This is a genomic window from Pseudarthrobacter sp. fls2-241-R2A-127, from assembly GCF_030209355.1.
Lineage (GTDB): Bacteria > Actinomycetota > Actinomycetes > Actinomycetales > Micrococcaceae > Arthrobacter.
This window is the reverse complement of sequence record NZ_JARVSF010000015.1, coordinates 115,343-158,604: the sequence shown is the minus strand read 5'-3', so window position 1 is coordinate 158,604 and position 43,262 is coordinate 115,343. Positions and strand designations below refer to the sequence as shown.

The window sequence follows — 43,262 nt, the reverse complement described above, 5'->3', positions numbered from 1 at the left end:
GGCAAGGGGCGGGAAATTCCCGGAGGAAATCAGCGACGAAGGAGCGCCGCAGGGACATTTCCTGCACCGCAGGCCCCGACGAAGGAGGGGCTAGACGGGCCGGAGCGGACACAATCCGTCAGGACAGCAGCCAAAACGTCGTAGACAAGCCAGTCCAGGGGGTCCGGAGCTCTGCGACGGCGCGCCCTGGACCCACAGCCGGCCGCGCCAGCGGACGCCCGATCCTTGCGAGCCCTGCGAGCTTGCATCAAGCAGGAAGGACCGGCACAAACGTGCCGGTCCTTCTCACTCCTTGGCGCAGGCGTGTGGGGTCTGGTGCGAGGTACCTAGCCTTGGAAGATGACGGCCAGGACGACCCCGGCGACACCGACGGCCGCGCCAACGCCGATCAGCAGCCGGGCACCCCATTGTTTGGTGATCAGCATGGCTGCGCCCAGCATGACCATACCCACCCCGATGACGGTCAAGGACAAGCTCGAATGGAACTGCGCAACAAAGGCGGCCAGGAAGAGGACCAGCACACCGACCCAGCCGAGGAGCTGCGCCTTTCTTTTGTTCGCCGTCTCGGCCGAGTTGTCCGCATTCTTTCCGGTTGCCATGTACCTCAGGCTCATCTCGTGGTTCTTCTTCCCTTGTTGTCTTGTGCATCGTAACGGCAGGCACTGACACCCTGCCCGGCGGATCGCCGCCGACGTCATCTGTGCGGCGTGGTGTTGGGGCGTTTTGGCGGTCCGCCCAGGAACCGTGCACGTGGCATGCACCTTGGGCGAACCGCCCGCGGTGACCGGCCCCAGGCACGGGACCGGGCACCTTCGCGGTTAGCTGGCGAGCAGTTCGGTGAGCTCGGCCGCATCGGACACCAGCACCGCTCCGCCTTCTCTCAGCAGCCGGTGGCATCCAGCGGAGTTGGCGCTGTGGACACTTCCCGGGACGGCGGCGACGTGCCGGGCGATGTTCTCGGCGTGGTGGGCGGTGTTCAGCGCGCCTGACCGCCACCGAGCTTCCACCACGCAGGTTACCCCGGCGAGGGCGGCGATGATGCGGTTTCTCTGCAGAAACCTGTACCGGGTCGGGGCGGAACCCGGCGGGAGCTCCGAGAGCGTCAATCCGTTACCGCGGATCGCGGCCGCGAGATCAGCGTTACCTGACGGATAGTCCCGGTCCAGTCCCCCGGCCAGCACCGCGAGGGTAGCCGGTCCCGCTCCCCGGCTCCCGGCCAGAGCAGCCCGGTGCGCGTGCGCGTCAATGCCGTAGGCAAGGCCTGAGATCACGCAGATTCCTCGTTGGGCCACCCCGTACGCCATGTCCCCGGTAACGGAAGCGCCGTAGCTCGTCGCGTCCCGGGATCCGGTCAGGACCACACACTTCGACGGTGCCGGGATGCCCATGTCGATGTTGCCCCGATACCAAAGCCCGTACGGGGCGTCGGGCAGGTCATCCAGACCCTCCGGCCAGTGCTCGTCTCCGGGGATCAGGAACCCGCCGCCCAGGCGTTCGATCGTGGCCAGGTCCTTCTCCGGGTCGAGCTCGGGAACCCGTGGGGCCCAGCGCTTCAACGCGGCGGCCAGCTCCTCGGGTGTCACGTCCGGGAGTGTGTGGACGGGTTGCGCGCCGGTGGCGAGCCTCAGCGCGGCGTACGCGCCGAGCCTGCCGACGAGGGCAAGGCCGACGCGATCGCCGGGATCGAAGAGGCGGGTCAGGGCTGCGCGTGCGATGCGGTCATTCATGGTTTTTTCTCGTCCTTTGCTGAGGATCCGGTGGGTGGGGCGGTCTTGGTGACCGGCCAGCTTCCCCTCTCCCCCGGGTGTTTTTTGCCTGCTGGCGGAGCATCGCGTAGCTGTGCCCGACGGAGCCGGGGCAACCCGAAGGGCAAGCAGCGGATGGGTTGTGGGAGGAAATAAGCGAAGCGCCGACACAAACCATCGGCTGCGCAGCCGTCCGCAGGGCGGTTGAGCCGGTGGAGCGGGCACGTACGATCCGAAGGACAGCAGCAAAAAACAGAAAAACGCTTCTACAGCCCGAGCGAAGCGAGGTCCATGCAGTAGACCCGGGCGCTGATAGAGGGTTGCCGGACACCGGAGTCTCGAGGCAGCGTGCGGTTTCCGGGCTAGGTTGCAGTGCTTTCGCGTGCGGCGCGGGCTTGCTGATGACGGTAGAGCGTTGCGCGGCTCCAGCCAACAAGCCGAGCGGCATCTTCGGCGGTGCGTCCCTTGGCGCGGGCGTCCTGGGCGATCGCGAGTTTGTCCGCGATGACGGCGGGATCGGACAGCGGCCGGCCGAACCGTGTGCCGTTTTGACGGGCGGCAGCGATGCCGGCATTGACCCGTTCGACGATGAGCTCGCGTTCATACTCGGCAAGGGTTGCGAGCATGTTCAACATCAGCCGGCCGGTCGAGGTTGCCGGGTCGATGCCATCGGCAATGGACCGGACCTGGACACCGCGGCCGCGCAGGAGGGCCACCGTGTTCAGTACGTCAATCAGTGACCGCCCCAGCCGGTCGACTCGCCACACAACAACGGTGTCGCCTTCCTCGGCGTACTCGAGGAGCTTCTTCATACCGGGCCGCTCGATCGCGGTCTTACTGCCGGAGGTCACGTCGGTAAAGACGTCACGTTTCTGCACACCAGCGGCAACCAGCGCATCCAGCTGGAGCCGGGCGTCCTGTCCTGAAGTACTGACGCGGGTGTAACTCAGTAGCCTCACAAAGCAATTCTGACTTGAAAAGCCCCAAGCGTGGCCGCAGCGAGACGAATTGTAGTGAGACGGCTTTACGAGACGCGGGCAGGGCAGTGTTTCCAACGACTTGCCTGACGCCAGACGAGGCCAATGGACTGTCTCGAAAAGCTGTCCCTTTCCGAGACGAGCCGAGATGCTTTACACAGGACTCGCGTAGGTTACTGGGCCTCCTTCGAGACTCGGCGACTTTGATGAAGCTCACCACGGACCAAACCGAAAGCAGAGATGAGAGCGGCTGCCACGGCTACCCGGGATTCAGCATCCATGGATGAGTCTGCACTTCTACGTCTGCTAGTTATTCTGAGCAACACTTGCTATTCTTTACAAATGGACACTGATCTCGGCAAGTATCTTCGTGCTGCTCGAAAAGCAGTAGGGTACACACTTCGACGGGTTGAAGAGCTGTCCGGGGGGGTCGTCAAAAACGGCTACCTGAGCCAAATTGAGAGCGGCTTGATCAAAGTTCCTTCTACGAAGATTCTTTTTGAGTTGGCTCGTGTGTATGGGGTTGAATATTCGGAGATTCTTCGAATTGCAGGCCTCCCATCGGATTCAGGTCTAGTTCCGCCCGAATCCCACGTCACAAGGATCGCTGGCGTTCCAGCAAGCGCACTCAACGACCTCACTGAACAGGAGACGAAACAAGTCATGGACTTTCTCGCCTTTCTGAAGTCACAGCGTTAGCATGACAGTCCGCGACCATTGGGTTGCAAGCTGTGGTCCCTAGAATGTCAGACCACACTTGTATCCTTCCATCAACAGGAGGAGCGAGTATGTCCACGCAATCAATCGCTCGGCCGGGCCTGACAGTCCAGACAACCCTTGCCGAGTTACTTAATTTTGAACAGTCCCGCGACGTCGTCGTCGAGTGGGAGAGGCGTATGCGCGATATCAAGGAGTCAGAGCGAAACGCCGAAAACGAGGAAGCAAGCGTCCGTATCCATTGATTTGCACTCTCTATAAAAATAGAACACAAGGAGCGAACTGAATGTCGCTGGCGTTCGACCAATGGAGCCCCGACGACGACCCTGGTGAAGTGGTCGACGTCGGGGCTCCAGCCGGATGGGATGCCATCCGATCCAACTACACGGCGCCGTCGACGCCTTCCTTGCCGCTAGAACGCATAATCGAGATCGCCGAAGCTCACGGAGTGCAGTCGGTTGTCGTTGAGAAGCGATACATTGATAGCGACTGGCGCAGCGAACACTCTAATTTCTACGGATCCACGTTTCGCCGCTATCCCTCCGTCTGTCACCGACTGCACTTCTTTGCTGCTCAGGTTCCACCGGACTTCGGTGATCTAAACGATCACAAGGAGGCATACCGCGGGTATTCGGTAATGCGCCCCCTGCCAGGAACTCCAGTGGGACGAACCATGATCCAGGCTCCGCCCGAACTTAAGGCAGCTTCGGTTGCAGGAGTACCAGAAAGGGTAAACCTCTTTGGTTTCGAGCTGACGGTCACGGCCATGCCCTTCATCAGTCAGGACGCGCAGTACCTGCGGTGCGCCCACGCCTCGATTTGGATGGTTTTGCGCCATGCGAGTTTGCGACACGGGCTGCCGAAGCGAACACCCAGCGAGGTACGAGATGCTGCGACTGGTGGTGTAGTGGTGGGACGACAAATGCCCTCCGACGGGTTGTCTCCATCGCAGATGCTCAACGCGCTCGATCGTCTTGGACTCCCGACTGGAATGCTAGAGCCGGCGAATGATTCGGGACCGAACGTACGTCCGGCAGCTGGGAGCACAAGTTTGTACGGGGTCTTGTGCCGTTACGTGAACTCGGATCTACCGCCCATAGTCGTCTCTAACTCGCATGCATGGGTTGTCGTGGCTTGGGACCGCACTCCAAGTCGTGGACACGGCCGACTGACGCTTTGGCGCCACGACGACGCACGCGGCCCTTACATCCCTGTCGATGATCCGTGGAACGAGCCCGATGAGGCACACCGGCCGTGGAAGTTTATCCTGACGCCTCTCATGCCGCGGATGAACATCGATGCTGAGCGCGCTGAGGCGACTGGTGCAGCTTGGTTGGAGATCGCGACCAAACAGTGGTCTTTAGCCCCGGATGGAACGGCTGGCCGTGCTGCCCAGGCGATGGCTGTAGACGAGATGGCTTACCAGACCTATGCCGTAGCCTCGAATGACTACAAGAAGCGGCTGCCCCTTCGTGGTCTCGACCCGGACCTGATGCTGCTTTATCGGACCACCCATATGCCGAAATATATTTGGGTCATTGAAGCGATCGACCGCACTGCTAGGAGAAACTCCCAACCCAGTGTTCTCGGGGAGATCATTTTGGACGCAACCCACGCGTCGCCGGAGCGGCTCGCTCTTACAGGCGTTCTGTGTGCACACGTGGAATCTATGGCCATAAGTCAGGCGTTCGACCACGAGACTGTTCGGCAGGTTAAGCTTGCCTCCATCGCTCCATACCTCAGCGATCGGGATGCACGCTCAACCACTGGCGAATAATTCCAGAGGTTCTTCCTCCATGTGCCAAGTTATTTGGCTCATCGGTGCGGAGTCCGTGGGTTAAGCGGCGCATCAACTTTTGGCGTGGTGTCCTTCAAATGAAGGGGCTCGTAGCCCCGCGAGCATAGGTGTTGTCGAGACATCTATTGCTGAGGACTACGAGCCTTGTTACAGATTGCGCAGACGTGCGAGGCCGCGTCGATTCTGTTTAATTTTTTGGAGGGCCATGTTGTGCTCTCTGCCGAGCGTTCCGGCGACACCCGCACTGTGCTGGTCGAGCCCGTCGAACGGGAAGGCGCCTGCCCGAACTGCGGCGTCCTGTCTTCCCGGATCCAGGCCCGCCCGGTCCAGCGCGTCCGAGACATCCAGGGCGGCGGTGCACCGCGGAAGTCCATGTCAGGGAAGCGGCGGCTGGCGTGCTCGGAATCGGAGTGTCCGAGGCGGTCCTTCGTGCAGACCACTGACGAGATTCCGCTGCGTTCACGCCTGACCAGCAGGCAGGTGGCCGGCATCGTCACCGGGCTGTCCACCAAGCTCCGTGCCGTCCCCCGGGTCGCTGCGGCCGCCGGCGTTTCCTGGACGACCGTCATGCGCGTCACTGCCGACGTCGCAGTCCTGTGGGGAGGCGTGGACCGACGACTCGTCCGCCGTCTGGGCGTTGATGAACACGGCTTCCGGTCGGTCCGGTTTCTCAAAGATGATGCCGGCAAGATCACCAGGGTCGAGCCCTGGTCGATCGTGTTCACCGGCTTGGATAACGGGGCGATCCTGGACATTGTGGACGGCCGCCGCGGTCAGGCGGTCCGGGACTGTATCCGTGCCCGGCCGAGGCGGTGGCGGATCAGGCCGTCCTCGTGGTCCTGAATTACTTTGACATACGCACCCAAGGCGGCAATTACCGTGGACCACTGGCATGTGCTGACCTGGCGAACCAAATGGTCACCGAAGTCCGTCGGCGCCGCGCCCACGACCTGCACGGCAGGCGCGGCCGGGCCACAGATCCGCCTGGAAGTACCGGAAACCGCTGACCTGGTTACCGTTGTACACCCCGGCCCAACAAGCCTGCTGAACACCTGCCGCCACGCAAAAGTGGAAGAGCCGGTTAAGCCTTCAACGTTCTGCTCGCGATAGTTCAGCGGAAACATGCCTGTGAACTGTCGGGCGTCCTCCGCCGTCCGCTGCTGCAGTCATTCCCTGGTAGAGGCAGCCCGGCTCGCACCCCCTGGTGTCCAGGTCCACGGTGCCACTAGCGAAGTGGAACGTCTGCGCACCGATATCGCCAACTCCAGCTGGTGCGACGATCATCCGCAAGGCGGCAAGAACCTGCTGTGCAGACACCGCCGCCGAAAATGCAAACACATTCTCATTCCGCTTCAGCGGACTATCGTCGGGCAGCTGATCAATATAACTGGGGTCAGCGAGCAGCCCGTCCCGGTCTGCTTGGACCAGTCCGGGATCAAATTGCCCCAAGCACTCCAGGCACCGGCGCCCCGGAGCAGCCACGTGCGCCCGCCACTCGGCACCTCGCATCATATTTCGTCCTGGGCTCACGAGAACGCCACCATCTATGACTGGAATCAGGTGCGCGTAGGCGAGGGCGTTCAGTGCCGCGCGGCCGGCCGGCCGGTCAACGCACGAGAAGATTAAGTCACAATCCTTAAGCAACTCGATGCCGCGGGCCTCGATTGCGCTGGCTTCACTCCATGCTGCGTTGAAGTTCGGATGCGTGGCATGCATCTTAGCTGCTGCCGCTGCTACCTCGGCTTTTGGCGCCGCACCATTGGCGTGCTCCACCGTCGCATTGAGGATCCGATCGAGGTTATGGTTCTCAACGGAATCGTAATCAAGAATCACAAGATCCCCGAAACCCGTACGGGCGAGTGCCTCAACTATCTGGGACCCAACACTCCCTGCCCCTACGACACCGACGCGCAGGGATCCGATGGTCTGCTGAACACCGGTCCCCCACGAATCAATCGTGCGGCGTTGATACCGCTGTGAATACCTCTCGGGGCCCTTGGGCATTGAGACCTCTAGGCGATCTCCAATCACACGGACTTTGTCCGCCCACTGCGGCTCCCATCGGCGTTCTTCCGCGCGTCGCCAGATCCGCGCACTGTACTCTTTGCTGCCGCCGGCCAGTGTTAGGCCAACCAGCGGGTGGCCGGTAAGCGCGAGAGCCTGAGCTGCGTGTCCTGCCTCTGCATTGAAGTCATCGCTACTCAATTTCGGCCAGCTACGAGCTCCGGGATGGGAGTGTATCAGTGCAATTCCGCCGCCGATATCGGCAGCAACGTTACACGCCCGTAGAAAGTACTGAGACTGAAAGGAAACGTTTCCGTGCACCTGGCGGTCCCCGGATAGAGGAAGAACGAGGTCGGTGAGGATCGCAGTCTCACGGCCAGCGCCAACAGAGGGCTTCCAGACGACGAACGTCAGATCCTCGTCACCGTCATCACGGGTGAGATGCGTCAGAAGCGCCGTGTGGATGCCGGCCGTGAATGCTGCGCTAAAACTACGCATCAGTCACCTGCGCAAAGACGCTTCGAACATGCCTGACCCATGCCTTGACTGACCGGTCAGCTGGCCAAGCCTGCACGGGCCTGCTCCAATAAACCCAATCTGAGCCGAGAGGCGATGCGTGAACTGCACCCGCCGGATGCGTGGTGGCAGGGCTGACATGCGGCCCGGGAGGTGGCGTGTCAGGGAAGTCCACTGGAACTTGAGCCGCGATTCGTCGGCTCTCACCCGCGTGCTTTCCAGCATGGATTGGCAACTCGAAAAAAAGCCAGCCTTCTTCTACCCGAACTTCCGCCAGCCCGAGAGCTTCGGCCTGGCGAGCAAACTCTTCCGGCCCGGTCATGAGGTCGGGGTGGGGCCGGTGGAGAGGCTGATGAAGACCTGGTTGTTGTGGACCCGAATGATTTCGTCGCCTGCACCCTGGTACGAATTCTGATGCCGACCTTGCACTTCAACAAGATAATGGCTCGATGGATCAAGGCCCACGAGACAAAGAATTTCGTTAGGAGTGATCTCGCTGTTCGGGAGGAGAGTATCCTCTCCGTCGATTTTTACCTCAACTTGCTTCTGGGGCCGTGTGTTGGGGCTTAGCCCCTCTAGTGAAGTTTTCATCATGTCTCCTCGTCCACTGTTAGCCATATTTTGGCTCTGCTCATAATTCTAAGCATTGCTCAGGATGACTGTCAACCAGCTGGTCCGCGGTTGTCCTTCCACACGCACGTGGGGTGGTGTCATTTTGGACCAGAAGCGGAACAAAACGCCCCCCCGATAGGGTCTTCATTTCACCAAGACTGGCGGCTTAGCTCGCTACAGATACCGGCACTGGGGAGTAAGGGGCACCATCCCTGAGCATGGCCCAGAGGACATTGAGCCGCCGTCGGGCAAGCGACAGCATTGCTTGGATGTGGGATTTCCCTTCCGCACGTTTTCGGTCGTAATAGCCACGCGAAGCGGGGCATGACTTCAGTGCCGAGAGGCCGGAAAGGTAGAAGACGCGGAGGAGCCGGCGGTCGTAACGTCTGGGCCGGTGGTGATTGCCGCTGATTCTCCCTGAGTCCCGGGGTGCAGGGGCCAGTCCGACAACGCCCGCGAATCGGTCGGCGGACTGGAAGACGGTGAGGTCGCCGCCGGTGGCACCGAGGAATTCGGCGGCGAGGACGGGTCCGAATCCGGGCATGCTCAACAGCACCTCGGTGTACTTGTGCTCCGCGACTTTCTCACGGATCATCGCATCGAGTTCGGCCAGTTCCTCGTTCAAGGTGAGGATTTCCCGGGCGAGTGCGGCGACGATCCCCTCCCCCATGTGCTGGGCAGGAACCGTCGTGTGCTGGGATTTCGCAGCCTCAAAAGCTGCCACGGCGACTGCCGCCGAGGAACGGGCGCCGCGCTTCTTCAGCCAAGCGTGGATCCTGGCCTGACCGGTGCGGCGGATCCCGTCCGGCGTGCGGTGCTTGGTCAGCAGCAGTAGGGCGGCTTTGGAGCGGCTGTAGTCGAAGGCCCGTTCCAGTGCGGGAAAGTATTCCAGCAGTTGGGCCTGGAGACGGTTGATCGCCCTTACCCTGTCCGCGGACTTATCGGCACGCCTGGCGGTCAGGAGCCGCAGGCCGGTGCTGATCTCATCCCCTGCACGTAACGGTTGCAGGTCAGTTCGCATCCGGGCCTGATCGGCGATAACGGCAGCGTCTTTGGCATCTGTCTTGCCGTCGCCGCTGTAAATCTTGGAGGCATGGTGCACTGTCCGGCCGGGGATGTAGAGGATCTTCTGACCGTGACCGACGAGCAGGGCTATCAACAGCGCCGGTCCACCATGGTTTAGATCGGTCGCCCACACCACCTCGTCACCGTCCGCTAGCTCGAGCACGCCAGCGAGGAGTTGGAACAGGGCGGGTTCGTCGTTGGGGACTCGTTGGGAAAGCAGCCGGCTTCCGTCGGCGTCAATCACAACGCAGTGATGATGGGCTTTGCCCGGCGTCGATACCGGCCCATAGTTGCACCAAGAACAGCCTCCAGTCTGTCGAATTGGGTAAGGGCCCAGCAGATAACCGCGCCGTCGTGTCCTTATCCGGCGATCATGTCGCGTCTCTCAATCAGCGGTCGGGTCATCGCGGGGTGGCGGGCGGCCAATCCTTCGAAGCCGTCACAAAAATGCCCGGCACAGCAACCAAAGCCATACCCTCCTCCCCTGGGTAGCCACGACCCTACAACGGCCGAGGAACTGAACCCTGTAACAACATAAGGACAGCAGCCAAAAACGGTAATACTGGAACAGTCCTTGAGCCGGCGTGACCCAGCCAAAAATTGACGTACCAGGCGGCACTGTCTTCCCGACGATCTGTCCGCCGGCTCAAGGTCCGCTAAAAGGGGTGTCGAGCCAGGCGGACATGACCTCATAGGAGCCTGATACGACCAGTCCCATTACCGTTTTGTCTGCCCACCTGGCCCGCGCCCGATCAATCAGCACTCGACGCGACTGAGGGGCAAATTCCATCTTGGCAAGCGAACCAACGAAAGTAATCGCGGGTATCGACACCCACGCCGACACACACCACGTAGCCGTCATCAACGAACACGGTAAACCCCTCGCGGACAAGGAGTTCCTGACCGTGGGATCCGGATACCGGAAAATCATCGACTTCATCACCTCCTACGGCACAGTGATAGCCGTTGGTGTCGAAGGAACCGGATCCTATGGCGCCGAACTCGCCCGAACCCTTCGGGGTGAAGGGCTTAGCGTTTTGGAGGTGAACCGCCCGAACCGGGCCGCCCGCCGGCTCAAGGGGAAGTCAGACCCGCTGGATGCCTACCAGGCCGCCAAGTCGGTGCTCGAGGGGCGGACGAAGGCGATCCCGAAGGACAAAGACGGCCCCGTGGAATGCCTCCGGATCCTACGTTCCGGGCGCGCCTCAGCGATCAAGGCCCGCACCGCGGCCATCAACCAAATCAAGGCGCTCCTCGTATCGGCCCCGGAGAAAGTCCGGGCGAAATACCGGGCATTAGCCACCTCCGCGCTGATTACTGCCCTGCAACGCACGAGACCTTCCGGACATATGGCTGACCCCGAGTACGTCACGCTTATGACGCTCAAGGCGTTGGCAACACGCTGCCAAGCACTGGGAACGGAAATCGAGGCTGCGGATGCAGCGCTCAAGGAAATTCTCGACAGCTACGCTCCGATGCTCTGTGACCTCCCCGGAGTCGGAACCGAAGTAGCCAGCCAATTGTTGATCACCTTCGGGGACAACCCGGACCGTCTCGGAAACGAAGCCCAGTTCGCTTCGCTCGTCGGGGTCGCCGCGGTACCAGCCTCATCAGGCAAGACAACCCGCCACCGACTCAGCAGGGGCGGCGACCGCAACGCCAACAACGCCCTGCACCAGGTAGTCCTGGTCCGCATGGGCTCGTGCCAGCGGACCAAGGATTACGTGGCTAAACGCACGTCCGAAGGCAAGAGTAAACGCGAAGTCATGCGCTGCCTCAAACGCTACGCAGCCAGGGAAATCTACCGCCAGATCATCAACCCCCGGCCGGCACCAGACAACTCCGACCTCCGCCGCATACGGACCGAACTCGGCCTCACCATCACCACCGTTGCCGGCGAACTCGGTCAATGGGTATCTATCATTTCGCGCTTGGAACGCGGGCACATCCGTAACGACGGCCTCGCTATGACCTACCGACAATGGCTGACTGAGCGAGCCGCAGGTCCGCTAAAACCCAGTCGAATTGATGAGCCGAACGTCACCTCCGCGCCGAGACTGCAAAAAACATCAACGGTTCCTTTCCCTAGGTTGATTGCGAGTCGCCCCGTTCATGCCAAGATGAGCCTGTGATCAACCAGTTGGCTATCGAGGGCGGCAACATCAGTCATCGGGGGCCGCGATGAATGGGCAGGAACGTTATTCGCGGCGCTTCCCTCGAATCAGGATCACAGTTCTCGAGCTCTTTTTCCTGCTCACGGCGGTCATTTTTGCTGCCATGAATCCCACGCCCGGTCAGCTTATGATCTCCGGGGTGCAGCTTGCCGTGGTCGGAATCGCAGTGGCCGTCACCAACCTGAGGAAAGAACCGGCACTCCCCGAAGTATTTCTTGAGGAGGAGCACTTCGACGGCGGTGGGACCATACCCGTGAAAGCCGAAGCCGTATCCAAGTCGTGGGGAAACCAACCCGTGGTCTTTAGGGTCTCGCCGCAGTTGCGGATGCTGGTGCTGAGCCCGACGGCGGAAGCTTTGGAGTTCAGCCTGGCGTATGGCCTGGGACGGTTCGTTGGGCCCTGGATTCTTAAGCGGGAGGACGTAGTAGAGATCCAATGTGTGCGGACATGGTTAGCTCCCTACCAAGGTGTCAGAGCTATACCTGTCGTTGGTCGCCCATGGACATTCGTAACACGCGAACCCGCCACCGTGCTCGCGTGCTTGGAGGAACTTGGCTACCCGAAGGCCACCGATGCATTCAGTCTGTTCTGAGCCGTGAATAGAATCCTGATCTATGTCTTTTGTGCCTTTATTGGCCAAGCTGGGGCTTACTGGGGACGGTACAGGAATCCCGCTCTGAAGAGGGGGTCACGGATGGACAGAATCCTTGGCGTGATCAACGCCTTCTGCAACGCGGGCCTTTGTCTTCTGGCAATGATTCTTCCCCTGACCACCGATTTAGTCGGAATACCCGCGCTGGCCTTCATCGCGGCAGCCCTCTTTTTATCGTCGCTATTCCTATACCGCGTCAAGGTCACGGACCTGCGGACCAGGCTCGCCAGCAATAACGGACGCAGGGCCCTCCCTGCAGATGCCCAAGCCAAAACGAGATGGCCCTATACGCTCGTCTACGTTCTCGGATACGCCTTCATGGCCACCTACATCGCAACCATCAACGGGACCGTCCCCCTGGAAATATCTCGTCGGTAGCGGGGACCAGCTCCACACTTCGGTTGATCCCACGTCGCAGGCAGCACGTCCAAACCTTTGGCTCGAATCAGCCACTCAGTGGGTCCGCGATAGCCGTCCAGCCAGACGAAAACCAGTTGACAGAATCACCCACTCCTCCCGAAATTCAATTTGACGGCTATAGGAGCATCGTCGTAGACACACAGGGTGAAAGCTCCCAATCCCGGGGCGGGCGGCCACAGCATGAACCTGGGCAAGCAAGAGCGACGGATCCTGATAGGAAGGACACTGTGACTTCACCCGATGATGAGCTCTACGACATCCACAACCGGCCGGCCAACTGGGAACTGAGGGTGAACATGGCCCTCGGGTTGACCTTTTACGTTGCCCTTGCGGGTATAGCGCCGCTCTTCCTCCTTCACTGGCTTGGGGTGCGTCAGTGGGCCCTGATCGGAATTCCCCTGGCCGGTGCACTGACCGCAGTTTGCTTAGCTCTGCGGAGCCTTAAGCGCCGCGGCATCAAGGCCAAGGCCCTCTACGCGGCCCGTGGAGGAAACCCGGACGGAACGAGCGACATCCTCTTCGGCCAAATGAATTACAGCATCGAGCCGGACGGCCGATGGAAGTGGCCAGAGCAGACCTACAGCGACGCCTCCTAGGCGAGAGCCGATGACAGACAATCGGCGGGCGGCGCCTGACCCTGAGTTTCGTTCAGATGTACCGATCGGGGACGCCGACGTCGAAGATCGCGGCCTGGGCCGGCGTCGCGGAAACAACCGTCCGGTATCACCTGCAAATCGCGGCCAAACAGGACCCACGCCTCCAGGATGAGCGCAAGGCGGCCTTGGCACCGCCGCCGGAACCGCGCACAACCGAGGTGGGGCTGCGGAACCTTGCCGAGGTCCTGGCCTTTCACGATGCCCAGGGGCGGCTGCCGGTCGCTCACGGGAAGACGGCGCGGGAGCGCGCGTTACGGAGAATAACCCAGCCACATGTAAGGGACAAACAAGCATTTACAGGCCTAAGCGCAGCGAAGGACCGGTTCCTGGATGCAGCGCAGCGGAAACCAGGGCTCTTGCCCCGGGTTATGCCCATTGGCGGGCAGGTGGAGCCCTCCGCACAGCTCAAAGCTGTCCCCACTGGGTTATAGCCCTGGTCCTCGTTGTCGTACCCCTCCCCCATGATGGGAGTCGGCGGCCAGCACCATGGCCGCCGTTCTTTGGCGTGTCTATTCGAATATATGTTCTAAGGTTGTGGTATGTCCTCCGAAGAGTTCGCGGCCGCGCTGCAGGCGCAGTACGCGCGGCGGCCCGGCCCAATCGGACTGACCGTGGAAGAGCTCGATTTCGAGCACTTCCCGGTCAAGAACGGGTATCCGGGGATCCCGGTGAAGGCGTGGATCAGGTTCCCGAACTGCGCGGAGCTGGTGGACGGCGAAGTGTTTGCCTGGACAGCGAAGGCAGCGGAAGTGACGTGGAAGGACGGGCCGGTCACGTACCGGACTTGGGTGTGGAGTTCGGCGGTGACCCGCCGGGAGGAAATGATGAACAGGAATTTGGGAGAGCGGACCCGTGGCAAGAACAGCAAGTGAAACACCCTTGGATGCGCCGGTGCAGGTCCGGTTTACCGCGAAGGGAATTCCCCTGGCGGTCAGGTATGAAGGCCGGATCTGGGCCGTGGCCGCGGACCCGGTGCGCTGGTTCACCCGGGCGGACTGGTGGAACACCGCCAAGCGGGCAGCGTTCGGCTGCGGGGACCTGGTCACCGTCGAACACTGGCAGGTCCAGGTCAGATTGACCTCGACGTCGGCGCTGCGCACATTCGAGCTGCGCCGCGACCCACTATCGGAGCAGTGGCTGCTGGGTGCCATCACGGACGCGGGGGCTGCGGCCGCCGCCTAAGCCCGACAGGGCCGGCGGCGGTAGCGTGGCGCCATGACAGAGGAGGAGCCCCAGCCTGCATCCGCCCGTGTCGTTGGCCCTGGCTAAGGCCTTGATTCGATCCCGGCTGAGGCCGCGCTGCTTACCGTCCTTCTGCACTGGCCCCGCCAACACGTCGCTGACAGTTGCGCAAGTGGCAGCTGCCGGACCGCTGCCTTGTAACCTGAAGGCACGGTTATCTGCCCATAGGCGGCAAAGTCATTTAGGACGTTGTTTGCCCTCTGCGGGAGGAGTGCACCGCTCACGCGATGAAATTGAAGGGGAAACATTGGCCGCAAAGGTAGCTTCGTCCATCACTGACGAGAGGACGATGGCGGCATGGATTCTCCCTCCTACGGCAATCCGCGCGGCTGCACGTCAGCAGGGTGATGAGAAGCCAGCACGGATCCTGTCGGCTGAAATTGAAGAGCATGTCCGTGATCCCGATTCCGGAAGTACGCTGCGCTGTGACGTCACGCTTAGGGGCAAGAAGACCGCTGTTGTCGCGATTGAGATGAAGCGGCCTGAAGTAGCAGATGTGCGGGACCCAGTCATGACGGTAGACGCTCATAAGAAGGCTGCCAGTCGCGGTTTGGTTTGGTATGGCACGTGCAACTTCAAGGAAATCGCGTTGTGGTCGACTCATGACGGCCCCCGGCCGACCTCTCCGCTCTTCGTACACCCCTTGGTTACAGACCTGACTCACTCTTCCAAGGCGACGTTGAAGAAAAACCGCGACGCTCTCGGCTCGCAATGGATGACCTTCATCGACCGAGTTGAATTGCTTCTAGATGAGGTTGAGGCCAACCAGCTGGAAAGGGAACGGAGCGCCCCTCCGCAGGTTTCGGATCTACGCGATGCTGTCCATGAGGCTGCTCAGGAGGCTGCGGTTCGCATTGCTGAGGCGGTCCAGCATGATCAGTCTTTTCACGATCAAATCGTAGAGATCCTTTCTGATCAGTTTGGTGTGAGTGTGAAGCTTGATCCCACGAAGCCAGAACAGTTAGAAGATGACTCGCTTCAAGTGGCGGAAATTGCTTGCTTTGTGGTTGCCACACGGCTGATGGTTTACACCGCCCTGCGCGCTTCCGGGCTCAGGGATGGACGGTTCAAGTTGGACGCGCTGGATGTTCCCGCAAGAGCAACAGACCCCGCGCGGGTTGCCCAGACTCTCCAAGGCTTCTACGACCACGCCCGCTATCACACCGGCGATTTCGAGGTGCAATTCACCCCTGGTCCCTTGGACGATGTGGCCTTCGTACCGTCCGCTTCGCAAGCGGCCAGCGACGTTGGTAGGCGCTGGGACAGCCTGATTCGCCTTATTTCTGATTCCGACTGGAGCGGCCCTGCAGAATATGTGCCTGGACTCTACGAGTCCCTTCTCGACGAAGAACACCGCCACGCTACCGGGGTCCACTACACCCCTGAACCCGTAGCCGAGATTGCCGCTGCTTACGCGATCGAACGCGGCAATGACGTTGTTATGGATCCTGCCGCGGGCGCTGGAACCTTTGTGAGCATGTGCGTCGATCGAAAGACACTGCTTGGGTCTAGTCATGAGCAGGCTCTGTCCGAGACGTACGCAGTTGAACTGGCTGAATTCGCGGCTTCCCTCACGGGATTGAATTTGGTGCTGGCTAACAGCAAAGCAGATACCGCCTACCCACGGGTGGTCGTATCAGACTTCTTCAAGCTGGCACCCGGCGGCGCAACCCAGCTCGTGCTACCTGAAACGGGGAAGGTCTTCATGCCGACCCAAATTGATGCCGTCGTCGGGAATCCCCCCTATATTCGGTTCGAAAACATAAGCCAGGACGAGCGACGGCACATTCACGAACTTCTTTCAAAGGTGCATGCGGAAGACAAGATCGCCTTTCCTAACTTCACGGGGAAGGCTGATCTGTGGGCGTTCTTCGTAGCTCGGGCTACCCAGTACCTACGGCCAGGTGGACGACTAGCCTTTGTCTTGTCTTGGTCACTACTCAGCTCAAATTATGGCGATGCGGTACTGAGCTTTCTTGGCAGATACTTCCAGATCGACGCAATTATTGACTCCAAAATTGAGCGGTTCTTCGCCGCCAAACAGAACACGCTCCTTCTCCTGGCTAGGAAAGTTGATGATCCGGGAACCGTTGCGAACGAGCCCAACCCACATATAGACCCGGAGCATCAAATTAGGTTTGTCCGCTTGAAGCGGCCGGTAGCTGAACTGGTTGATTCCACGCTGCCTCGCGGCCAAAGGGCTGAAGATTTGATAGACGAGATTTTCAAGTCGGGGGGTAATGCGTCCGATGCTGACGATGTTCGTTGGGACATCAATCTCATACGGCAAAGCGAGCTGGTGGAAAGGTCTGATTCGATGACTATCGAGGACTTCGAGCAGTGAGTACGGTTGATTTTTCTACTATGGGAGCAAAGAGTGCGTTTGGCGGCTCACTGCTCAACAGCTGGTCCGCAGCCCTCGTGGAGTCGCCAAATATCCGCCGCATCCGCTTAGAGGCGAAAGACATGCTCGTCCCTCTGGGCGAGATCGCCCCTCCCTACAGCGGCATACCCACCCGAGCAGTTAAGTTTTTCTGCGTAACTGAGATCTCGGATGAAGAAGCACTTTTGCAGGCGCAGCTGAGGACCAGTAGGGATCGTCAACGCGTGGCATTGGTAGAAGACGGGGGCGGGGCCCGTCACCTGCTAGAGCGTACTTCGCTGCAAAAACTCATTCGCAACCCGAAAAAGGTTGAGGCCCGCCTTGTGATAACTGCGGACGATGATCTCCCATCTCGTTTGTTCTCTGTCACAGACAGCATTGAAGAGCTGTCGAGCAACAGGCTGCGGCACACGCTCAAGTACATCGAGTACGGCGAAAGCACGGACTTTAAAGCCAGCGGCCGTCGCGCCGGTGGTGCCATTTCCGGTCGCGCTCAGGCATCGTCCCGCAAGAACTGGTACGCCGTCCCTAGCCAGCCCGCTCCTCCCGGACGCATCGTGTGGGTTAAAGGCCGGGGTCAGGTCCATTACGTGACCGAGATTCCGGAAGGCGTTCAAGTACCTGACAACTTCCTCGTTTCGCGCCCTCCGTCGGGCCTTACCAATCCCCGCGCGTTAGCCGCTATCGCTAATTTATCCTGGACTCATTTGATGGTTGAACAGTTCGGGCGCCGGGCCGGCGGGGACGGCGTGCTCCAGACTTATATCCGTGAGCTGATGATGCTTCCGATTCTGAATCCCCTGGTGCTTAGTGGGGATGAGACCAAAGATTTGGTGGCAGCGTTTGATGAGATTTCGGGACGCCCTGCTATGTCGGTCACCCAGGAACTGCAGGAGGTCAACCGGCAAAACTTTGACAGGCTCGGTTTGCAGCTGATGTTGCGGCGAGATGATGTCACGGAGGTGCTTCAGGACGTGCACCAAGCATTGATCGCTCTCGCAGAAGAACGAATAGTAAAGGCGTCCGAGGGAAGGAAAGTCCAAGAGGCCTCTCGGGCACGGCAGGCTTTCGATGCCGCTCCAGTTGCCGAATCTGTCCTTCGCTTTTGTTCCCGTCCACCGAGTCTTATCGACGCCGGCTTGGACATCCCTGAAGGAACTCTGGACTCGACAATCGTCACCGTCCCTGAACACGGACCGGTCAAAGAGTTGGCGACGCCCTACGACCTTTTGGATGACTCTTCGGTCCTGATCAACAAACGCATAAGGGTTGAGACCCCGTCGCACATCCATGCGACTCTAGTTCGGGCACATCTTGCGGTTAGTCCTGATTTTGCTGGCACGCTTATTCTTCCTGCCTCCGAGGAAGATGCCTTGGAGCTTTTCAACACGTGGGATGGCAAGTTCAAAACTTGGCAAGCCGGTGTTAAAAAGCGGGTTGGAGACCTTGTCGGCCTTAGTAAGCGCATGACACGCACTCCCGTCGTCGCAAATAGTTTCGACACCGTCGCCGGACTTGCCCCAGGGACCACACTGTCCCTGACATCGGAATGGTGAAGATAGGGCGTCACTGCTTGTCAAGTGCCGCCTGCACTGCTGACCGCTCATCATCCATTAGCTTTAAACCATGACTACGACCGGGCTGGAGGTGCGCCTCCGTGAAGGCCGGGAGAAAGCCGCCGTTCACCGGTTCACGAAAACTTTAGACGATGTTGTTCTCTCCCTGCGCGAGATCGACCGACTTTACCTTCACCGGGGTGCACGCCCTACTTGGGTTATCGAATCTCTCCACCACCAGGCAAATGACGCAGTCATACGGCTCGAACCGCGAAGTTCCTCACGAAGGCGTGACCTGTCGGACATGCTCCGCCCCATTGACGCATTCGTGGAAGGCATCAACAGCCTTGGCGAACGAGCGGAGATCCCTAAGCTGTACAGTCCCGAAACGGTTGAACGCATCAAACGCATCGCAACATCAGGCAACGAATTCAGCCAAATATCGATGGCGTCCTACAACGGCAAGATAAATACGACCGCTGTGCTCTCATCCACAGTCCGAGAAAACGCCGCTGATGCAGTGAAAGGCAAAGACACGGCGCACGGATCCCTGTCCGGCGTCCTTGACACCGTGGGCGCCACCCCACGCCGCAACATCCTGCGCGTCCGCCTATTCGACAGGCAAACCCAACGCGCCGTCTCGGGTAATGCGGCGCCGGCATTATCTGAAGCTCTCCGAGAGCACTGGAATCACCGAGTACTGGTCGGTGGCTTGGTAACACGCAACGCCCAAGGGCAAGCAATACGCATCGAAATCACAGAAATCGAACGCCTTCCGGAGGACGACAGCGGAATGCCTTCACCCCACGAGCTCCTGGGCATTGCCCCCGATTGGCTGGACGGAATCACAGTGGACGATTACATGCGAGGTATCCGGGGTGCCTAAGAGCAATCGAATAACCCTACCGGTGCCGCTCATCTATGTGGACGCGTGCGTCTACTTAGACCTAATTACTCGAAACGAGGACCTTGACCAGGTAAGCGGCGAACCCAGATGGAAAGCGGCTTTGTCCGTATTCGAAGCTGCCAAAAATGGTCAGGTCCGTCTCGCTGCATCCCCTCTGTTGGAAGCCGAAGTCCTGTGCAACGGCGTTGCGCGGAAGAACACCGACCGCGTTCGGAATCTGCTCCGGGGCTGGTTCCAGGCGGAGTCAACCGCGTGGACGGAAATCGATCGGTTCCTCGCGCGAGATGCCCTCAGAATGGTCAAAGATTTTGGACACCTCCGCTTCAACAGTTCGAAGCAGCTGCGCTCCGCCGATGCCCTGCATTTGGCCGCTGCCGTACGCCTGGGGTGTGACTACTTCTTCAGCCACGACGGCGGATTCCCTCTGAACCACACAGTTGAGGATGTCCAAATCCGAACGCCCCGCATCGTCTGGCAGGAATCTCTATTCGACGCGTCCTAGTACGAGCATCCGACCCAGATATAAGACCGCTATCAAGGCCAGGCGTCCCAATCAGCTGATAGGGACTCGGACGGTTAGCTCTGCTTGCGAGTGCCTGCCTCGGATGAGGCGTTTGTGGCGCGCCCCGTTTCGATAGCATTGCGACGCAGCAACCACGGGCGGCGGCGCGCCGTCTTTAGTACGACGGGGGCGTCTGGAATTGACTTCTTGGCACTCTGGTCACGGAAGAGCTTGGTTGCTCCCACGAACACTGCGCTTCCTTCACGGTTCAAACGGCGGACGCTGGATGACCCAAGCCCGGTAGCCTAGACCTCGTTGGATACCCAGATCGCTACCCCGATAATTGCTGAGGCTGACTTTTCGAATTTTTGCACCTATTGATTTAGCGAGCTTTTCGTTCAGCGAGCGTGCCGCAACATTGTCGTCCTGCGTGGCAAGCGCGATATCACGCCGAGGCTCCCGTTGAACCGCTGCGGCGAGCAGTGCCAGCCCCACTCCTCGTCCCTGCACATCCGGAGCAACCGCGACTACCTGCACAAACAGCGGATCAGAATCCTGAACTCCCGGTGATGAAACACAGAAACCGACGTGAACATTATCGATTTCGGCCATCAGTACCAGGCACTCAACAATCGTCGAGAGGTTTTCTTCAATGGATCGGACGGATATGGGAGAACATACGAATTGCAGGTCCTTCATTCGGCGGCCATCGAGCGGAACCGGGGAAGCCTCCCGGATCGAAACCGCAGACGATGAAATAGCCTGCACTCGGGTAGCCCACCTGAGGAACTCTGGGTCACGGCTGAGGCCAAGGGGTGGTTCTAACCCGTCGTAATCGTTAGCGTTATGCAGCTGCATCTGCGACTTCCAGCACGTCATTGCGGCTGAGAGCACGGGTCAGCGAAGAAACACTGACACTGAGTATCTGCGCTGTCTCCTTCAGAGTCTTTCCCTGGCTGCGCAGTTGCCTAGCGGCCTCCGTCTTGGCTGGGGTCATGGTTCGAGGGCGGCCGCCAAGACGGCCTCGGGCTTTTGCCGCCGCCAAGCCGGCCTTTGTCCGTTCAGACAACCGGGACCGTTCGTACTCGGCCAGCGAGGCGAACATGTCGAAGATGAGCTTTCCATGGGCGCTGGTGGTGTCGAGCCACGGTTCGGCGAGAGAACGGAACCCTATCCCCCGCTGTCCCAGTACGGTCACAATGTCGGCCAAATCGGAGGTACTTCGGCCCAACCTGGTTAGATCAGCAACGGTCAGGACATTCCCCGGCTGCAGGTAATCCAGGCATTCCCTCCAACGCGTCCTTGCTTGGGTGGCCCCTGAGGCGTACTCCTGAAACACCCGCACGGCCCCGGCGGCGACGAGCGCATCCACCTGGGAATCCAAGGACTGCCCGCGGGTACTTACCCTCGCATACCCAATTACGTTGCCAGGCACGTCAAAAATCCTCCAAAACAGGTTTTGACCAGCTTTCATTTCGAAAACCAGTTTTGACCAACAATATGAGTACTTCTTCGGCTTTTTCCGGAGCCATGCCGAAGGTAAGTCAGAAACGGTCGCGGTGTCCTCCCCTGCACATACGCACGCTCACGAGCCACTTCGGCCCCTGGCTATCGGGCTGCAGGAGCCTCCGCGATCAATCCCGCAGAATGACGAGGTGACCACCAACTGGATCAGTCGCTTTGCCAACGGAGCCCTGTTCTGAAGACAAAAAGGTGTCACTAGGGAAAGTACGCCGCTTACCGATCAAAGCGAAGCGTCAGTTGACACGTTCGTGAGTGGAACTTCGACTAGCAAGTAATTGCCACTCAGGATACCGAATGTGGATGGTTGCGGCCTGCTTCTCCGGCTAAGCAGCCGGATTAGCACAAGCGGGTTAATTGGGCCTCTCCCCTGCCCGTCACGGCCTCCTCTGCATAAGCCACCAGCGGGGGGCTACGCAAGGCTTATCCGTATTCCTGTTGGTATCTCGTGCGAAGCTCGTCTCTCGACTAGCATCTTTCATGCCATAAGCTATGCCATACGCCCTATGGGACGCCACACGGTCACGGCAGCTTGGTCTACCGCAGGTCCTCTTGTGGTTGACATTGCATGCATATCTACGTAAATACACGCCTTTGCTCTCGTAGAGAACCACGCTTTTCACGACATGTGCATTCCCGTAGCTCTTCCCGTTGCTACAAACATTGACCCAACCACGATTCGGACTGCCTCAAGCGACACGATATGCCGAATTCTAAATTGAGCCTGATTTACCATGTGGCCTCCCATGGGCTTTGTCACTCGGGCACACGTAGACACCCGCGCCAGACATTCAGCCGCATGCATGACATGGCCTCCCATGGATGGACCCACACGACAAATTGTGGTGTCTCATATGCGTGTCAATGCCATCCTTCCCGGAGGAGTGCACCTAGCGTGGAATGCAGACAATATGCCCCCACCAAGTAGGAGAGTTACCGGTCGATGGCACGATCTCTGCAAACCCCCGTACCGCCGAAACCCCAGGCAACGCGCGCCATTGACCGTGTGGTCTCCCTGGCGAACGGCAAGGGTGGAGTGGGCAAGACCACAACAGCAGCCAACGTTGGCGGGTATGTGGCCCTGGCTGGCTCCCGCGTGCTACTGATCGACCTTGACCCCCAGGGCGACCTGGCTCGCGACCTCGGATATGAGCGCCAGACGGGCAGGGAATTTTTTCAGGCCCTCATCACCGGCACGACGCCGATGATCCTGCGTGACGTGCGGGACAACCTGGACGTCATTCCTGGTGGTCAGGATTTGGAAGACATCCAGGGCCTTATGGTGTCCCGCTCCAGCCGCTCCGACGCCGGCGACTTCGGTGACATGCTTTACGCCGCCCTGGCCCCGTTGGCAGACGATTACGACTTGATCCTGATCGATACCCCCCCGGGGGAGCGGATTCTCGTGGAGGGTGCCTTTGCCATCTCCAGCGCCGTCGTCATTCCTACCCGCTCCGATGATGCGAGTATCGACGGAGTCGAACGCATCGCCCGCCGCTTCATGGCGGTCCGCGACCGGAACCCATCGCTGCAATTGGCGGGGATCGTCCTCTTCGGCGTTGGACCGCGCTCCCTTCGCTTGGAACGCAGCGTGCGAGAAACTCTGGAAGAGATGCTCGGCACCGTCGCCCCGGTCTTCGAAACCCGCATCAGGAACCTAGAGAGCGCAAGCGCCGACGCCCGTCGCAAGGGCCTGCTCTTCCACGAACTCGAAGGTGCCGTTACCGACGCTCAGAAGAACCGCCTGAAGGCGCTCCGAGCGGGGGAGAAGCCAGCAGACGGCTTCTTTTCACGCAATGCCAGCGGACTGGCTGAAGAGTACGAGCAGTTGACCGGCGAGATCCTCGCCCGACTGAACGAGATCGAAAGTGGGAACCAGGCATGAGCGGCCGGCAGAGTCTTGCCGGGGCATTCGCACCTGTAGCGCCTGCCCGTGGCGCAGCACTGCAAGGGTTGCTGGCTCCAAAGCGGGGGAGGGGCACACCTACCCCGGAACCCACTCTCAAAGAAACCCCGGAGGTGCCGGCCCGGGAACTTGTACAGGCGCCGCCAGAAGCAGCACCCGAGCCCGATGATACGCAGGCGCCTACTGAACAGCCAGGGCCAGATATTCCGCCCGCTGAACAGGCAACTGTTGAGGAGGCGCCCCTTGAGGGAACAGGGGAGCGCGAGGACTCCAAGCCCCCCTCAGTCAAGACGCCGAAGGCCAACAAACCGCAGCAGCCTGCTTCCAAGAAGGCGACTAGTGCGGCCAAGGCTTCTGAGCTGGTCCCCGGGGCTCTGCGCAACGTCGGCGTTTACCTGCCGCCGGCACTCCTGGCACAGGTCAAAGATGCCGTCTACCAGCAGCGGACCACATATGCTGACCTGTTGATTGATGCCTTCGAAGCCGTCGACGACAAACAAATCGCCGATGAGTTCACCCCAATGACCACGTTAACCAACTCCGGCATGCCTAGGCGCGCACCACGGAAACGAGGAGAAGCCGGCATTCAGATCCAACTACGCCTCGACGGACTTCAGGTTGCGTGGCTGGATGAGAAAGTCACTGAGTTTGACGCACCCTCGCGCAGCGCGCTGGTCTCGACCGTCTTCAAGCTTCATATCCAAGCGGAACAAAAAGTGGGGGAGTGATCCCGCCTTCCCAAACTAGGAAGTGCCTTCCCATAGTACTTATGGCATGCCTTATGGCATGACGTAAATAACCCACGGTTCGTCCCGAGGTACACGTAAGACAGCTACTTCAGCTGCACGCCGTAAAGAACTGCATACGGCCACATGGACTTGCCGCTGACCGACTTTGACTCTGGCCTTCACCCCGCTCTGTTGAAAGCCATATCGGACAGCGACCATTCATCAGGGGGCCCCTCAAAGAGTTCCCAAGGATAGTCATCATCGGGGGAGAGCAGCTGCGGAACACAGTCGACGTTCCTTGCGAGCCATTCCCGCCAGATAATCCTGTCGTTGCGATACCGATGCAACTGGAGGGCCACAGCTTCGAACACCCCGAACTGTTCGGCGAGCAGCCTTAGCGAGGTGCCAGTGACGATCGACCAAGCCCGGCTTGCACCTCGGGAGACCAAGTTCCAGGCGGCAAGAACCTCCAGGGCTTCATGCACGGCGGACCGGGACAACCGGGTGACGCGCACGATGTCGGCTGTCACCATGAAGGGAGAGTGTTCCAGAGCTTCGTAGACGAACGCGGCCGGCAGCCCCAGTTCCCGGAACACCGGGCGGAGGGCATGGATTTTCCCTTTCCGCCAGGAGGCGTCCTCGGCTGCTGTCTTCAGCTCTTCGGGAATGGTCAGCATGTATAGATCGCCCTTAGTTCCACGGGCTTCTTCAACGAGGGTAATCAGGGGATCCTTTTCGCCACGTAGTTCCCTCAGGTGCAGGCCGACTGTGGTGTGGTCGAGGCCTGTGGCGACCGCGATGGACCGGACGCCGAATTCGATAAACCGGGAAGCTGTCATGTGTGCTGCCTCCCCTAACGCCCTAAGCACCATCCGTCGTGCCATTCCTGTCCGGGATTCCTGGTAGTTCACCTCCCTGATGCGCAGCGCATTTCGCCAGCTTCGGATGAACCGATGCTCTGCATCGGGGTTAGAAGTTGAAGAAATCCCTTTTACCCCTGCCGCCTGTGTATCTGGCTGGCTTGTGGGGGATCTGCGGACACTGTCCTTCGGGTCGGTTTTTGCGGGGTTTTTTCTCAAGTGGCTAAGGGCTTTCATCCAGTCCCGGCGCAGGGCCGGGAGCCTGTGACGGGCCCTGTACCGGGCGTAGAAGGATGCCAGACCAGGCCAGGTTCCCTGGAGCATGCGGCGCTCCACGTCAACGAGCTCGAGGCCGGCGGCTGCGGCGCCGACGATGACTGCCTGGCGAGCGTCCGAGTCTGAGGCGTACCGGTTGGTGTCGTACATGCCGGTCTGGGCGAGGACCTGCATAGCCCGGGACATGCGGCCCACGGGGTGGTCCACGACGGGTGCAGAGGAGGTTGCCGGGGTGAAGGTCTCTTCCTGGCGGAGTGCCCTGACGGCTTTGATCTCTGCGGAAAGATCCTGGGTCATAGCGGTCCAGACCGCTGCGCTGTTGGGCCGACGGGCGATGTCGTAGGCCATGGACAGGCTCATCGCCAGTTCCTGGTGGCCGCCTCGCTTGTGCGGTGAGCCGGGGGTTCGCATGCAGCCGTGGAGCAGGTTCTGGTGCGGGGTCTTGTCCAGGGTCCGGTACCGGGTGCCCAGCGCCTCGACAAGATCACGCGCCTCGGAGAAGGTGACCCGCTGCGCCAGCGGGACGTAGACGTGGCGGCCGCCGTTGGGGGAGTAGTCCTCAATCCACCGGGCCCCGACCGAGTGCAGCCAGGTCTGGACCGCGCGGACGTCGGCCTGGACCCAGTCCGTACCTGCTACCGAGGAGTCGAAGTCGAGGAAGATCGCCGCGCAGGTGCCGTCCTTGCCAAAAATTCTCACGGCCGCGGGCAAAGAGGGGAGCGTTTCGGTTAGGTTCCGTTCGTGTCGTTGCGGGTAGGTCTTGCCCCCATCCCGCGACAACCGTACGCGCGGCTGACCGGCCAGCAGTGGTGTTAGTGCTGTCCAAAGGGTGGCTGGGTCATCCTGCTGTCCTGACACGCCAGAAGTGGGGTGTAATGGCAGCACGGAGACGTGCTGATGTACGATGTCAGTAATCCTTTCGGGGATTGAGGTACGAAAAAGGGCCGATCCTGCCAGATCGGTTTCATAGCAACACAAAGGATGGCCGTTTCAGGCCTTCCACGACTTACAATCTGATCCGCCGGCAAGCAATCCAGAGGGTAAGTCTCAAGCTTCGAAGGCCCGCCTAGTGCGGGCCTTCTTTTGGTTATGAGGCCATGCGGATGGGCAACTCCTGCTGATAGTCATCCCGGTCGAGTGCGGCCAGGTCTTCCTTGAGTTGTGGCTCGACAACGGACAGAAGATATTCCGTAACGGTCAGGCCCTTGTGCGCTGCCACTTTGGCGATACCGTCAGCGGTTGGTTCAGGTGAGCGGAAACCAATGAACTTGCGCAGCCCTTTGCTAGGACGCCCGCCGCCTCGATTTACTGCTACTGCCGTCATTTGCTGTGTCCTTTGATTTTGTAGCCGCCTAAGCCGCTACAGCTTCATCGTTGTGGTGCCCGCCCCGCAGAACCACAGGATGATCCTTCGCGACTGCTCCGAAACTATCACCGGCCTAGCAACCCTCATGGGATTTGTTTTCAGAAAACGGGAGCGTGTCGTCTTTGTGACCAGTCAGTGTCCCCTGTTGCATCCCATCAAGCTTGTTGGGCCGGCCTTCCGCGCGGTCTATCAGGGCGCCTACATACTCACCGAAAGACATGTTGTACCGCTGTCTCGCCTTCCAGGCAGCGAAATGCTGATCCGGTTGCACAAGGCAATTCAACGGCGCCTTCTTACCGAGCAGCTTGGGTGGACGGTATTCCTCCATGTCACTCACCCTCACTTCGGTTCAAGAGAACCTGTAGACGTACAAGTTCTGCCGTGGCGGCACGCGGTGCTCCTTCAAAAGACCATGCAAGCGCCAGACTACATACATGTTCCGCACATGCACAACTCACTGCCTGTACGCCCTGGTAGGCGTCGGGTAGCATTTTGTTAGCTGCCCGCCTGCTCTGTGTGGCGGCCTACACAAGAGGCTGAGCTTGGCTAAGGAGCTTTATTGATGGCAAATGGGGGCCGCAGCGTGTTTCTCACGCAACAGCAGAAGAAAGAGCGGCTGGCGGATCGCATGGGCATTCTGGTGGACATCTGGGAGTCCGATCACAACAGCGCGCTCACGTACCCTCACGTGGAGGAGGCACTCTCCGCCCACGGTATCCAGCTGTCACGGACACGGTGGTCCTACTTGATTAACGGCACCGGCAGCCTGGTGACCGATCAGGAACTGCTGAAAGGCATAGCAGAGTACGTTTTTGCCGTACCCGCCAGTTATCTCTGTGATCTCAACAGCGAGACTCCTCCTGAAGTAGAAGCGCGTATGGAATTCCTTGTGCAGATGCGCAAGCTCAAGGTGAAGAACTTTGCGGCGAGAAACTTGGGCGCCACCTCGCCCGAGATGCTGAAGACGATCACCAGGATTATCGATGGATCGATGAACGGCGAAGAGGAAGAATAAATGAGCCTCCCGCCTGTCGCCGAAAAGGTCCAGGAGCTATGTGGAGACGGTGCGACGTCGATGGAGGAAGTCGTCGACCGCTTGACCATAATCTGCGAGAAGCCGATCAATCTGGTCGAGTACAAGGAGTCCTGGGGCGCGCTGACGGCATTCAAAGCCGAATTTGAAGACCGCATTAACGTCTATTTCCCTCCGCAGAAGTCGCAGCAGTACAAACTTCATTGCATCTATCACGAGCTTGGCCATATCTACTTGGAGAGCCTTCGGACTTCTTTGGCTCTGCCGAACCTCTCGGAAGAGATGCTGCGGGAAACCGCGGATGCAATCAGCATCACCTGCCGGTCTGTCCCGAACCATCCCGTCGAACGCTGGGTAGAGGAGTTCGCTTTCGAAATGTCGAAAATGACCCGAGCACGGAGCTCGTTCGAGCCTGAGCCTTTCCTCTAAACCATGAAACTGCTGCTCGTGGCGCTGCTGACTGCCCTATGCCTCCTTCGGATCCCCTCAGTGGTCAAGGTGGCGGAAGCCCGGGCCTCCTGGGTGGCATCAGTGTTCGGCCTCGCGGCGCTCTACGTCCTGGGAACTGTTACACCGCTAGAGACCATCGACAGCTACCTCGGTGGTATCAACGTGGCGAATCTACTTCAAGCCATCTTCGCGCTGCTGGCCATTTTCTTCTTCAACGACAGCGTGCGGAGGCTAGCGAATGTGGCGGTCCGGTGGCCTTACTATGCTCCGTTGCTGAGCATTCCCATCATGATTGCCAGTTTCGCCCTGGTTAAGGACAAAGCTCCAACGTCGGCGGACTTCATCGATTACCGTATGGACCAGCTCGCAACCGCTGTATACAGCGGCTCTTACATGCTCGCGCTGCTGTTCACCGTGCTGAGGATTATCTATATGCTCCGGCACAAGGCCAGGGGCCTGTACGCAACATTTTCAGCAGGCCTGCTCGTAGTTGCGGCAGCGGTCTCGTGCCACCTCACGTACGTGTTGCTCTTCCATTTCTCGCCTTGGCATACCTTCGCAGAGGCGATCGGATCATGGTTTGACCGTCTGTTCTACGCCGGCCTCTCGGTGACGGCAGCCGGGTGGCTGATTCTCTTCCTGTCGAAGCAAATCCCGAAGTTGCGGCTTTGGATGATTGACGCGCTCTGGCTGACTGGGCTGAGGATCCGGGTGCACGCAGACCACTCTCGAGTCAGCCCGGCATGGGACCTCTTCAATGAAACGCTGGAGAATGGGGTCTACAAAAGCCTCATCGTCCTGCACAACTACCAGCGAGGGAACCTGACAGCGTTCCCGGAGTCTGTTCAGGGCAGGATCAGCCAGATTGAGGCGAAGCTCGACGCCCAGGGCTAGGGGTGCTAGGTCAGAATCGTCCTGCTAATCCAACTCGTCAATTCATTCGTGAAAGCACTGGGAGAGGCATTCCACTCCTGAGTGTGGTGCGCCTCCGGTAGAGGAATCAGGGTGACGGTGCCCGGATTCGCGCGTTGGAACGCCACCGAGATTTCCCAGGGAACCTCCTGATCCGCGTGGGAATGCAGAACCAACGTCGGAACTGCCACCCGGTTGGGTACATCGACCCATTCAAGGTCATCGAAGTTAATCGCTTCCTCCAGCCCGAGCATCCTCGCGAAGAGGGGAGCCTGCAGCAGGGACATCACAAGGTTGGCCCCTACCGGCGGCACTCCTGCCCGTGCCGCCCCCGCTGTAATGGTCTTACGCCAGCTCGTGACTGGCCCAACCAGGACTATCCCGACGATCCGGTCACGGTAGGCGCTGCGTTCTGCTGTCAGCAGGGCAATGGTGCCACCCATTGACCAGCCCGAGAGGATGATTCGTTTCGCTCCATGAGCCACGGCATAGGCAACAGCGCTTTCCACGTCACGCCATTCCGTTTGCCCAAGGTGGCTCGATTCGGCCTGTGGCGGGCTGACCTCCAAGTCACTGCGGAATGAAGGAACCAGAGACGTGAAGCCCAGGTGACTGAAAGCGTGGACGTCACGAAACATGATCGAGCGGTCAGTCCAGCTGCCATGAATATGGATCACCCATGTGCCCGCGTTATTACCTTCGAATAACCAAGCCGGTGCCGCACCGTATTCGGTGGGGATGTGCACCTCTTCAAACCGCCCGGCCACCGCAGAAGGTTCGAAGAACACATCAGGGGTCCAATCGACCACCGGCCCCAGGGACGTCGGCCGGGAGTCCTGCGTATGGATTAGCCGCTCAACGAACTTTTGATCCTCGTCGATCAGCATGACCTCACCGACTCTTGTGTAGCGTTCTGTTGCAGGGTCAAACACGCCAAAGTCGCCTTGGGCTTTGGTGTAGTCATCCAAGTCGATTCGGAGCCTGCGGCCATCATCTTTCAGCTCGGCGCGACGATAGTCCTTCGGTCCCCGTCCAACGACCTTGCGCGCCATCAGAACCGCGAATCCAGACAGTGCAGCCACGGGTGCAAGGAACGCCAGGCAGGCTAGACCGCGCCGTGTCGTCAGCATCAGGTCCCACCCTCCAGCGCGGATTCAAGAAGTGTTACGAAGCCAACTCATCGTAACGTCCCCCTAACCTTGTATATGTAGAATGCATGCCAACTACAGGCATTGCACATGTTCACTACAGGCCTGTATCGTTTGGGGGAGCTTGTTAACGCCTGCGGCTCAGGGGGGATTCACATGCAGCGGAAGTCACTTGGCCTTGTGGCGCTGATCATGGTCCCCGGTCTCATGTTCGGGCTGGTCTTTTCCCTACTCCTACTCCTTGCCCCGGCGAAGCCCGCCGCTGCCGACTGCGGCCCGACCGTCTCGGTGTCGATCAACGGCGATACCAAGGTCGATGGTTACTCCCAGGAGCAATTGAAGAACGCTGCGGCGATCATGGGGGCGGGCAAGGCGCTGAATCTGCCTGTGAAAGGCCAGATGATCAGCGTCATGGTCGCCTTGGGGGAGTCCGGGCTCCGTGTTCTTGACCGCGGCGACGTCGCGGGGCCGGATTCACGGGGTTTGTTCCAGCAGCGCGGGAACGGCGCGTGGGGATCGTACGCGGATCGGATGGACCCGACCATCAGCGCCACGAACTTCATCAAGGCGCTGCAGAAGGTGGCTGGCTGGGAGCTGCTGGAGCCGACCATTGCCGGCAACAAGGTCCAGCGCAACGCGGACCCGTATCACTACCAGAAGTATTGGCCCGAGGCCGTGAAAATCGTCCAGGCACTCTCGGACGGCAAGTTCTCGCTGGAAGGCAGCGGCTGCCCTATCCCCGGGCAGTCCGGCGCCGAGGATGACTACCCGTGGAAGAACTCACCAACCTGGGTGCAAGCCGGCACGGGCCCGGCGGTGGCGTCGCCGCTGGGCATGTTCTACCGCGAATGCGTGGACTTTGCCCTGTGGCGCGTGAACCAGCAGATGGGGTCCACCACCGCTCCGTTCAAATTCCTCAACGGCACCTTCCGCCCGGACGGCCAGAAGTTGGGTTCTGCGCTGACCTGGAAGTCCGGCTGGGACGCCAAGGGCTGGGCCACGGGCAAAACACCACGTGTTGGTGCCGTTGTTTGGTACGCACCCGGCGCCGGGGGAGCGGACCCGACCTTTGGCCACGTCGCCGTAGTGAAGGAAGTCAAAGACAACGGGACCTACGTCGAAGAGGGCTACAACGGCAACCCCCCGCCGGATGACCACAACTACTACACCCGGACGGTCAGCAACACGGCTCCGTCAGCCTTCCTGTACCTGCCCACCCAAGAGGAGAAGAAGTGAAAAAATCCCTGGCACTGACCGCGGCGGTCCTGCTGTGCACGGCCTGCGCACCGGCAGCGAACACCACGCCGGTCCCGGCGACCAGCACGGCCGCCACAGCCTCAGCACCGGTCTCCCTGAGCGCAGGCAGCGGCCCGCAGGCCCCCGACGGCACCGTCCCGGCCACCATCGGCATTAGCTGGGATCAGGCCAGCAAGGACGCCGCCGTCGACACCGCCCAGAAGGCAATGACCGACTTCGCCCGCCCGGGCGTGCAGGACAAACAGTGGGCCAACGACCTCGCCCGCTGGCTCACGCCGCAGGCCACCGCCGACTACTCAGCCGTTGACCCCGCCAACGTCCCCGCCACCCGCGTCACCGGCCCCGCAACACTGACGGTCGATGAGACCAACGGCTACGGCGTCATGGCAGCCGTGCCCACCGACGCCGGCATTTACACCCTGCAGCTGCTCCGCACCGGCCCGGAAGCTCCGTGGAAGGTCAACCGGCTCACCCCGACCGCGTCCTAAGCGCCCGCACTTCACCAACCCCGTCAACGTAAGGAATCAGGTTCATGAGCACCACTCCAACAGAGGTCCTGGCCTTCCCGAACATCAAGGCCATCATCAGCGACAACGGCACCGCCGAGGTCGTCGTCGCAGGAAACTCCCGCGTCGTCCCGGCAGGGGAGACCCTGCAGGACTTGCGCGACAACGCACTGGCCCTCGTGGTGGCCGAAGCCAAGACGCTGCAGCGCCCCGTCCGGGTTCGCATTGAGGATCCCGAAGGCCACGGCGAACTGATCGTCCACCCGGGCGGCAACGTCGAATCCGTCTCCTACGAGCCCCGGGCCGCCCGCCGCAGAACTGCCGCACCCGCCAGCACTCCCGCTGCGGCCGCCGTCGAAGCCAGCGACACCGCTCCAGCGCCAACGCCCGTGGGGAAGCCTGAAGCTGCCCAGCCGACGGTGGAACGTAAGCCGTGGCCGCCCCTTCCCGCCGAGACGGTGTTGGCCGAGGATGTGGTTCCGGCCGACGATGAGGCACCGCATCAGGCTGTTGCAGCCGATGCGCCGGTGACCCGACGCAGTTTGAAGGAGACCTCTTTCCTGGTCAGCGCCCCTGTGCTGGAGCCGGCTACGCAGGGCTGGCGCGGCACCTTGACCCGCTTGGGCTTCCGGATGGACCCCTCAGCGGAGGAACTGTCCGAGCGTGAAGACATCCGTACCGTCAGCCAGCACTGGCCCGGCCCGCGGACCATCGCCGTGGTCAACCGCAAGGGCGGGGCCAACAAGACCCCTACGGTTGTGATGCTTTCGGCGATCCTTGCCCGCTACAGCGGCGCAGCAACGGTGGCCTGGGACAACAACGAATCCCAGGGCACCCTGGGATGGCGGACCGAGAAAGGCGCCCACGACCGCAGCGTCCTGGACCTGATCGATTCCTCCACCGAGCTGCTGTCCCCGTCCACTAACGCGGCCGAGATCGCCAAGTTCGTCCACCACCAGACCGCCGACAAGTTCGACGTGCTGCGCTCGGACGAAAACGAAGAAGGCGACCACGAAGTCACCGCCGAGGAAGTGGACATCGCCCACCAGGTCCTCACCCGGTACTACCGGCTGGTCATCATGGACTCCGGCAACACCGCCCGGGCAGCGAACTGGCGGCGGATGATCGACCACACCAACCAGCTCGTCGTCCCCGTCACTGCCATCGAGGACCGTGCAGAAGCCGCCCGGCTGACACTGCAGACCCTCGAATCCCGCGGCGGCCACGACGCCGAGCTGGCACGCAACGCCGTCGTGATCGTCTCCGAGTCCACCGACGCCAAGCGCAGCATGACCGGGGATGCCCTGAAGCGCGCCAAGGCCGAGGCGCAGCGGATCGCTGACGGCTTCGAGCCGTTCGTGCGCGCCGTCGTCCGCATCCCGTACGACCCTGCCCTGGTCAACGGGCCGATCCGCTACGAAGCGCTCCAGCCCGCGACCCAGCGGGCATGGCTCGCTGCAGCGGCAGCCGTCGCCAAAGGCTTCTAACCATTTCTACGGAACTTGAGAGTTGAGAGGAGGGACCATGCAACAGACCGTGAACCCCTGGGTTGCCCGCCCCACGGCTGATGAACCGGCTGAGGAATCCCGGGCTGCGGCTGCCCCGCCGGTGGCGGTCATCAGCACACCGCTTCGGGGCATGGTTGAACCCGACGCGGCAGACAGGCTTGCGACCCGCAGCATGGCCGGCACAGCCCGCCTCTGGGTCGTTGGTACACATGGGGGAGCGGGCGAAAGCCGGATCGCTGACCTCATCGAATCTGCCCGTCCGACGGATCATTGCTGGCCCGTTCTCCCCAGCGGAGCCAGCCCGCAGGTGCTGCTGGTCTGCCGCGCAGACATGCGGGGCCTGACAACTGCCAGGAACGCACTCACCCAGTGGGCGTCAGGCGCCGCCCCGCAGGTGGACCTGCTCGGCCTCGCCGTCCTTGCAGACGCCCCGGGAAAGACACCCAAAGCCCTCCGGGACTTCACCGCCCTCGTAGGCGGCGGAGCGCCCCGGTTCTGGTCCTTGCCCTGGGTGGACGCCTGGCGGCACACGGACGCCACGGAGCTGCCAGCCGTCCGCGAATACCAGCGCTTCATTACCGACGTGGCCGCCCTGGCCACGGCAACCAATCACTGAAAGGTCTCACCATGAACACGTTCACTGCACTCTCAACCAGCGTTATTCCCAACCCCACCCCCGTCGTCCCTGCGCAGGCCGGCGGCCTGTTGACCATCCTGAACTGGGCTTCCGGTATCGGCCTGGTCCTGGGCGTCCTGGGCGTCATCATCGTCGGCATCGGCATGGTCATCCAGCTCCAGCGCGGTGAAGGCGCACAGGCGATCGGCAAGCTCGGCTGGGTCCTCATGGGCTGCATCATCATCACCGGTGCCGCAGGCATCGTCCGCGCCTTCGTCTAAACCAGCACCATCAACGGGAGGTTCCGTATGAGCCAGTCAACAGAGAGCACCACCGAAAGCAATCCGTTCACCAAACCCGGCTTCATCATCGCGGCCGCGCTTGTGGTTACGCTGGCCGCCGCGGGGATTGTGATCTTCCTTCTCCCCAAGGGGCAGAGCGATGCCCGCCCGATCCCGGACACACTGGAATCCGCCTCAGCTTCGGCAAGTGTCAGCCCCGACCGTGCAGACAAAAGCATCTGTGGGCTGCCTTCTTCTTCTGACACAGCACTGGGAAAGGCTCCCCAATCCAAGTGGGAACTGGTCGGCCGCATGGCTGCACCGAGTGAACCCACGACCTCGGGCCCGGGTGTCACCGACGCCAGCGGCTTCCGCTCATGCTTCGCACACTCACCGACTGGTGCACTCTATTCTGCAGCGAACGCCGTCGCTCTCGGTTCGTCCGCTCAGGACGAGGTCAAGCTTGCGGAGCGGCTACTGGTCCCGGGCGCTGGCAGGGATGCGGCCATCAAGGCCGCGACAACACGAAGTTCATCTACTGAATCCAGTCAAAGCGCACAATTCAGGGGCTTCATCATGAAGTCCTACAGCCCCACTGAGGCCGATGTTGATTTGGCCTTTCAGCTCCAAAACGGGGCCTTGGCGCACAGCGTCCTCTCGCTGCGGTGGGTGGACGGGGACTGGAAGGTTAAAGCCTCAGACGATGGCCAGATATTCACTGGTACAGCCCAGCTCACTGATCTGAGCGGCTTCATTGCCTGGTCTGGGGTCTAAGCGATGGCTGACTGCAAACTGGGCGACATCACGTGCGTTGCCGGCAACGTGGTATCAGGAGCCGTGGACGACGCCATAACCAACCTGGGCAAGGCCATCACTGAAGGCATGAGCCAGATGGTCACGACGTTATCCACCTTCTGGGTTTCCATGCCAACCGTGAACCTGACCAGTGAGGACGGATCAGCAGCCAGTCCCGTGGTATCCGCCGTGAACAGTGAGCTGATGCCCTGGACTCTGGCCCTGGCCGTCCTTGCCGTGATTATCGGCGGTATCCGAATGGTGTGGGAACAGCGCGGCGCGCCCCTGAAGGATTTGCTCCGATCACTTCTCACACTCACCCTGGTTTCAGGACTCGGTCTGGGAGTCATCGCCATCTTGGTGATCGCAGCCGATACGTTCGCGGCCGCGATCATCCAGCGGTCCACGGATGGTAAGGGTTTTGCCGAGGCAATGAATGGCTTGGTTATGACCGGCCAGAGCGGTATCGCCAGGTTCATTCTTATCGTTCTCGGCCTGGTTGGTCTGATCGCATCTTTGGTTCAGATCGTTCTCATGGTTGTCCGCAGCGGCATGCTGGTGATCCTGGCGGGCATCCTGCCCACCACCGCCGCATTCACGAACACGGAAATGGGCAGGCAATGGTTCCAAAAGGCCGTCGGCTGGACCATCGCCTTCATCCTTTACAAGCCGGCGGCGGCGATCGTGTACTCGGTGGCGTTTCTACTGATGGGCAACACAAGCGGCCGTGACGCGCTGGTGGGTTCCATCAGCGGGTTCACGTTGATGATCGTGGCGTTGTTCGCACTTCCGGCCTTGATGCGGTTCGTCACCCCAATGGTCGGAGCCGTTGCTTCCGGCGGTGGCGCGGCCGCCGGGGCCGCGGTCGGCGCTATTGCAACCGGGGCTGTCTCCATGGGCCGTCCCGGCAGTGGGCGAGGTAATGCAACACCGATGCCGGCCAGCAGCAACAGCACGTCCAACACGAACGCAGGCAGCTCTCCCAAAGGCAGCCCCGGATCCTCCGGTCCCCGGGGCGGGGGAGGGCAGCCCACGCCTGGCTCTTCGGGTCCGGGCGGCGCTGCTGGCACCGCAGGCAAAGCGGGAGCGGCCGCACCGGCCGGCGGCGCTGCAGCCACGACCGGTGCCGCAGCCACGGGGCCGACCGGCATGGCCGTAGCCGCAGGCGTACAGGTGGCATCCAGGACATCAGAGGCAATCAAGACGACCGCGCAGGATTCAACCGGGGAGGGCCCCAGTGGCAGCAATTAACACCGAATACAAGGAACCGTCCTACGGCAACTGGCGCGTCCCGCGCTCAGCCGGCCTAGGCAACCTCGGCGCTATCGGCACCGGCATTGTCATGGTCGGACTCCTGCTGGGCATCGTCAGCTTCGCCATCTGGGGCTTGTTCGTCGGCCTTGGCGTCCTCGCCGTCGCCGGCGCCTGCGCGCTGCTGCTGACAGTGAAAGACAAGCACGGCCAGTCCGTAGTAGACCGTTTCGGTACCCGATTGGCTTTCAAGGTGTCCAAGTCCTCCGGCACCAACCTGTACCGTTCCGGCCCTCTTGGCGTGACCAAGTGGGGCATGTACCAGCTGCCCGGGTTGGCGGCGAAGTCCACCCTGTACGAGTTCACCGACTCCTACAAGCGCCCCTTCGCCATGCTCCACGTCCCGGCCACCAGCCACTTCACCGTCATCTTCTCCACCGAACCCGACGGCGCCTCCCTCGTTGACCCCGAGCAGGTCGATGCCTGGGTCGCCAACTGGGGCGGCTGGCTCGCCGGGCTCTCCGACGAGGCAGGCCTGGATGCCGCTGCCGTCACCGTCGAGACCGCCCCGGACTCCGGGTACCGGCTGCGGAATGAGGTCATGATGAACATCGACCCAAACGCCCCGCAGTTCGCCCGGGAAATGCTCCATGAGGTCGTCGACACCTACCCGGAAGGCTCGGCCACGGTCCGCGCCTGGGTGTCCCTGACCTTCAACGCCTCCCTCCGTGCGGGCTCGAAAAAGCGCACACCGGAGGATGTCGCCCGCGACCTGGCCTCCCGGATCCCCGGCCTGTCGGCACGGCTGCAGTCCACCGGCGCCGGGATCGCCCGGCCCATGTCCGCGCAGGAACTCTGCGAGGTCGTGCGGATCGCCTACGACCCGCCCGCAGCGCTGATCATCGACGAAGCCCACGCCGCCGGCACCCCGGTATCCCTGAACTGGGGCGAGGTCGGCCCGACCGCAACGCAGGCAAGCTGGGACGACTACCGACACGACTCCGCGTTCTCAGCCTCCTGGACCATGACCGGCGCTCCCCGCGGTTCGGTGAACTCATCGGTCCTCTCCCGCCTGCTCGCCCCGCACGGAGACATTGACCGCAAACGCGTCTCCCTGCTGTACCGCCCGATGGACTCGGCCCGCGCCGCAACGGTCGTTGAGCGGGACCAGAACAACGCCAACGTCCGCATCACCTCCGGCACCCGCCCCACTGCACGGGCACTGATCGATGCCCGCTCTGCTGTCCAGACCGCCCAGGAAGAAGCCCAGGGCGCAGGCCTGGTGAACTTCGGCATGGTCGTCACCGCCACGGTGACCGACAAGGAACGCCTGCCGGACGCCGTTGCCGCCATCGAGCAGACCTCAGGCACAGCCCGAGTGCTGCTGCGCCGCGCCTACGGATCCCAGGACACCGCCTTCGCAGCCTCCCTGCCCCTGGGGCTGGTCCTGCCCAAGCACAGCATGGTGCCCACCGAGATAAAGGACGCCCTCTAATGGCCCGCATGAAGCTTTTGACAGCAAAGAAGGCAAAGACAGCAAAAGCCCCGGCAAAGGAAGCAGGGCCTGGCTCCCGGGGCTGGACAGGACGGGGCGGCGGCATGGCCCAGCTGCTCCCGTCCGTCCGGGAGTACCGGGGAACGACCGTCCAGGTCTGCGGACTGTGGCCGTTCTCTTCGGGTGCGTCATCACCCATGATCGGTGTCCCCCTGGGCCGGCATGAAGAAACCCAGGCAACGGTCTGCTGTGACCCGATCAGCTGGTTCCAGCGCGCACGGCTAATTTCCAACCCGTCCGCATTCATCCTCGGCAAACCGGGCCTCGGAAAGTCCACGGTGGTCCGCAGGATGTTCATCGGCCTCTCCGCCCAAGGCGTCCACCCGCTGATTCTGGGCGACCTCAAAGGAGAGCACGTCAAAGCCGTGAAAGCCCTCGGCGGCCAGGTCATCAAGCTCGGCCGCGGCGTCGGCTACATGAACATCCTCGACCCTGGCCAGGCCGTCGAAGCAGCCCAGCTGCTGGAAGACAGTGGCCACCATGAAGACGCCGCCCGGGTCCGCGCCGACGCCCACGGCCGGCGGCTGACTATGGTCGTCTCCCTCATCACCATCAGCCGGAACAACCCGCCCACAGACCAGGAGCAGACCATCCTGGACCGTGCCCTGCGGGTCCTCGATGAACGCTTTGACGGCGTCCCGGTCCTGAAAGACCTGCTGGACGTGATCGTCTCCGCCCCGGACGAACTGCGCCAGGTCGCACTGGACCGCGGCGACATGAACATCTACCTGCAGGAAACCCGGGCACTCGAAGCCACCCTCCTGGGCCTGACCGGCGGCGGAAAGCTCGGCGAAATCTTCTCGCGGCAAACCACCAACCCCATGAAGCGCGACCGCGCCGTCGTCTTCGACGTCTCCAGCATCGACGAGACCGAAACCGACCTGCAGGCCGCCGTGCTGCTGGCCTGCTGGTCCTACGGCTTCGGCACCGTGAACGTCGCCAACGCCCTCGCCGATGCAGGCCTGGAGCCGCGCAGGAACTACTTCGTCGTCCTGGACGAGCTGTGGCGGGCCCTGCGCGCCGGCAAGGGCATGGTCGACCGCGTGGACGCCCTCACCCGGCTCAACCGATCCGTCGGCGTCGGGCAGATCATGATCTCCCACACCATGTCCGACCTGCTGGCCCTGCCCGCAGAAGAAGACCGCATGAAAGCCCGCGGCTTCGTCGAACGCTCCGGCATGGTCATCTGCGGCGGCCTTCCCGCCTCAGAAATGCCGCTGCTGACCTCCGCGATACCCCTGTCCCGGCAGGAACAGCAAAAGCTCATCTCCTGGCAGGACCCGCCCGCCTGGGACTCCCGCGGCGTCGACGCCGAACCGCCAGGGCGTGGAAAGTTCCTCATCAAGGTCGGCGGCCGTCCAGGAATCCCGGTCCAGGTCGGCCTGACCTCCGTCGAGCACGGACCCGACGGAGTCAACGACACCGACGGGAAATGGCACGGATCCCCGGAACCGATGCTGGACCCGGCCGCGCCCATCCTGCCCACCGAAGGAGGCACGCTGTGAGCGCACCGAACCGCAAAGGCATGGGCCTGGGCGACGCCATCCTCGTATGGCTGGCCATCGGCTTCATCGTCGTCTTCGGCGGCGGCACCTACGCCGCCGTACACCTCGGCTCGTGGATGGCCGGCATCGACGCACCGCCGGCCCACCCCATTGACCTAATTGCGGGACTGGTCAAGGGCAAAGTGCCCTGGCCCACCCAGTCCACCATCGTCGTCTGCGTCATGGCCGGGCTGATCCTGGCCCTGGCCCTCGTCGTCCTGGTGGCGTGGCGGCAGGGTGCCTCCAAGCGCGCCCGCGTGGACAAGGCAGCCCGCTATTTGGGCCGGGGCAAGTCCCTCGCCGCGTTCTCCGACAAGGGAGCCCAGACCAAGGCCGAACGGCTGGGAATCAAGGACAACCCCGGCATCGTCGTCGGGAAGGTGGTCTCCACCGGCCAGAAATTCGTCCAGTCCTGGGAAGACCTCAGCCTCGACATCTGGGGCCCCCGAACCGGTAAATCAACCTCCCGGGTGATGCCCGCAATCCTGGACGCTCCCGGCGCGGTAGTTTCGACGTCGAACAAGCGTGACGTCGTGGACGGCACCCGCGGCGTCCGCGAGAACGTGGCCCCGGTATGGGTGTTCGATCCGCAGAAGATCGCCCAGGAAGAACCGGACTGGTGGTGGAACCCGCTCTCCTACGTCACCGACGAAGAGAAAGCGTACAAGCTCACACAGCACTTCGCCGTCGGCTCCCGGGTGCCCGGGTCCAAACCGGATGCCTACTTCGACCCGAAGGCCGAAGACATCCTCTCTTCGTATTTCCTCGCAGCCGCCCTCGGTTGCCGGCCAATCACGCAGGTCTACCTGTGGGTGACGGAGCAGGTCAGCCAGGAACCCATCGAAATCCTCCGGGAACACGACTACGAGCTGCAGTACAAGGGCCTGGAGTCCACACTCAAGCTCGCCGACAAACAACGCGACGGCATCTTCGGCACCGCCGAGAAGATGATCCAGTGCCTCAAAAGCCGCAACACCCGCCGCTGGGTAGCCCCGGCCGGCGGCGCAAGCGTCGCGAGCGATGCGCGCCGGCAATTCAACCCCCACGCCTTCGCAGCCTCCCAAGAGACCATCTACATCCTCTCCAAGGAAGGTGCCGGCTCGGCCGCCCCGCTCACCACGGCACTCACCGTGGCGATCGCCGAAGCCATGGAAGAGCGCGCAGAGCGCAGCGGCGGCCGCCTCCCCAAGCCGGCTCTGTTCGCCCTGGACGAGCTGGCCAACGTCGTTCGCTGGGCCGGCCTGCCGGACCAGTTCAGCCACTACGGCTCCAAGGGCCTGATCGTCATGGGCATCCTGCAGTCCTGGTCCCAAGGCGTCGAGCTCTGGGGTGAGGCAAACATGCGGAAAATCTGGTCCGCCGCCAACGGCAAGGTCTACGGCGGCGGTGTCGCCGAAGAAGGCTTCCTCCGCGCACTCTCCGACCTGATCGGGGACTACAGCTACATCAACGTCTCCGTCTCATCAGGGAAAACCGGTTCCAGCCGCTCTCGGCAGGAATCAAAGGAGCGCATCTTCGACGTCTCCAACCTGGCGGAGCTGGACCGCGGCCGAGCCGTCGTCCTCGCCTCCGGCGCACCCGCCACGCTGGTCCGCACCATGCCCTGGTACACCGGGCCGCACAAGGACGCCGTGGAAGCATCCATCAAGAAGTACAGCCCCCGGCCGGAGGACGAACCAGTACCGGTAGCAGCGGCGCCGACCGCAAACCCCTGGGTAACGGGTTAAGGGAGAAGGCCATGACAGTAGAAATCGGACGCTTCGGCGAAAGTCCCAGCACCGACGGCCACGAAACTGGCCCTGATGCGGGCGAGCAGCAAAAGCCCCCGCAGCTGGTCTACGGCTCAGCCGAAGAGTTCCTACACGAGCAGCTGCTGCCCACCTACGTCCGCGACGTGGACGGCCGTGCCGCGAAATGGTGCATCGAATGGTACTTCCATCCGGAGGCTGTCTCACGCGTGGAGGCGCTGTGGAGGGCCTGGGAACACCTCAGGCTCGACGGCGCCACCGGGATGAGCGTCTGGTTCAAAGACCACGCAGACCACCACATGAGCGTCCTCCTGGACCCACGCGGACCGTTCTACAAGTGCGACATGCAAAAGCACCGCGACCCGGAACACTTGGAGCCGAAGAAGGCCCCGGCCGGGTGGTTCCCGGATGTGCGGACTATTCCTGCCTGACAGGCTATATCGGCAGGATAACCTGGACGCAAACAAAAATCAGGGCTGGAACACATCAATGTCCCAGCCCTGATTCTTGAATGTTGCGGTTCTAGTGAGCAGCTTCGTACTTCTCCATGACTTCCGCTTGGATCCGACCCCGCGTGTTTACGTTGATGCCATTTTCAGCGGCCCACATCCTTACCGCCTTGGCGTCCGGTCCACCCTGCGAGGACTTGGTACGGGCTACCGCGCGGCCGCGTCCGCCGGATACTTTGCGGCCGGCGCTGGTAAAGCGGGCCAGGGCTTCGCGCAGTTCGTGGGCGTGGCCCTCATTGAGGTCAATTTCGTATTCACTGCCGTCGAGGGCGAAAGATAAGGTTTCGGTCGCTTCCGAGCCGTCGATATCATCTTCCAGCAGCACGACTGTCTTTTTTGCCATGAATTAAGGCTAGCAGTCGATTCAGCATCGGGATTCCCCCATAGGGCGTCGACCGGGTAAATACTCCCGCCACAGATTTGTAGCCTTTAGATTCAGATTGAGTGAGGCGGCAAAAGGGGAAGAGTGCGGGTGTGAGCAGTCCATGGTTGGGGTCAATCCGGGTTATCCACGGGTGAAACTTGGGAGCCATTGGGGTAGCTCCCTAGGCAGCCGTAGCGGTGGATAAGCTATCAGGAATGTCCCTGGCTGTGGGCAGCGGAACAGAGTGCCCAGACGACACCTCAGTGATTGCGCGACAGGCCCTTGCCCAAAATTTGCGAAGCACTCGCCCACACCCCAGTGGGAGGCGCGTACAGGACGTGACCCCTCAAGCGGCGAATCCGCTTCGGTGCTGCCTCAGTGACTCGGTGGCGGGTCGTGTCGGGCGAGTTGGGGGCTCAGTCCACTGAGGAGGATGGTGAGTCCCTGGTCGAGTTCGGCGGCACCGTCGTAATCGGCGAGGACGGGTCCCAATGCGCGGAGGTGGGGGAATGCCTTCGCGGGGAGGCGGTGTAGTCCGAGGCGGAGGAGTGCTTCGTTTTCTTCCGGGTCCACGATGTATTCCTGGAGTTCGTTGAGGATGTGGCCGTAAAGGAAGCCGTAGTAGGCCCGGTAGACGTGGAGGGCGTCGGCGGAAGAGAAGCCGGCCCTTATGAGCAGTCCCAGAATTTGTTCAAAGGGGCGGAGGGTGCCCGGGGGCGCAGGGAGCCGGTGGATCGCCGCAGGCGCCTCCAATGAGTGAAGGACTGGGGGAGTGGGACGACGAACTGGGAGACACCGCAACAGCCCCGGAGCCAGCCGAAGAGGAACCGGACGCCCCTGAGCTGTTCTACCCGAACGTCGCCGAATTCGTCACCAACAGGCTGGCGACCAGCTACCGCCGGCAACTCAACGTGCAAGGCGGCGTGACCTGGTGCCCGCAATGGTGGAAACACGCCGAAGCCATCAGCCGGCTCGAAGCGCTCTGGCGCGCCTGGGAATTCCTCCGCCTTGACGGCACCACAGGATGAGCGTCTTGTGGCGCGACCACGCAGACCACCACATGCCCGCCTGTTCTCAACCGACGGACCATTCAAGGGCTGTACCCCAGACGACGGCCACCGCTCCAAACTCACGCCTCTGCCCTGCGAGGAACCGCCAGCGGGGCTGTTCTAAACCAGATCGGCCCGAGGGCTGCTCGATCG

The 43,262-nt window shown here is 61.4% G+C and carries 42 protein-coding genes and 1 pseudogene; 31 read left to right on the top strand and 12 right to left on the bottom strand.

All coding sequences use genetic code 11. The features are described 5' to 3' along the window. Positions 1-326: 326 nt before the first annotated feature. The 3 genes from QRN53_RS12885 to QRN53_RS12875 form a co-directional block, all read right to left on the bottom strand. A complete protein-coding gene (locus tag QRN53_RS12885; RefSeq protein ID WP_285244235.1) occupies positions 327-599 on the bottom strand; it encodes a hypothetical protein in 273 nt (90 codons plus the stop codon). Positions 600-818: 219 nt separating this feature from the next. Beyond that, positions 819-1,727 (bottom strand): DNA-processing protein DprA, encoded by a 909-nt coding sequence (gene dprA, locus QRN53_RS12880; RefSeq protein ID WP_285244234.1) that lies wholly within the window; start codon positions 1,725-1,727, stop codon positions 819-821. A gap of 380 nt (positions 1,728-2,107) precedes the next feature. Beyond that, positions 2,108-2,704 carry a recombinase family protein gene (locus QRN53_RS12875; RefSeq protein WP_285244233.1) on the bottom strand — a complete coding sequence of 199 codons (597 nt, stop codon included), beginning with the start codon at positions 2,702-2,704 and terminating at the stop codon, positions 2,108-2,110. A 360-nt stretch (positions 2,705-3,064) separates the two neighbouring features. Between QRN53_RS12875 and QRN53_RS12870 the strand changes: the two genes are divergently transcribed. The 3 genes from QRN53_RS12870 (at position 3,065) to QRN53_RS12860 (ending at position 6,080) form a co-directional block, all read left to right on the top strand. Then, the gene (locus QRN53_RS12870) at positions 3,065-3,421 is read left to right on the top strand and encodes a helix-turn-helix domain-containing protein (RefSeq protein WP_285244232.1); all 357 of its coding nucleotides are present in this window, start codon (positions 3,065-3,067) and stop codon (positions 3,419-3,421) included. Positions 3,422-4,727: 1,306 nt separating this feature from the next. After that, positions 4,728-5,216 (top strand): hypothetical protein, encoded by a 489-nt coding sequence (locus QRN53_RS12865; protein ID WP_285244231.1) that lies wholly within the window; start codon positions 4,728-4,730, stop codon positions 5,214-5,216. Between the two features lie 231 nt (positions 5,217-5,447). Beyond that, positions 5,448-6,080, top strand: a complete 633-nt coding sequence (locus tag QRN53_RS12860; RefSeq protein ID WP_285244230.1) for a hypothetical protein — start codon at positions 5,448-5,450, stop codon at positions 6,078-6,080. A 246-nt stretch (positions 6,081-6,326) separates the two neighbouring features. Here the strand turns inward: QRN53_RS12860 and QRN53_RS12855 are convergent, their stop codons facing one another. Next, positions 6,327-7,739, bottom strand: a complete 1,413-nt coding sequence (locus tag QRN53_RS12855; protein ID WP_285244229.1) for a ThiF family adenylyltransferase — start codon at positions 7,737-7,739, stop codon at positions 6,327-6,329. 199 nt (positions 7,740-7,938) lie between these two features. Between QRN53_RS12855 and QRN53_RS12850 the strand changes: the two genes are divergently transcribed. Then, positions 7,939-8,172, top strand: coding sequence for a hypothetical protein (locus QRN53_RS12850; protein ID WP_285244228.1), 234 nt, complete (start codon positions 7,939-7,941; stop codon positions 8,170-8,172). A 363-nt stretch (positions 8,173-8,535) separates the two neighbouring features. Here the strand turns inward: QRN53_RS12850 and QRN53_RS12845 are convergent. Next, positions 8,536-9,733 (bottom strand): annotated as a pseudogene (locus QRN53_RS12845) (IS110 family RNA-guided transposase). A gap of 492 nt (positions 9,734-10,225) precedes the next feature. Here QRN53_RS12845 and QRN53_RS12840 point away from each other — a divergent pair. The 10 genes from QRN53_RS12840 (at position 10,226) to QRN53_RS12795 (ending at position 19,926) form a co-directional block, all read left to right on the top strand. Next, positions 10,226-11,566, top strand: a complete 1,341-nt coding sequence (locus tag QRN53_RS12840) for an IS110 family RNA-guided transposase (RefSeq protein WP_285244227.1) — start codon at positions 10,226-10,228, stop codon at positions 11,564-11,566. Positions 11,567-11,615: 49 nt separating this feature from the next. After that, positions 11,616-12,200, top strand: a complete 585-nt coding sequence (locus tag QRN53_RS12835; RefSeq protein WP_285244226.1) for a hypothetical protein — start codon at positions 11,616-11,618, stop codon at positions 12,198-12,200. Between the two features lie 102 nt (positions 12,201-12,302). Beyond that, on the top strand, positions 12,303-12,638 hold the full coding sequence (locus QRN53_RS12830; RefSeq protein ID WP_285244225.1) for a hypothetical protein: 336 nt from the start codon (positions 12,303-12,305) through the stop codon (positions 12,636-12,638). Positions 12,639-12,907: 269 nt separating this feature from the next. Beyond that, positions 12,908-13,276 (top strand): CobD/CbiB family protein, encoded by a 369-nt coding sequence (locus QRN53_RS12825; protein WP_285244224.1) that lies wholly within the window; start codon positions 12,908-12,910, stop codon positions 13,274-13,276. Positions 13,277-13,875: 599 nt separating this feature from the next. Continuing rightward, positions 13,876-14,208, top strand: a complete 333-nt coding sequence (locus QRN53_RS12820) for a hypothetical protein (RefSeq protein WP_285244223.1) — start codon at positions 13,876-13,878, stop codon at positions 14,206-14,208. Beyond that, positions 14,189-14,518 (top strand): hypothetical protein, encoded by a 330-nt coding sequence (locus tag QRN53_RS12815; protein WP_285244222.1) that lies wholly within the window; start codon positions 14,189-14,191, stop codon positions 14,516-14,518. The genes QRN53_RS12820 and QRN53_RS12815 overlap by 20 nt, the downstream gene beginning before the upstream one ends. A gap of 271 nt (positions 14,519-14,789) precedes the next feature. Beyond that, on the top strand, positions 14,790-16,922 hold the full coding sequence (locus QRN53_RS12810) for an Eco57I restriction-modification methylase domain-containing protein (protein ID WP_285244221.1): 2,133 nt from the start codon (positions 14,790-14,792) through the stop codon (positions 16,920-16,922). Beyond that, a complete protein-coding gene (locus QRN53_RS12805) occupies positions 16,919-18,517 on the top strand; it encodes a hypothetical protein (RefSeq protein WP_285244220.1) in 1,599 nt (532 codons plus the stop codon). Before QRN53_RS12810 ends, QRN53_RS12805 begins: the two co-directional genes overlap by 4 nt. 70 nt (positions 18,518-18,587) lie before the next feature. Further along, a complete protein-coding gene (locus QRN53_RS12800) occupies positions 18,588-19,403 on the top strand; it encodes a hypothetical protein (protein WP_285244219.1) in 816 nt (271 codons plus the stop codon). Next, positions 19,396-19,926, top strand: coding sequence for a type II toxin-antitoxin system VapC family toxin (locus QRN53_RS12795; protein ID WP_285244218.1), 531 nt, complete (start codon positions 19,396-19,398; stop codon positions 19,924-19,926). Before QRN53_RS12800 ends, QRN53_RS12795 begins: the two co-directional genes overlap by 8 nt. A gap of 261 nt (positions 19,927-20,187) precedes the next feature. Here QRN53_RS12795 and QRN53_RS12790 read toward each other — a convergent pair whose 3' ends face one another. Beyond that, positions 20,188-20,625, bottom strand: coding sequence for a GNAT family N-acetyltransferase (locus QRN53_RS12790; protein WP_285244217.1), 438 nt, complete (start codon positions 20,623-20,625; stop codon positions 20,188-20,190). 145 nt (positions 20,626-20,770) lie between these two features. Continuing rightward, positions 20,771-21,400 carry a recombinase family protein gene (locus QRN53_RS12785; protein WP_350224170.1) on the bottom strand — a complete coding sequence of 210 codons (630 nt, stop codon included), beginning with the start codon at positions 21,398-21,400 and terminating at the stop codon, positions 20,771-20,773. Positions 21,401-22,390: 990 nt separating this feature from the next. Between QRN53_RS12785 and QRN53_RS12780 the strand changes: the two genes are divergently transcribed. Beyond that, positions 22,391-23,332, top strand: a complete 942-nt coding sequence (locus QRN53_RS12780) for a ParA family protein (protein WP_285244216.1) — start codon at positions 22,391-22,393, stop codon at positions 23,330-23,332. After that, positions 23,329-24,081 carry a hypothetical protein gene (locus QRN53_RS12775; RefSeq protein ID WP_285244215.1) on the top strand — a complete coding sequence of 251 codons (753 nt, stop codon included), beginning with the start codon at positions 23,329-23,331 and terminating at the stop codon, positions 24,079-24,081. Before QRN53_RS12780 ends, QRN53_RS12775 begins: the two co-directional genes overlap by 4 nt. 179 nt (positions 24,082-24,260) lie before the next feature. Here QRN53_RS12775 and QRN53_RS12770 read toward each other — a convergent pair whose 3' ends face one another. Further along, positions 24,261-26,102: a MarR family transcriptional regulator gene (locus QRN53_RS12770; RefSeq protein WP_502934843.1), complete on the bottom strand. Its 1,842-nt coding sequence runs from the start codon at positions 26,100-26,102 to the stop codon at positions 24,261-24,263. A gap of 202 nt (positions 26,103-26,304) precedes the next feature. Further along, on the bottom strand, positions 26,305-26,541 hold the full coding sequence (locus tag QRN53_RS12765; RefSeq protein WP_026264817.1) for a hypothetical protein: 237 nt from the start codon (positions 26,539-26,541) through the stop codon (positions 26,305-26,307). 604 nt (positions 26,542-27,145) lie between these two features. Between QRN53_RS12765 and QRN53_RS12760 the strand changes: the two genes are divergently transcribed. The 3 genes from QRN53_RS12760 to QRN53_RS12750 are packed head-to-tail and all read left to right on the top strand — an operon-like array spanning position 27,146 to position 28,960. After that, a complete protein-coding gene (locus QRN53_RS12760) occupies positions 27,146-27,598 on the top strand; it encodes a hypothetical protein (protein WP_018762619.1) in 453 nt (150 codons plus the stop codon). Continuing rightward, positions 27,599-28,045, top strand: a complete 447-nt coding sequence (locus QRN53_RS12755) for a hypothetical protein (protein WP_285244213.1) — start codon at positions 27,599-27,601, stop codon at positions 28,043-28,045. Between the two features lie 3 nt (positions 28,046-28,048). After that, a complete protein-coding gene (locus QRN53_RS12750) occupies positions 28,049-28,960 on the top strand; it encodes a hypothetical protein (RefSeq protein WP_285244212.1) in 912 nt (303 codons plus the stop codon). Positions 28,961-28,965: 5 nt separating this feature from the next. Here QRN53_RS12750 and QRN53_RS12745 read toward each other — a convergent pair whose 3' ends face one another. Next, entirely contained in the window at positions 28,966-30,108 is a 1,143-nt protein-coding gene (locus QRN53_RS12745; protein ID WP_285244211.1) for an alpha/beta fold hydrolase, read from the bottom strand. Between the two features lie 174 nt (positions 30,109-30,282). Here QRN53_RS12745 and QRN53_RS12740 point away from each other — a divergent pair, with 174 nt between their 5' ends. Genes QRN53_RS12740 through QRN53_RS12690 form a run of 11 tightly spaced genes read left to right on the top strand, consistent with a single transcriptional unit; the run spans position 30,283 to position 41,618 of the window. Next, positions 30,283-31,362, top strand: coding sequence for a CHAP domain-containing protein (locus QRN53_RS12740; RefSeq protein WP_285244210.1), 1,080 nt, complete (start codon positions 30,283-30,285; stop codon positions 31,360-31,362). After that, positions 31,359-31,871, top strand: coding sequence for a hypothetical protein (locus QRN53_RS12735; protein WP_285244209.1), 513 nt, complete (start codon positions 31,359-31,361; stop codon positions 31,869-31,871). Before QRN53_RS12740 ends, QRN53_RS12735 begins: the two co-directional genes overlap by 4 nt. Positions 31,872-31,915: 44 nt before the next feature. After that, positions 31,916-33,376 carry a chromosome partitioning protein ParA gene (locus QRN53_RS12730; RefSeq protein ID WP_285244208.1) on the top strand — a complete coding sequence of 487 codons (1,461 nt, stop codon included), beginning with the start codon at positions 31,916-31,918 and terminating at the stop codon, positions 33,374-33,376. Between the two features lie 37 nt (positions 33,377-33,413). Further along, positions 33,414-34,013, top strand: a complete 600-nt coding sequence (locus tag QRN53_RS12725; protein WP_285244207.1) for a DUF6668 family protein — start codon at positions 33,414-33,416, stop codon at positions 34,011-34,013. A gap of 11 nt (positions 34,014-34,024) precedes the next feature. Next, a complete protein-coding gene (locus QRN53_RS12720) occupies positions 34,025-34,294 on the top strand; it encodes a hypothetical protein (protein WP_214944378.1) in 270 nt (89 codons plus the stop codon). A gap of 27 nt (positions 34,295-34,321) precedes the next feature. Next, positions 34,322-35,068 (top strand): DUF8175 domain-containg protein, encoded by a 747-nt coding sequence (locus tag QRN53_RS12715; RefSeq protein ID WP_285244206.1) that lies wholly within the window; start codon positions 34,322-34,324, stop codon positions 35,066-35,068. A 3-nt stretch (positions 35,069-35,071) separates the two neighbouring features. Next, entirely contained in the window at positions 35,072-36,340 is a 1,269-nt protein-coding gene (locus QRN53_RS12710; protein WP_285244205.1) for a TrbL/VirB6 family protein, read from the top strand. Continuing rightward, on the top strand, positions 36,327-37,835 hold the full coding sequence (locus tag QRN53_RS12705; RefSeq protein WP_285244204.1) for an SCO6880 family protein: 1,509 nt from the start codon (positions 36,327-36,329) through the stop codon (positions 37,833-37,835). Before QRN53_RS12710 ends, QRN53_RS12705 begins: the two co-directional genes overlap by 14 nt. After that, positions 37,835-39,400 carry a helicase HerA domain-containing protein gene (locus QRN53_RS12700; protein WP_285244203.1) on the top strand — a complete coding sequence of 522 codons (1,566 nt, stop codon included), beginning with the start codon at positions 37,835-37,837 and terminating at the stop codon, positions 39,398-39,400. Before QRN53_RS12705 ends, QRN53_RS12700 begins: the two co-directional genes overlap by 1 nt. Next, complete coding sequence (locus QRN53_RS12695; protein ID WP_285244202.1) at positions 39,397-41,166, top strand: type IV secretory system conjugative DNA transfer family protein; 1,770 nt, start codon at positions 39,397-39,399, stop codon at positions 41,164-41,166. Before QRN53_RS12700 ends, QRN53_RS12695 begins: the two co-directional genes overlap by 4 nt. Before the next feature lie 11 nt (positions 41,167-41,177). Further along, a complete protein-coding gene (locus tag QRN53_RS12690; protein WP_285244201.1) occupies positions 41,178-41,618 on the top strand; it encodes a DUF4913 domain-containing protein in 441 nt (146 codons plus the stop codon). Between the two features lie 91 nt (positions 41,619-41,709). Here QRN53_RS12690 and QRN53_RS12685 read toward each other — a convergent pair whose 3' ends face one another. Then, positions 41,710-42,039 carry a histone-like nucleoid-structuring protein Lsr2 gene (locus tag QRN53_RS12685; RefSeq protein ID WP_285244200.1) on the bottom strand — a complete coding sequence of 110 codons (330 nt, stop codon included), beginning with the start codon at positions 42,037-42,039 and terminating at the stop codon, positions 41,710-41,712. Between the two features lie 396 nt (positions 42,040-42,435). After that, on the bottom strand, positions 42,436-42,813 hold the full coding sequence (locus QRN53_RS12680; protein WP_502934842.1) for a TetR/AcrR family transcriptional regulator C-terminal domain-containing protein: 378 nt from the start codon (positions 42,811-42,813) through the stop codon (positions 42,436-42,438). On the opposite strand from QRN53_RS12680, the gene QRN53_RS12675 reads away from it, so the two are divergent. Continuing rightward, positions 42,813-43,088, top strand: coding sequence for a DUF4913 domain-containing protein (locus QRN53_RS12675; RefSeq protein ID WP_285244199.1), 276 nt, complete (start codon positions 42,813-42,815; stop codon positions 43,086-43,088). The genes QRN53_RS12680 and QRN53_RS12675 overlap by 1 nt on opposite strands. Positions 43,089-43,262: the final 174 nt, after the last annotated feature.

What these genes read in the sequence shown, in the direction of transcription:
- QRN53_RS12885 (WP_285244235.1), bottom strand. Translation starts at nt 599, where the DNA reads ATGGCAACCGGAAAGAATGCGGACAACTCGGCCGAGACGGCGAACAAA.
- dprA (WP_285244234.1), bottom strand. Translation starts at nt 1,727, where the DNA reads ATGAATGACCGCATCGCACGCGCAGCCCTGACCCGCCTCTTCGATCCC.
- QRN53_RS12870 (WP_285244232.1), top strand. Translation starts at nt 3,065, where the DNA reads ATGGACACTGATCTCGGCAAGTATCTTCGTGCTGCTCGAAAAGCAGTA.
- QRN53_RS12865 (WP_285244231.1), top strand. Translation starts at nt 4,728, where the DNA reads ATGAACATCGATGCTGAGCGCGCTGAGGCGACTGGTGCAGCTTGGTTG.
- QRN53_RS12855 (WP_285244229.1), bottom strand. Translation starts at nt 7,739, where the DNA reads ATGCGTAGTTTTAGCGCAGCATTCACGGCCGGCATCCACACGGCGCTT.
- QRN53_RS12835 (WP_285244226.1), top strand. Translation starts at nt 11,616, where the DNA reads ATGAATGGGCAGGAACGTTATTCGCGGCGCTTCCCTCGAATCAGGATC.
- QRN53_RS12830 (WP_285244225.1), top strand. Translation starts at nt 12,303, where the DNA reads ATGGACAGAATCCTTGGCGTGATCAACGCCTTCTGCAACGCGGGCCTT.
- QRN53_RS12820 (WP_285244223.1), top strand. Translation starts at nt 13,876, where the DNA reads ATGTCCTCCGAAGAGTTCGCGGCCGCGCTGCAGGCGCAGTACGCGCGG.
- QRN53_RS12800 (WP_285244219.1), top strand. Translation starts at nt 18,588, where the DNA reads ATGACTACGACCGGGCTGGAGGTGCGCCTCCGTGAAGGCCGGGAGAAA.
- QRN53_RS12790 (WP_285244217.1), bottom strand. Translation starts at nt 20,625, where the DNA reads ATGAAGGACCTGCAATTCGTATGTTCTCCCATATCCGTCCGATCCATT.
- QRN53_RS12785 (WP_350224170.1), bottom strand. Translation starts at nt 21,400, where the DNA reads ATGAAAGCTGGTCAAAACCTGTTTTGGAGGATTTTTGACGTGCCTGGC.
- QRN53_RS12780 (WP_285244216.1), top strand. Translation starts at nt 22,391, where the DNA reads ATGGCACGATCTCTGCAAACCCCCGTACCGCCGAAACCCCAGGCAACG.
- QRN53_RS12775 (WP_285244215.1), top strand. Translation starts at nt 23,329, where the DNA reads ATGAGCGGCCGGCAGAGTCTTGCCGGGGCATTCGCACCTGTAGCGCCT.
- QRN53_RS12765 (WP_026264817.1), bottom strand. Translation starts at nt 26,541, where the DNA reads ATGACGGCAGTAGCAGTAAATCGAGGCGGCGGGCGTCCTAGCAAAGGG.
- QRN53_RS12760 (WP_018762619.1), top strand. Translation starts at nt 27,146, where the DNA reads ATGGCAAATGGGGGCCGCAGCGTGTTTCTCACGCAACAGCAGAAGAAA.
- QRN53_RS12755 (WP_285244213.1), top strand. Translation starts at nt 27,599, where the DNA reads ATGAGCCTCCCGCCTGTCGCCGAAAAGGTCCAGGAGCTATGTGGAGAC.
- QRN53_RS12750 (WP_285244212.1), top strand. Translation starts at nt 28,049, where the DNA reads ATGAAACTGCTGCTCGTGGCGCTGCTGACTGCCCTATGCCTCCTTCGG.
- QRN53_RS12745 (WP_285244211.1), bottom strand. Translation starts at nt 30,108, where the DNA reads ATGCTGACGACACGGCGCGGTCTAGCCTGCCTGGCGTTCCTTGCACCC.
- QRN53_RS12740 (WP_285244210.1), top strand. Translation starts at nt 30,283, where the DNA reads ATGCAGCGGAAGTCACTTGGCCTTGTGGCGCTGATCATGGTCCCCGGT.
- QRN53_RS12730 (WP_285244208.1), top strand. Translation starts at nt 31,916, where the DNA reads ATGAGCACCACTCCAACAGAGGTCCTGGCCTTCCCGAACATCAAGGCC.
- QRN53_RS12725 (WP_285244207.1), top strand. Translation starts at nt 33,414, where the DNA reads ATGCAACAGACCGTGAACCCCTGGGTTGCCCGCCCCACGGCTGATGAA.
- QRN53_RS12720 (WP_214944378.1), top strand. Translation starts at nt 34,025, where the DNA reads ATGAACACGTTCACTGCACTCTCAACCAGCGTTATTCCCAACCCCACC.
- QRN53_RS12715 (WP_285244206.1), top strand. Translation starts at nt 34,322, where the DNA reads ATGAGCCAGTCAACAGAGAGCACCACCGAAAGCAATCCGTTCACCAAA.
- QRN53_RS12710 (WP_285244205.1), top strand. Translation starts at nt 35,072, where the DNA reads ATGGCTGACTGCAAACTGGGCGACATCACGTGCGTTGCCGGCAACGTG.
- QRN53_RS12700 (WP_285244203.1), top strand. Translation starts at nt 37,835, where the DNA reads ATGGCCCGCATGAAGCTTTTGACAGCAAAGAAGGCAAAGACAGCAAAA.
- QRN53_RS12690 (WP_285244201.1), top strand. Translation starts at nt 41,178, where the DNA reads ATGACAGTAGAAATCGGACGCTTCGGCGAAAGTCCCAGCACCGACGGC.
- QRN53_RS12685 (WP_285244200.1), bottom strand. Translation starts at nt 42,039, where the DNA reads ATGGCAAAAAAGACAGTCGTGCTGCTGGAAGATGATATCGACGGCTCG.
- QRN53_RS12675 (WP_285244199.1), top strand. Translation starts at nt 42,813, where the DNA reads ATGAGTGAAGGACTGGGGGAGTGGGACGACGAACTGGGAGACACCGCA.